General features: G+C 73.2%; 39 protein-coding genes (2 of these 39 cut by a window edge). 8 read left to right on the top strand and 31 right to left on the bottom strand.

What is annotated here, in order from left to right:
• From ABD912_RS13920 to ABD912_RS13885, 8 genes are all read right to left on the bottom strand, one after another.
• Positions 1-580 carry the 5' portion of a TerC family protein gene (locus ABD912_RS13920; protein WP_345151599.1) on the bottom strand. It extends 485 nt beyond the left edge of the window, so the window shows 580 of its 1,065 coding nt (coding positions 1-580); it begins with the start codon at positions 578-580; its stop codon lies off the left edge, out of view.
• Positions 581-759: 179 nt separating this feature from the next.
• Complete coding sequence (locus ABD912_RS13915) at positions 760-2,316, bottom strand: HNH endonuclease (protein ID WP_345151597.1); 1,557 nt, start codon at positions 2,314-2,316, stop codon at positions 760-762.
• Between the two features lie 485 nt (positions 2,317-2,801).
• Positions 2,802-4,904: an excinuclease ABC subunit UvrB gene (gene uvrB / locus ABD912_RS13910; RefSeq protein WP_345151596.1), complete on the bottom strand. Its 2,103-nt coding sequence runs from the start codon at positions 4,902-4,904 to the stop codon at positions 2,802-2,804.
• Positions 4,905-4,943: 39 nt separating this feature from the next.
• A complete protein-coding gene (gene coaE / locus ABD912_RS13905; RefSeq protein WP_345151594.1) occupies positions 4,944-5,561 on the bottom strand; it encodes a dephospho-CoA kinase in 618 nt (205 codons plus the stop codon).
• 41 nt (positions 5,562-5,602) lie between these two features.
• Positions 5,603-7,033: an FAD-binding oxidoreductase gene (locus ABD912_RS13900; protein ID WP_345151593.1), complete on the bottom strand. Its 1,431-nt coding sequence runs from the start codon at positions 7,031-7,033 to the stop codon at positions 5,603-5,605.
• 52 nt (positions 7,034-7,085) lie between these two features.
• Positions 7,086-7,913, bottom strand: a complete 828-nt coding sequence (locus ABD912_RS13895; RefSeq protein ID WP_345151592.1) for an AfsR/SARP family transcriptional regulator — start codon at positions 7,911-7,913, stop codon at positions 7,086-7,088.
• Positions 7,914-8,053: 140 nt separating this feature from the next.
• Entirely contained in the window at positions 8,054-9,385 is a 1,332-nt protein-coding gene (locus ABD912_RS13890; RefSeq protein WP_345151591.1) for an MFS transporter, read from the bottom strand.
• A 215-nt stretch (positions 9,386-9,600) separates the two neighbouring features.
• Positions 9,601-10,800 carry a helix-turn-helix domain-containing protein gene (locus ABD912_RS13885; protein WP_345151588.1) on the bottom strand — a complete coding sequence of 400 codons (1,200 nt, stop codon included), beginning with the start codon at positions 10,798-10,800 and terminating at the stop codon, positions 9,601-9,603.
• A 143-nt stretch (positions 10,801-10,943) separates the two neighbouring features.
• Here ABD912_RS13885 and ABD912_RS13880 point away from each other — a divergent pair, with 143 nt between their 5' ends.
• From ABD912_RS13880 to ABD912_RS13865, 4 genes are read left to right on the top strand one after another with little or no spacing between them, the layout of a single operon-like run.
• The gene (locus ABD912_RS13880) at positions 10,944-12,629 is read left to right on the top strand and encodes an amidohydrolase (protein ID WP_345151587.1); all 1,686 of its coding nucleotides are present in this window, start codon (positions 10,944-10,946) and stop codon (positions 12,627-12,629) included.
• Positions 12,630-12,663: 34 nt separating this feature from the next.
• Positions 12,664-13,935, top strand: coding sequence for a M20 family metallo-hydrolase (locus ABD912_RS13875; protein ID WP_345151585.1), 1,272 nt, complete (start codon positions 12,664-12,666; stop codon positions 13,933-13,935).
• Positions 13,936-13,976: 41 nt separating this feature from the next.
• Entirely contained in the window at positions 13,977-14,657 is a 681-nt protein-coding gene (locus tag ABD912_RS13870; RefSeq protein ID WP_345151583.1) for a YigZ family protein, read from the top strand.
• The gene (locus ABD912_RS13865; protein WP_425548069.1) at positions 14,639-15,820 is read left to right on the top strand and encodes a class I SAM-dependent methyltransferase; all 1,182 of its coding nucleotides are present in this window, start codon (positions 14,639-14,641) and stop codon (positions 15,818-15,820) included. The genes ABD912_RS13870 and ABD912_RS13865 overlap by 19 nt, the downstream gene beginning before the upstream one ends.
• Positions 15,821-15,840: 20 nt before the next feature.
• Here the strand turns inward: ABD912_RS13865 and ABD912_RS13860 are convergent, their stop codons facing one another.
• Both ABD912_RS13860 and rpsA read right to left on the bottom strand, forming a co-directional pair.
• The gene (locus ABD912_RS13860; protein ID WP_345151578.1) at positions 15,841-16,632 is read right to left on the bottom strand and encodes a M15 family metallopeptidase; all 792 of its coding nucleotides are present in this window, start codon (positions 16,630-16,632) and stop codon (positions 15,841-15,843) included.
• 191 nt (positions 16,633-16,823) lie between these two features.
• Complete coding sequence (gene rpsA / locus ABD912_RS13855; protein WP_345151576.1) at positions 16,824-18,290, bottom strand: 30S ribosomal protein S1; 1,467 nt, start codon at positions 18,288-18,290, stop codon at positions 16,824-16,826.
• A 242-nt stretch (positions 18,291-18,532) separates the two neighbouring features.
• Here rpsA and ABD912_RS13850 point away from each other — a divergent pair, with 242 nt between their 5' ends.
• Positions 18,533-19,330 (top strand): ABC transporter permease, encoded by a 798-nt coding sequence (locus tag ABD912_RS13850; RefSeq protein WP_345151574.1) that lies wholly within the window; start codon positions 18,533-18,535, stop codon positions 19,328-19,330.
• On the opposite strand, the gene polA is transcribed toward ABD912_RS13850, so the two are convergent.
• Entirely contained in the window at positions 19,327-21,957 is a 2,631-nt protein-coding gene (gene polA, locus ABD912_RS13845; RefSeq protein ID WP_345151983.1) for a DNA polymerase I, read from the bottom strand. The genes ABD912_RS13850 and polA overlap by 4 nt on opposite strands.
• 82 nt (positions 21,958-22,039) lie before the next feature.
• Here polA and ABD912_RS13840 point away from each other — a divergent pair, with 82 nt between their 5' ends.
• The gene (locus tag ABD912_RS13840) at positions 22,040-22,549 is read left to right on the top strand and encodes a hotdog fold thioesterase (RefSeq protein WP_345151573.1); all 510 of its coding nucleotides are present in this window, start codon (positions 22,040-22,042) and stop codon (positions 22,547-22,549) included.
• Between the two features lie 17 nt (positions 22,550-22,566).
• Here the strand turns inward: ABD912_RS13840 and ABD912_RS13835 are convergent, their stop codons facing one another.
• The 4 genes from ABD912_RS13835 to ABD912_RS13820 all read right to left on the bottom strand — a co-directional run bounded on the left by ABD912_RS13835 (position 22,567) and on the right by ABD912_RS13820 (position 25,854).
• Positions 22,567-23,133: a dihydrofolate reductase family protein gene (locus ABD912_RS13835; protein ID WP_345151572.1), complete on the bottom strand. Its 567-nt coding sequence runs from the start codon at positions 23,131-23,133 to the stop codon at positions 22,567-22,569.
• A gap of 82 nt (positions 23,134-23,215) precedes the next feature.
• Positions 23,216-23,458 carry a hypothetical protein gene (locus ABD912_RS13830; RefSeq protein ID WP_345151570.1) on the bottom strand — a complete coding sequence of 81 codons (243 nt, stop codon included), beginning with the start codon at positions 23,456-23,458 and terminating at the stop codon, positions 23,216-23,218.
• Positions 23,455-24,825, bottom strand: a complete 1,371-nt coding sequence (locus ABD912_RS13825; RefSeq protein WP_345151569.1) for an inorganic phosphate transporter — start codon at positions 24,823-24,825, stop codon at positions 23,455-23,457. Before ABD912_RS13825 ends, ABD912_RS13830 begins: the two co-directional genes overlap by 4 nt.
• Positions 24,826-24,996: 171 nt before the next feature.
• On the bottom strand, positions 24,997-25,854 hold the full coding sequence (locus tag ABD912_RS13820) for a hypothetical protein (protein WP_345151568.1): 858 nt from the start codon (positions 25,852-25,854) through the stop codon (positions 24,997-24,999).
• A 115-nt stretch (positions 25,855-25,969) separates the two neighbouring features.
• Between ABD912_RS13820 and ABD912_RS13815 the strand changes: the two genes are divergently transcribed.
• Positions 25,970-26,770, top strand: a complete 801-nt coding sequence (locus tag ABD912_RS13815; protein ID WP_345151567.1) for a 4'-phosphopantetheinyl transferase family protein — start codon at positions 25,970-25,972, stop codon at positions 26,768-26,770.
• Between the two features lie 38 nt (positions 26,771-26,808).
• On the opposite strand, the gene ABD912_RS13810 is transcribed toward ABD912_RS13815, so the two are convergent.
• From ABD912_RS13810 to ABD912_RS13740, 15 genes are all read right to left on the bottom strand, one after another.
• A complete protein-coding gene (locus ABD912_RS13810) occupies positions 26,809-27,924 on the bottom strand; it encodes a FecCD family ABC transporter permease (protein WP_345151566.1) in 1,116 nt (371 codons plus the stop codon).
• On the bottom strand, positions 27,921-28,979 hold the full coding sequence (locus ABD912_RS13805) for a FecCD family ABC transporter permease (RefSeq protein ID WP_345151565.1): 1,059 nt from the start codon (positions 28,977-28,979) through the stop codon (positions 27,921-27,923). The genes ABD912_RS13810 and ABD912_RS13805 overlap by 4 nt, the downstream gene beginning before the upstream one ends.
• A gap of 43 nt (positions 28,980-29,022) precedes the next feature.
• Positions 29,023-29,892 carry a siderophore-interacting protein gene (locus ABD912_RS13800; protein ID WP_345151562.1) on the bottom strand — a complete coding sequence of 290 codons (870 nt, stop codon included), beginning with the start codon at positions 29,890-29,892 and terminating at the stop codon, positions 29,023-29,025.
• On the bottom strand, positions 29,892-31,346 hold the full coding sequence (locus tag ABD912_RS13795; RefSeq protein ID WP_345151561.1) for an MFS transporter: 1,455 nt from the start codon (positions 31,344-31,346) through the stop codon (positions 29,892-29,894). The genes ABD912_RS13800 and ABD912_RS13795 overlap by 1 nt, the downstream gene beginning before the upstream one ends.
• Positions 31,343-31,537: an MbtH family protein gene (locus tag ABD912_RS13790; protein WP_345151559.1), complete on the bottom strand. Its 195-nt coding sequence runs from the start codon at positions 31,535-31,537 to the stop codon at positions 31,343-31,345. The genes ABD912_RS13795 and ABD912_RS13790 overlap by 4 nt, the downstream gene beginning before the upstream one ends.
• A gap of 47 nt (positions 31,538-31,584) precedes the next feature.
• Entirely contained in the window at positions 31,585-35,676 is a 4,092-nt protein-coding gene (locus tag ABD912_RS13785) for an amino acid adenylation domain-containing protein (RefSeq protein WP_345151557.1), read from the bottom strand.
• Positions 35,673-44,105: a non-ribosomal peptide synthetase gene (locus tag ABD912_RS13780; protein WP_345151555.1), complete on the bottom strand. Its 8,433-nt coding sequence runs from the start codon at positions 44,103-44,105 to the stop codon at positions 35,673-35,675. The genes ABD912_RS13785 and ABD912_RS13780 overlap by 4 nt, the downstream gene beginning before the upstream one ends.
• A 16-nt stretch (positions 44,106-44,121) precedes the next feature.
• Complete coding sequence (locus ABD912_RS13775; RefSeq protein WP_345151553.1) at positions 44,122-47,538, bottom strand: AMP-binding protein; 3,417 nt, start codon at positions 47,536-47,538, stop codon at positions 44,122-44,124.
• A gap of 2 nt (positions 47,539-47,540) precedes the next feature.
• Entirely contained in the window at positions 47,541-48,554 is a 1,014-nt protein-coding gene (locus ABD912_RS13770) for an ABC transporter substrate-binding protein (protein ID WP_345151552.1), read from the bottom strand.
• Between the two features lie 46 nt (positions 48,555-48,600).
• A complete protein-coding gene (locus tag ABD912_RS13765) occupies positions 48,601-48,834 on the bottom strand; it encodes a phosphopantetheine-binding protein (RefSeq protein WP_345151551.1) in 234 nt (77 codons plus the stop codon).
• Positions 48,831-50,210 carry a lysine N(6)-hydroxylase/L-ornithine N(5)-oxygenase family protein gene (locus tag ABD912_RS13760; RefSeq protein ID WP_345151550.1) on the bottom strand — a complete coding sequence of 460 codons (1,380 nt, stop codon included), beginning with the start codon at positions 50,208-50,210 and terminating at the stop codon, positions 48,831-48,833. Before ABD912_RS13760 ends, ABD912_RS13765 begins: the two co-directional genes overlap by 4 nt.
• The gene (locus ABD912_RS13755; RefSeq protein WP_345151549.1) at positions 50,207-51,898 is read right to left on the bottom strand and encodes a (2,3-dihydroxybenzoyl)adenylate synthase; all 1,692 of its coding nucleotides are present in this window, start codon (positions 51,896-51,898) and stop codon (positions 50,207-50,209) included. The genes ABD912_RS13760 and ABD912_RS13755 overlap by 4 nt, the downstream gene beginning before the upstream one ends.
• Entirely contained in the window at positions 51,895-53,133 is a 1,239-nt protein-coding gene (locus ABD912_RS13750) for an isochorismate synthase (RefSeq protein ID WP_345151548.1), read from the bottom strand. The genes ABD912_RS13755 and ABD912_RS13750 overlap by 4 nt, the downstream gene beginning before the upstream one ends.
• A 126-nt stretch (positions 53,134-53,259) precedes the next feature.
• Positions 53,260-54,042: an SDR family oxidoreductase gene (locus tag ABD912_RS13745; RefSeq protein ID WP_345151547.1), complete on the bottom strand. Its 783-nt coding sequence runs from the start codon at positions 54,040-54,042 to the stop codon at positions 53,260-53,262.
• Complete coding sequence (locus ABD912_RS13740; protein WP_345151546.1) at positions 54,039-54,701, bottom strand: isochorismatase family protein; 663 nt, start codon at positions 54,699-54,701, stop codon at positions 54,039-54,041. Before ABD912_RS13740 ends, ABD912_RS13745 begins: the two co-directional genes overlap by 4 nt.
• A 332-nt stretch (positions 54,702-55,033) precedes the next feature.
• Here ABD912_RS13740 and betT point away from each other — a divergent pair, with 332 nt between their 5' ends.
• Positions 55,034-57,265: a choline BCCT transporter BetT gene (gene betT, locus ABD912_RS13735; protein ID WP_345151545.1), complete on the top strand. Its 2,232-nt coding sequence runs from the start codon at positions 55,034-55,036 to the stop codon at positions 57,263-57,265.
• Here betT and ppsA read toward each other — a convergent pair.
• Positions 57,262-57,671 carry the 3' portion of a phosphoenolpyruvate synthase gene (ppsA, locus tag ABD912_RS13730; RefSeq protein ID WP_345151544.1) on the bottom strand. 1,969 nt of this gene lie beyond the right edge of the window, so 410 of the gene's 2,379 nt are visible here — the last part of the coding sequence; the start codon falls outside the window, past its right edge — the gene reads right to left on this strand; it ends in the stop codon at positions 57,262-57,264. The genes betT and ppsA overlap by 4 nt on opposite strands.

Genomic DNA, 57,671 nt, shown 5'->3' with positions numbered 1-57,671 from the left:
CGCGGCGGCCATTGACCGTGGTGCGCAGCTTGTTGCCGTCGAAGTCCTGGCTCATCGGGAGCTTGCGGGTGAGCTTGGCGATGAGGCCGTTCTCAGAGCCTTCTTCCTCGTCCTCGCCGGAGTCGGTGGCCTGCTTCCAGGCGGTCCACAGCAGGAACGCGCCGAAGATGTAGAAGACCCAGCTGAAGTTCTCGATGACGGCCGCGCCGAGCAGGATGAAGATGCCGCGGAGCACCAGCGCAATGATGATGCCGAACATCAGCACTTCCTGCTGGTACTTACGGGGCACGCTGAAGCGGGCCATGATGATGATGAAGACGAACAGGTTGTCGACGCTGAGGCTGTACTCGGTGACCCAGCCGGCCACGAACTGCTGGCCGAATTCGGGGCCCGCCTGCCAGAAGAGGATGCCGGCGAAGACCAGGGCCAGGGCCACGTAGAAGCCGACCCACAGGCCGGCCTCCTTCATGGACGGCTCGTGCGGACGCTTGACCACGTACAGGAGGTCGAACAGGAGGATGGCGCCGAGGACTGCGAACGAAATGAGTTCGAACTCCAAGGACAAACTATGAGAACCCATGAAGGCCTTTCGAAAGGGTGCGGGGATGCGCGATATCGCCGTAAGTCTCTCCGCCGACACCCAGATTGGTCGGCCGCCGCGCCCGGCCAGGCTGCACTGCCCGGCGTGTTGACGTTCACGGCACTTGGGATACTCCCCTACGCAGAGCCCAGTCTAACGGACAATGCGCAGCGACCACCTCACGCCACGACGGACAAGTGGCGCTCCAGTGACGTTTCCCACACGGCGCCGACGGGCCCGAACGGGCTGTGACGGCCCGACGGGTAGGAGAACTCCCCGCCCTGAACCGGGATCCGGGTAACCCCGGCCTCCGCCCCGGGGCCCGCGTCCGGCGGGCCGGCGGCCATCGGCGTTCCCGGCAGCGCCGGGGCCGTGGAGCGGTGGATGCGCCCGCTTGGCGTGATGGTTTCGAAGGTGTGCCGGCCTCCCGGGACCAGCCGCGTGGACCAGCCGGGGGCCTCCTTGGCCTGGTTGCACTGTTCGCACAACCCCGCCGCGTTGGCCGCCGAGGTGGTTCCTCCGCGGGCCCACGCCACCACGTGGTCCCCGTGCCGCACCGGGGCGTCGCACCACGGGGTGCGGCAGGTGTGGTCGCGCAGGGCGATGAAGCGCCTCAGGGCGGAGGGGAAGAGCCGGGCCCGGGAATCCATGGCCACCAGCTCGCCGGTGCCGGGGGCGGTGTACAGCCGGCGGATCCACGTGCGCGCCTCGGACGGGATCGGTGGATCCGTCAGGCCGGGCCGGTCGAGCCCGATCCGCCCGGCCCCCGGAGGCCCACCGGGCGGAAGCCGACCGGACTGAACTCCACCGGGCTGGCCTCCACCGACCGCAGGCGGGTCCGGGTCGGCTCCGCGGCGCGGCTGCCCCTCCCTGCGCCGAACCTGCCGGCGAGCGCCTGCCGCGGGGAAGCCTTCCCGGCGCACGGCATCGCGGGCCCACTGCGCGGGCACGACGCCGTAGCCGTCCAGGTGGGCAGGTTCCACATCGCCGTGCAGGAGCGTGCGGTCCGTCATGATCAGGTTCACGGCCAGGGGCACGGCGTCGGCGTGCTTGAGGCCGGTGAGGCGCTGGACGAATTCGTCGGCCATGATCTGGCCGCCGCTGCGCGCATCGCCTTGGGCGCGCTGGCTATCGGCCGCGCGGGAAAGGGCCGCGTAGGCTGCAACGCCCTGCTTCACCGGCAACAGGGCCGTCACGTACATCATGGTGTCCGGGGCGGGACGGCAGGTCACGGTGCGCTCCGACTCGGCCTTGCGGGCCCGCTTGACCACCGCGTGCGGATCCAGGCGGTAGGCCAACCGCCTGACGGCACCGACCAGGGCCCGGTTGCCCATGCGGTCCAGCCCCACGTCATCCCCCGCGAGCTCGTCGTCGACGCGCCGGCGGTCCTCCAGCGAAAGGCACGCGGTTTCACGGACCACCAGTGTGGCCCGCCATTCGCTGAGACGTCCGTCAGCCACCGCCTTCAGGGTCCGCGGCATCTCATGGACAAGCGCCTTCGCCAGTCCCAGCATCCGGAATCCCACGTTGGGTGATTCATGGCGGGCCAAGGCGATTTCGGAGGCGATGCCCTGGCCTCGCCGCGCCTCGGGCACCCCGGCCGCTTCCCGTTCGGCGCGGCGCGAGGCCTCGAAGGCCACCGCCTCGCGCGCCTGCGCGGCGGAGAGGGCCGCCTTCAGCTCCTCATAGGTCCGGATGCGCTCGATCCGCTCATCCGCCGGCACTTCCCCGGTCACGGCGTCCACCTCACCAAGATGCCGAATCCACCCCGCGGCAATCTCGGACTCCGGCCCCGTCTCCGATTCGGCCCCGCACGAGGAGGGGCCTGCAGCAGGCGCTGCCGATGCGCCGGGAGCCCCCGCTGCGGTCCCCGCGCCCGACGGGGCCATGCTGCCGTCCGCACGATCTTCGAACATGTATTCGATTTTAGTTGCGGTCCATTCCCGCAACAAGCCTTGGGATGCCCTCGGGGAAAATAATGGCCGAGATGCACCCGTGGAGGGCCGGGGAACGGGCTCGGCCGGGGACCGGGCAGGCGGCCGGGGACCGGGCAGGCGGCCGAACATCGGAACCCCACCGGCCGCCGCCGTCGGACATTGGGCGGACGGCGAGCGCAGGAGGCCCGGCAGGGGAGTTGCCGGTCGCGCGCCCGAAACTGCCCCGTGCAATACAGCCCCGCACGATACCGCCCCGCACTGGGCAGGCGGTGGCGTCCGGGCCTTTAGGCGTGCCCGGCGCTCTTCATCTGGCGCAGTTCCTTCTTCAGTTCGGACACCTCGTCGCGCAGCCGGGCCGCGAGCTCGAACTGCAGTTCCGCGGCGGCGCCGTGCATCTGCTCGGTGAGCTGGGTGATCAGCTCCACCAGGTCCTCCGCCGGGACGGCGGCCAGCCCGTCGCGGCGCACCGTCTCCGCGGCCCGGTCCTTGGCCGCGGTGTTCCGCCGGGCACCCTTGGCCAGGCGCTGGTTGTTGAGCAGCTCCTGGGTGTCAGCGTCCTCGCGGGCCAGCTGGTCGGTGATGTCGGCGATCCGCTTGCGCAGCGGCTGCGGGTCGATGCCGCGGTCCTTGTTGTACTTCTCCTGGATCTCGCGGCGGCGGTTGGTCTCCTCGATCGCCTGCGTCATCGAGGCGGTGATCCGGTCCGCGTACATGTGCACCTGGCCGGAGACGTTGCGGGCCGCGCGGCCGATCGTCTGGATCAGCGAGGTGGCCGAGCGCAGGAACCCCTCCTTGTCGGCGTCCAGGATCGCCACCAGCGAGACCTCGGGCAGGTCCAGGCCCTCGCGGAGCAGGTTGATGCCGACCAGCACGTCGAACACGCCCAGGCGCAGTTCGCGCAGCAGCTCCACGCGGCGCAGGGTGTCGACGTCGGAGTGCAGGTACTGGACCTTCACCCCGTGCTCGGTGAGGTAGTCGGTGAGGTCCTCGGCCATCCGCTTGGTCAGCGTGGTGACCAGGACGCGCTCCTCGCGCTCGACGCGGGTGCGGATCTCGTCGAGCAGGTCGTCGATCTGGCCCTTGGTGGGCTTGACGATGATCTCCGGGTCCACCAGGCCGGTGGGGCGGATGATCTGCTGCACCACGCCGTCGGCCTTGCCGAGCTCGTACTTGCCCGGCGTGGCCGACAGGTAGACCGTCTGCCCGATGCGCTCCAGGAACTCGTCCCACTTCAGCGGCCGGTTGTCCATCGCCGAGGGCAGCCGGAAGCCGTGCTCGACCAGGGAGCGCTTGCGGGACATGTCCCCTTCGTACATCGCCCCGATCTGCGGGACGGTCACGTGGGATTCGTCGATGACCAGCAGGAAGTCGTCGGGGAAGTAGTCCAGGAGGCAGTGCGGGGCGGAGCCGGGGCCGCGGCCGTCGATGTGCCGGGAGTAGTTCTCGATGCCGTTGCAGAAGCCCATCTGCTGCATCATTTCGAGGTCGTAGGTGGTGCGCATGCGCAGGCGCTGCGCCTCGACCAGCTTGTTCTGGGACTCCAGCGTGTCCAGCCGCCCGCGCAGTTCGTCCTCGATCGCCGTGATCGCCCGGTTCATCCGTTCCGGTCCCGCGACGTAGTGGGACGCCGGGAAGACGTACATCTCCGTTTCCTCCCGGAGCACCTCGCCGGTGACGGGGTGCAGCGTGTGGATCGCCTCGACCTCGTCGCCGAAGAACTCGATGCGGATGGCCTGTTCCTCGTACATCGGGATGATCTCCACGGTGTCCCCGCGCACCCGGAACGTTCCGCGGTGGAAATCCGTGTCATTGCGGGCGTACTGCATCGAGACGAACCTGCGCAGCAGGTGGTCGCGGTTCAGTTCCATCCCCCGGCGCAGTGTCACCATCCCGGCGATGTACTCCTCCGGCGTGCCCAGGCCGTAAATGCAGGAGACGGTGGCGACGACGATCACGTCGCGCCGGGTGAGCAGCGCGTTGGTGGCCGAGTGGCGGAGCCGTTCGACCTCCTCGTTGATCGAGGAGTCCTTCTCGATGAAGGTATCCGTCTGCGCGATGTACGCCTCCGGCTGGTAGTAGTCGTAGTAGGAGACGAAGTACTCGACGGCGTTGTTCGGCAGCAGTTCGCGGAACTCGTTGGCCAGCTGGGCGGCCAGGGTCTTGTTCTGCACCATGACCAGGGTGGGCCGCTGGACCTTTTCGACCAGCCAGGCGGTGGTGGCGGACTTGCCGGTGCCGGTGGCACCCATCAGGACAACGTCCTTCTCCCCCGCCGCGATGCGGCCGGCGAGCTCCTTGATCGCCTGCGGCTGGTCGCCGGCCGGCTGGAACTCGCTGATGACTTCGAAGGGAGCGACGACGCGGTTGATCGGCTGGGCAAGGCTCATGCCTCTAGGCTACGCCCCGCCTCCGACAGTGGGCGGCGGTCAGGCGCCGGCCGCCGCAGCGGCCCTGAGGGGAAGGACCCGTTCGCGCCAGACCCGGTCCACCGCCGCGCGCAGCTCCTCCAGCGTGCCGGAGTTCTCCAGCACGACGTCGGCGATGGCGGCCCGCTGCTCGTCCGTCGCCTGCGCGGCGATGCGGGCGCGGGCGTCGTCCTCGGTCATGCCGCGGTCCTGGACCATGCGCCGGATCCGCTCCGCCAGCGGCGCCTGCACCGTAATGACCAGGGCGAAGCGGCCGGCCTGGCCACTTTCGGCCAGCAGCGGGATGTCCTCGACCACGACGGCGTCCGGCTCGGCCTGCGCGCGCCGGTCCAGGGCCGCGGCGCGCACCAGCGGGTGGACGATCCCGTTGAGGCGTTCCCGGGCGTCCGCGTCGGCGAACACCAGCGCACCGAGGGCGGCCCGGTCCAGGGCCCCGTCGGCGCCGATCACGCCGGGCCCGAAGGCCTCGGCGATGGCGGCCAGGCCGGGCGTGCCGGGCTCAACCACCGCGCGGGCCAGGCGGTCGGCGTCGATCAGGACCGCGCCGAGTTCGGCCAGGCGGGTGGCCACGGCCGATTTGCCGGCGGCGATGCCGCCCGTGAGTCCAATGTCAACCATGCGGCAAGTCTAGGCGGCGAGGGGCGGGAGCCGCCGGAACGCTAGGCGGACGCCGCCGGCGGGATGTTCTGGTTGATGTGGAACACGTTGTCCGGGTCGTACTCGGCCTTCACCCGGGCGAGCCTTTCGTAGTTGCCGAGGTAGGCGGCGCGGACCCGGTCGGTGCCCTCGTCCTCCATCAGGAAGTTGACATAGGCGCCCCCGGCGGAGGTCGGGTGCAGCTCCTCCCAGTAATCGCGGGCCCAGGCGGTGATGGCGTCCCGGTCGGCGGGGTCCGGGGAGACGCCGACGATCACGCACGCCCAGCCGCCGTCGCGGTAGGCGAACGCCGTGGCGTCGGCGGGCACGCTGGCGGCCGCCCCGTCGATCGGGTACATGTGCATCGTGGACTGCGCGGTCGGCATGATCCGCCCGTGCTTCAGGTGGACCTCGATGGCCCGGTCGCTGATGGTCTCCGTGAAGTCGGACTTCCAGTACCACTGCAGGCCCGGCGGCACCAGCGGGTCGAAGAACGCCTGGAACGCGTTGAACGGCATCTCCTGCACGGCCACGAGCAGCGGCCTGCCGAAGCTGCGGACCGGATCAAGCACCTCGTCGGCGCGCGCATGCTCGCCCGTGTAGCACCAGGCGATCGCGCAGGCCTTGCGGTTCCGCAGCTCCTCCGGGAACGGGGGCCCGTCGGGAATGGTGAGCACCGCGAACCAGCCGCCGAGTTCCTCGGGCAACGTGGGCAGCAGGTCGCGGTACCAGCGCAGGACCTCCGGCGCGTCCTCGAGGTCGTAGAAGACCGGCCCGGCGATCACCGACCCGTTCTCGCCGACCTCGTGCAGGCGGAAGGTGAAGGAGGTGACGACGCCGAAGTTTCCGCCACCGCCGCGCAGGGCCCAGAACAGGTCCGGGTGGTGCTCGGCGTCGGCGGTCACCAGGCGGCCGTCGGCCAGCACGACGTCGGCGGAGACGAGGTTGTCCACCGTCAGGCCGCAGCTGCGGCTGAGGTTGCCGATGCCGCCGCCCAGCGCCAGGCCGCCGACGCCGGTGGTGGAGACGAACCCGGAGGGGGTGGCCAGGCCGAACGCGACGGTGGCGTGGTCGACGTCGTTCCAGGTGCAGCCGCCGTCCACGCGAACGGTGCGCGCCGCGGGGTCCACGGTGGTGGCACGCATCCGCGAGAGGTCCACGACGAGGGCCCCGTCGGCGATGCCGAGCCCGCCGGCGTTGTGCCCGCCGCCGCGCACGGCCAGAACCAGCCCGTGGTTACGGCCGAAGTTGACGGCGGCGACGACGTCGGCCTGGTCGGCGCAGCGCACGATGGCGGCCGGGCGGCGGTCGATCATCGCGTTGTAGACGGCCCGGGCGGCGTCGTAGTCCGCATCGCCGGGCAGGATCAGGGTGCCGCGCAGGTTCGCGGCCAGTTCGGAGTACTCTGGCGCGGTCCCGGCGGGGACCGTCGCCGGCGCAACGGTGCTGGGCATCGGACTCATCCTCCTGTGCGCGGGCGGCGGGAGTGCCGCCACGGAATCCACGTTACGGAGGCACCGTTCGCCCAGCGTTCGGGTGGCCGCCCCGCGCGGGGTCCTCCCCTGCGCCGTGAAGGGCGATGCTTTCCCGCAGGGCCAGGGTGGCCGGGTCGGGCCCCACGCCCAGCCCGTGGCGGAGGGTCCTGGCGCAGCGGTGGAAGGTCGCCAGGGCGGCCCCCCGGTCCCCCGCCTCGGCCTGCAGCACCATCAGGGCGCGGTAGCCGGATTCCTCGAACGGTTCCAGCCGGATGCGCCGCCGCGCCAGTTCCGCCGCCCGTGCGGGCCGGCTGGCGCTGCGGCAGGCGGCCACGGAGCGGTCGCACAGCTGCACGCATTCGCTGCGCAGCATCTCGCGCTCGCGCTCCACCCAGTCGGTGGCATCCCCGGGCAGCAGGTCGCCCTGGTAGGCCTCGAGCGCGGCGTCCGCGTGGGCCAGGAAGGCCTCGGGGGCCGCGGCCGGCTCCCGGAACGCGGCGTCATGCTCGGTGCGGAAGAGGGCCACGTCGACGGACTGTCCCGGCGCCTCGGTCCAGCACAGGGTGGCCCGGCCGCCGTGCAGCCCGGCGTTGCCGTGAAGTCCGGTCCAGCCGTCCTCGGCGGTGCCGCCCCCCAAAAGCCCGCGCAGGGTGTGCAGCTCCCGGCGGAGGTTGGTCAGGGCCTGCGGCTCGGCGGAGTCCGGCCACAGCAGTTCCGCCAGGTGCTGCCGGGGCACCTCGGTGCCCGGGCGCAACGCCAGGCAGGCGAGCAGCTGCAGGGCCCGCCCGGGGGCCGTCCCCGGCCCCCCGCCGTCGTCGGCCTCCACCCGGAGTTGCCCCAGCAGGTAGATCTTGGGCACGGTGGAGCCACCTTCCAGTTCCGTCCCCGCATTGTCCCACCGGCCTGGCGGCCCCACAACGGCGGCGAACGGCCCGACCCGAAAGGGAGCACCGGAGGGACCGCGGGCGCTGCCCGCGGTCCCTCCGGAAGAAGGGGTGCCTAGCTGTCGGCGACCAGCTGCTTGTCCTGGACGCGCAGGCGCTCGCCGAGGATGCCGCCGAGGGCGGTCAGCAGCGAGATGACCACGAGGATCAGCGCCGCGCCCCAGGAGGCGTTGCCGGAGACGCCGAGCATGGCGGTGGCCAGCATCGGCATGAAGCCGCTGGTTGCGCCGGCGATGTTGTAGCCGAGGGCCACGCCGGAGTAGCGCAGCTTCGGCGGGAACAGTTCGGTCAGCAGGGCGCCGTTGACGGCGTAGGCGACGGCGATGAGCACGATGCCGAGCGTGATGGCCAGGGTGATCATCAGCGGGGACTTCGTGTCGATCATGGCGAAGATCGGGAAGGCCAGGAGGGCGCTGAGGATGCCGCCCCACATGGTGACCTTGCCCGGGCCGATCTTTTCGGCCAGGCGTCCCATGAAGATGGTGACGATGATCTGGGCGACGGCGGCGACCAGGGTGGCGTTGACCATGACGGAGCGCTCCACGCCGAGGGTGTTGGAGCCGTAGCTGACCACGAAGGTGGTGATCATGTAGAAGCCGCCGACGCCGAGCAGTGCGGCGAGCACGGCAACCATCAGGCGGCCGCCGGCATTGCGGAACACCTCGAACGCAGGCACCTTGACGGTGTCTTCCTGGGCCAGCAGGTCCTTGAAGATCGGGGACTCCTCCACCTTCAGGCGGATCCAGAGCGCGACGAGCAGCATCGGAATGGCCAGCAGGAAGGGAATGCGCCAGCCCCAGGCGTCGAAGGACTCGGAGGGCAGCAGCAGGACCAGGGTGAAGGCGGTGGAAGCCAGCAGCGTGGCCACGGGCGAACCGACCTGGACCAGTGCGGCGTAGCGGCCGCGCTTGTCGGCCGGAGCGTGCTCGACGGCCATGGTGACCGCGCCGCCCCATTCGCCGCCGACGGCCAGGCCCTGGACCAGGCGCAGCACGGCCAGCAGGATCGGCGCGGCCAGGCCGATGGTGGCGAAGTCCGGAAGCAGGCCGATCAGGGCGGTGGCCACGCCGATCATCACGATGGTGATCAGCAGCGCCGGGCGGCGGCCGTACCGGTCCCCGACGTAGCCGAAGATGATGGCGCCGAGCGGGCGGGCCGCGAAGCCGACGCCGAAGGTGGCGAACGATGCCAGCAGGGCCGCGGTCGGGTTCAGGTCGGTGAAGAACAGCCGGTTGAACACCAGGGCCGCCGCGGTGCCGAAGAGGTAGTAGTCGTACCACTCCAGCGCGGTGCCCACGAACGCCGCCCGGGCGATCTTGCCCGCATCGCTGCCACTGACTCGGGGGGCGCCGGCGGGTGCGCCCGGCGGGTTGAGCGAGGTTGTCACGGTGGTGCCTTTCAAAAGTGCATGGGGTCAAAAGCGCAGGGGCCTGCTGTGCCGGCGGGGAACGGAGCCGACGGTCCGGCAAGCCGGGAGGGGGCCGGGCAGTGCGCTGCCGCGGGCCTCGGTGGTGTCCCCATGAGCCTATTCAGGTGACAATGCCCTCAACAATGGCGATTTCACCTCGAATGTTCGCCCTCGATTGGGCAAATGCTCATTTTCTAGCCGTTTTCCCCGTAACCGCTCAACACCACGAGCGCGAGGGCGGCCTGGTCAGGGACCGTTAGATCCAGCCCGATTTCCTCCTTCAGGGAATGCAGGCGGTTCACCACGGTGTTCCGGTGACAGTACAGCTCCTGGGCCGTCTGCTTGATCGACCCGGTGCGCGCGTAGCTGCGCGCCACGTCCAGCAGGCGCTGGCGTTCGTGCTCGGTGCAGTGGTCCAGGGCATCGGTCACGGACGTGGCATAGCCGGGCAGGGATTCCTCCAGCAGCGCGCCCGCCACCCGCCGCCACGTCGTGCCGACCGTGGCCAGCCCGCTGCCGGGGCGCCGGTGTTCCAGCAGCGTGCGTGCGGTCGCCGCGGCGCGGGGCACCTCCGCCAATTCCCCGATGCGGCCGACGTACCCCGCATCGAAGGCCGGCGGACGGGCTTCCCACGAGGTGTCCTGGCGCCACTCCCGGAAAATGACCATGGTGCCGTCCAGTTCGTAGAAGTGGATCCGGCGGTCGTGGAGGAGGCTTCGCTGCGCCGCCTCGGAGGCGTCCGGGCCCACGGCCAGCAGTTCGAAGCGGCGCACGGTGGCCAGCCCTAGCGCCTGGGCGATCCCGGCGGCGCCGTCCGGACCCGTGTCCCCCGCGAACAACCGGGCCATCAGCCGCTGCCGGTACAGCTGCTTGTCCCGCGCCAGCAACGCCTCCTCCTCGACGAATGCCTGCTGGATGTTGGTGACGTAGCCTTCGACGGTGTCCAGCAGCCGGTCCATGTTGGCGACCAGCAGGCCCGCGGAATCCTCGCCCGCAACGCGTTCGAGCCCCTTCCACAGCACGCGGAAATCGTGCCGGACGGCCTCGAGGAAGGCCCCGATCGGAACCCCCTGTTGCGCACGCCGTGCCGCCACCTCCCGCGGCAGTTCGCGCAGCTTCGGCGGCAGCTCCCGGTCGGCCAACTGGAACAGGAACATCTCCATGGTGTCGGCCGCCACCTGGCGCACGTCCTCGGGCGGAACGTCGATGCTGCCGTAGGACACGGTGGAAAAGCGCTGCAGGAAGTCATCGACGAGCGCGTCGCGCTCGCTCCACAGGCGTTCGATCAGCCCGTACCATCCGGCCTGCCCGGAAGCGCCCTGCGCGTTGGGGAGTGAGGCGGCCTGGAGGTGCGGGCGCGCGGCTGAGGGAAGGGACGGGGAGTGCTGGGCCATCCCCCCATTTTATGCAAACGCCCACGATTCGGCGAAAAATCGGCGTGGTTTGTCCATTGAGGAGGATATTTCACCAGTGTTGACTAGGGAGGACGGACCTTGCGTCCGGCACCCACGCGCCCCCAACCCGTTCGAAGAGAGCCATGCACGTCGACCTGCTGATCGAAAACGCCACCATCCTGACCCAGGACCCAGCCCGGCCGGTGGCGCGGAACCTGCTCGTCCACGGGGGGCGGATCCTGGCCGTCGACGCCGATCCCGGACTCGTCAGTCCCCGCAGGACCATCGACGCCGGCGGGGCCACCCTCACGCCCGGCTTCATCGACGCCCACGCCCACAGCGTCTGGTTCGGCCTGACCCTCATGGAAACCGATCTCGGGGCGGTCCGTTCCCTTCAGGAGGTGTACGACGCCGTGGCCGCCGCCTCGCGCGGCGCCGGCCCCGACGAGTGGATCGTCGCCTCGGGGTTCAGCCCGCTGCTGCTCGGCGGGCTCCAGCCCGACCGGGACCGCCTCGATCAGGCATCGGCCGGCCGGCCCGTCTGGATCAAGCACTCCTCGGGCCACGCCTGCACCCTCAACGGTGCCGCCCTGGAGCTGGTGGCCCGCGGTGCGGACCTGGCCGCCCCGGTCGACGGCGGGCTGGTCGCCGTGGATGCCCAGGGCCGCCCCACCGGGCTGCTGGAGGAGAACGCCATGCGTCTGGTCCAGGACCTGATGCTCCCCTATCCCCAGGAAACGATCGAGCAGGCCCTGGGGCTCGCCAGCCGCCACTACCTCTCCGAAGGCATCACCAGCGTCACCGATGCGGGCATCGCCGGCGGCTGGATCGGGCATTCCCGCCGGGAGTTCGCCGCCTACCAGTCCGCCCGGGACAAGGGGCTGCTGGAGGTGCGCATGCAGCCGATGATGGTGCTCGACACCCTGCACCCGGTGGCCGGCCACGCGGACGATCCCGCCGTGCGCACCCTCGACGGGGGCATCCGGTCCGGCCTCGGGGACGAGTGGCTGCACCTGGGCCCGGTGAAGATCTTCACCGACGGGTCCCTGCTGGGCGCCACCGCCTACATGACCGAGGAGTACGTGGGCTGCCCGCACCAGCACGGGTACCTGCAGATGGACCCCGAAGAGCTGCGCTCCGCCGCGCTGGAGGCCTACCGGGCCGGCTGGTCGCTGGCCCTGCACGCGATCGGCGACCACGCCGTCGAGCACGCCATCGACATCATCACCGAGGCGCAGGACGCCCACGGCCGGCGCCGCATGCCGAACCGGATCGAACACGGCGGGGTGGTCAGGCCCGAACAGCTGGACCGCATCGCCGAGGCCGGGATCGTGCTGGTCCCGCAGCCGAGGTTCATCACCGAATTCGGGGACGGGATGGCTGGCCTGCTGGGCCCCGAACGCGTCGAGCTGTCCTACCCCGCCCGCAGCGTGCTCGACCGCGGCGCCGTCCTGCCCGGCAGCTCCGACCGGCCGGTGGCCGGCGGGCGGCCCCTGGACGTCATGCAGGCGTTCGCCGAGCGGCTCACCCCGTCCGGCGCCGTCTACGGGGCGGCCGAACGCATCACCCCCGCGCAGGCCCTGGCCGCCTACACCACCGGCTCCGCCGCCGCCACCGGCACCGCGGACCACAAGGGCATGCTGGCCCCCGGGTACGTGGCCGACATCGTGTTCCTCTCGGCCGACCCCACCGCCGTGCCGGCCTCCGCGCTCGGCTCCATCGACGTGCTCGCCACCATGGTCGGGGGCACCCTGCGCTACGGAGCGGAACGTTTTTCCGCCGAGCTGCGCTTTCCCTCCGAAGAGGGCCTTCCCGCCGTCGCCCGCTAACCCCTCCTTTTCGAACCGCCACAGAAGGACCCCCATGGACACCCAGATGACCCCCGCCACCGACTTCCTGCAGGACTTCGCCGAGATGTCCCGCCACGGGGCCACCCCCGGAGGCGGGGTCGACCGCCAGGCCGCCACCCCGGAGGACCACGCCACCCGGGCCTGGTTCGGGGACTGGCTGGCCCGCCACGGACTGGCCGAGGCCGTGGACGGCATCGGCAACCAGTTCGGCTGCGTGACCCTGCGCCCCGGAGCCCCGTACGTCCTGGTCGGATCGCACTTGGATTCGCAGCCGCTGGCCGGCCGCTATGACGGCGCCTACGGCGTCCTGGCCGCCGCCCACGCCGTTGCGGCCGTCGCCGCGGAGGCCGGGAACGGGGACCTGGAGCCCCGATACAACCTGGCCGTCGTCAACTGGTTCAACGAGGAAGGCAGCCGCTTCACGCCCAGTATGATGGGCAGCTCCGTCTTCACCGGGAAGCTGGACCTGGAACGGGCCTTGGCCACCACGGATGCGCAGGGCACCAGCGTCGCCGCGGCCCTCGCCTCCGGAACCGCCCCCGAATCCGAAACCCGGCCCGCCGGCGCGGAGACGGCGCCCGGCTTGGCCGAGGTCGCCCGCTACGCCGAAATCCACGTCGAGCAGGGCCGCGTGCTGGAGGAGACGGGCACCCAGATCGGCCTCGTCGACCGCACCTGGGCCGCCGCCAAGTACCGGGTGACGGTCCGCGGCGCGCAGTCCCATACGGGCTCCACGCGGATGCACGAACGCCGCGATGCGCTCTACGGGGCGGCCCTGGTCATTGCCGGGGTGCGCGAACTCACGGAGGAATTCGATCCGGGGCTCCTGCACACCTCGGTCTCCGAGCTCTACGTGCTGCCCAACTCGCCGGTCACGATCGCCCGCGAAGCCACGATGAACGTTGACCTCCGCTCCCCCGACGAATCCGTGCTGGCCCGCGCCATGGACCGCCTGGAGGCCCTGGTCCGCACCGCCGGGGAACGCTCCGCGACCGACGCCAAGCTGGAGCCCACCCACCGGTGGGGCCTGCTCTCCTACCAGCCCGAGGGCGTGGAACTGGCCCGGCGCAGCGCCGAGGGGCTCGGCCTCAGCCACCGCCGCGTCATGACCGTGGCCGGGCACGACTCCACCAACATGAAGGACGTCGTGCCGACGGTGATGCTGTTCGTGCCCAGCGTGGACGGGATCTCCCACAACGAGGCCGAGTACACCCGCGACGAGGACGCCCTGCGCGGCGTGGAGCTGCTCACCGACGTCGTCCGCCGGCTGTGCCGCGGGGAATGAGGCGGCGGGAATGAGGCCTCTCGCCCGCTAGGCTTGGAGGCGTGAATTCCGCCGAGGCGTCCGCCGCCACCAGCTACGCCACCGTCGACGGCGACCACCGGCACGAGCTCGAGATCAAGCGCTCACGCTTCATCACCTACCTGCGCCGGGTGGAGACCGAGGAGGCGGCGCGCGGCCTGGTCGCCGAGCTGCGCAAAACCCACTTCGATGCCCGCCACCACTGCAGCGCGTTCATCCTGGGCCCCGACCGGTCCGTGCAGCGCAGCAACGACGACGGCGAGCCGTCCGGCACCGCGGGCCTGCCCATGCTGGACGCGCTGGCCAAGCGCGAAACCGCCCCCGGGACCGCTGACCTGTCCGACGTCGTCGCCGTCGTGGTGCGCTACTTCGGCGGCATCCTGCTGGGCGCCGGCGGCCTGGTGCGCGCCTACTCCGAATCCGTGTCCGCGGCGCTGGACACGGCTCCCCTGCTGCGCCGCCAACGCATGCGCCTGTACGGCGTGGGGGCCGGCTACGCGGATGCGGGCCGGCTCGAAAACGAGTTGCGGACCGCCGGGACCGAGGTCCTCGGCACCGGCTACGGCCCCACCGAGGCGACGCTCAAGGTGGCGCTGCGGGACAGCCCGGAGGCGTCGCGGGAGTTCGCCGAACGGCTCGCGGCGCTGACCGCCGGCACATCCACCGCCGTCGACCTCGGAACCGAATGGGTGGACCTGCGGTGAGCGGCCCGGGAATCGACTACGCGCAGCTGCGGCGCTGGCCGGACGTGGAGGCGGAGAACCTTTTCGCCCACGACGCCGGGGATCCGCTCCTGCTGGAGACGGCCCTTGCCGCCGGGCTGCCCGCGGGACGGGAGATCGTGGTGGTCAACGACCACTACGGGGCGCTGACGCTGGGACTGGCCGCGCACGGGGCCACGGGCCTGCGGGTGCACCAGGATGCCCTCTCCGGGGAGCGGGCCATCGATGCCAATGCCGCGCGGCTCGGGCCCGAACTGGGGCTGGACCTGTCCGGAGCGTACCGGCACCTGCCGCTGGGGCCGGAACTGTTCGAGGGCGCCACGCTGGTGCTGCTGCAACTGCCGCGCTCGCTGGACGCGCTGGACGAGATCGCCTGGCACGCGGCACGGTGGGCGGACCCGCGGGTGCGCCTGCTGGCCGTGGGCCGGGTGAAGCACATGGGCCTGGCCATGAACGAGGTCCTGGGCCGCAGCTTCGCCACCGTCACCGCCGGGCTGGCCCGGCAGAAGTCCCGGGTGCTGGCAGCGTCGCTGCCGCGCGGCAGCGCCCCGGACGGTTCTGAGCTCCCCCCGGCGCGTTTCCCGCTGCGGGCGCACCACAGCGTCGCCGGGACCTCACTGGAATTGCGCGCCTTCGGTGCGACGTTCGGCGGGCCGAAGCTGGACCCCGGCACGCGGTTCCTGCTGGAGCACCTGGACGGGCTGCCCGCCGCGGGCGAGGCCGTTGACCTGGGCTGCGGCAACGGGACGATTGCCGCGTTCGTGGCCCTGGCGCGTCCCGGACTGCGCGTCCTGGCGTGCGACCAGTCGGCTTCCGCCGTCGCCTCCACCGCCGCGACCGCCGCGGCGAACGGCGTCGCGGACCGGGTCACCGCGGTGCGGGACGACGCGCTGTCCGCCCTGGCCGACGGCTCGAAGGACCTGGTGCTGCTCAATCCACCCTTCCACATGGGCAACACCGTGCACGCGGGCATCGCGCTGAAGCTGTTTGCCGACGCGGGGCGGGTGCTGGCCCCGGGCGGAGAGCTGTGGTGCGTCTGGAACTCGCACCTGCGCTACCGGCCGCAGCTGGCCAGGCTGGTGGGATCCACCCGGCAGGTGGCCCGCAACGCGAAGTTCACCGTGACGGTCTCGACGAAGCCGTAGCCGCCCACACCGCGCGCCTTTCAGGGACCGAAGTAGTACGCCTCGAGGGTCTTGAGTTTCTGGGCCTTCATGGCCTTGGAGATGGTCTTGCCCACGTAGCGGTAGTGCCAGGGTTCGTAGGCGTATCCGGTGGTCTTCTCCTTGCCCTTGGGGTAGCGCAGGATGAAGCCGTACTTGTAGGCGTTCTTCGCCAGCCACTTGGCCTCCCGCGTGGCGGCGAAGGAGCCGGCCAGCTGGCCGCGGCCGCTGGCGGCACCGAGGTCCAGCGCGAGGCCGGTCTGGTGTTCCGACTTGCCCGGCCGTGCCGAGATCCTGTCGGCGTAGGCCTTCCCGTACAGCCGCGTGTACTGGGCGTACAACTGCTTCTGCCGGGCGTACGAGCGGTAGGCGGAGACCACCCTGAAGCGGATCCCGTCCTTGCCGGCGGCCGCTGCCATCTTCCGGTAGGCAGCCGCCGCTTCGGGGCGCAGCCTGAAGGAGGTTCCCTTGATGGTCGTCAGTTTCGGGACGTAGGTGGCCGGCTTGAGCGGACGGCTCTTGTTGACCAGCACTCCAAGGCTCCGCACCGAGGCGGGCGGCCGCCGCACCGTGGACGTGGCCGCCCCCACCTCGGGAACGGTGCCCGCGGAAACGGGCCCCACCGCCACAGTTGCCGTCCACGCCGCCGGCACGGAAGCGGGAACTCCGGAAACGGGACCCGCCGCCAGCGCCGGGGGCGCCCCCGGAAGGGCCGGTGGGGCGGGGATCCCGCCCAGGCACAGGAACACCGCCGCCGCGACGGCGGCACCTCGGATGGCCAGACGATTCCCCACGGCTCCCCCTCCCGTTGGGCACAGGATAGGTCCGGCGCACCGGCGGGGCCAGAGTTGGACGGGCCCGGCGGCCGCTGCCGGAGAAGACGCGCGGCAACGCGAAGGGCCCCGCACCGTTTCCGGTGCGGGGCCCTTCGTGGATCAGCTTGAGGCTAGCCCTGGGCGGGCCGCCTCAATCCGACGTTGGCGACTTAGGCGCCGGTCAGCTTCTCGCGCAGTGCGGCGAGGGCCTCGTCGGAAGCCAGCGTGCCCTGCTCCACGGCCGGGGCCTCGGAGGAGTAGCTGGTGGAAGCGGACTCTCCGGCACCGGACTCGGCGGCGGCGTCGTCTTCGACCGCCTTGGCGACCTGCTTCTTGTGCGCCTCCCAGCGGGCCTGGGCGTTCGCGTACTGCTGCTCCCAAGCGGCGCGCTGGGTCTCGAAGCCCTCGAGCCACTCGTTGGACTCCGGGTCGAAGCCCTCCGGGTACTTGTAGTTGCCCTCTTCGTCGTACTCGGCAGCCATGCCGTAGAGCGCCGGGTCGAACTCGGTGCCCTCCGGGTCGACGCCCTCATTGGCCTGCTTCAGGGACAGCGAGATGCGGCGGCGCTCCAGGTCGATGTCGATGACCTTGACGAACAGCTCGTCGCCAACGGAGACAACCTGCTCGGCCAGCTCGACGTGGCGCACGGCCAGCTCGGAGATGTGCACGAGGCCCTCGATGCCGTCCTCGACACGAACGAACGCACCGAACGGAACCAGCTTGGTGACCTTACCCGGAACAACCTGGCCCAGCGCGTGGGTGCGGGCGAAGGTCTGCCACGGATCTTCCTGGGTGGCCTTGAGGGACAGGGACACGCGCTCGCGGTCCAGGTCCACCTCGAGCACCTCGACGGTGACTTCCTGGCCAACCTCGACAACCTCGGACGGGTGGTCGATGTGCTTCCAGGACAGCTCGGAGACGTGGACCAGGCCGTCGACGCCGCCGAGGTCCACGAACGCACCGAAGTTGACGATGGAGGAGACAACGCCCGGACGGACCTGGCCCTTCTCCAGCTTGTTGAGGAAGGTGGAGCGGACCTCGGACTGGGTCTGCTCGAGCCAGGCACGGCGGGACAGCACAACGTTGTTGCGGTTCTTGTCCAGCTCGATGATCTTGGCTTCGATTTCCTGGCCGATGTACGGGGCCAGGTCGCGCACGCGGCGCATCTCGACGAGGGAAGCCGGCAGGAAGCCGCGCAGGCCGATGTCCAGGATCAGGCCGCCCTTGACCACCTCGATGACGGTGCCGGTGACGACGCCGTCCTCTTCCTTGATCTTCTCGATGTCGCCCCACGCACGCTCGTACTGCGCACGCTTCTTGGACAGGATCAGACGGCCTTCCTTGTCCTCCTTGGTGAGGACGAGGGCCTCGACGTTGTCGCCGACGGCGACGACGTCGCCCGGGTCAACATCGTGCTTGATGGAAAGCTCGCGGGAGGGGATGACACCTTCGGTCTTGTAACCGATGTCGAGCAGAACTTCGTCGCGGTCGACCTTGACGACGACGCCTTCGACCAGGTCACCATCGTTGAAGTACTTGATGGTGGCGTCGACGGCTGCGAGGAAGTCTTCAGCGGTACCGATGTCGTTGATGGCGACCTGCGGGGTACCGGTCTTCTCGTTGGAGGTGATGGTCATGTAGAAGGGGCTCCGATGTGGATAGTTAGCTCAGTCGGGCAGCCGGAAGTCCCGGCATTTTCCGAAATTGGTTCTTGTTGGCGCGCCCCACCGCGCGCGCAAAAGCACGCAGGAAACGCGTTCCTAGTCTAAAGCCCCATACGCAATCCGGTCAAAAAGCGCAATCGGGCAAAAAGCCCGGCTTGGAGCGCCCCGCGGTTGCCGGCGCCGACGCAAAGCTGGGCCGGTGCAAAGATGGTCCGGTGTCGGATCAATCCACGTTGCTGAATCTGGGCCCCGCCGTCTGGCTCCTGCTGGCACTCCTGCTGGCCGTCGCGTCCGTGGTGGCCCGCCAGGCGCTCGGGATGCCTGCCCGGCGGCTGTGGTTCGCCGGCGCCCGCGCCCTGCTGCAGCTGGCCGTGGTCGCCGGGGCCGTGGCCTCGCTCAGCCGATCCGCCGCGCTGTCCGCCGCATTCCTGCTGCTCATGCTGCTGGTCGCTGCCTGGACCGCGGCGCGCCGGATCGGCGCGGCCCCGCACATCACGGCGCTGCCGATCCTGGCCGGGGTGGTCCCCGTCGCAGGGCTGATGCTCGCCACCGGGGTGCTGCCCGTCCAGCCGCTGGCCTGGCTGGCGGTGTGCGGACAGCTGATCGGGGGCGCCATGACCGCCGTCAACCTGGCCGGGCGCCGGATCGGGGCGGAGCTCAGGGTGCGCCGCGGCGAGGTGGAGGCCGGCCTGGCGCTGGGCCTGCCGCCGCAGGCGGCCCGGGCACTGGTCGCCCGCCCGGTCGCCCACGAGGCGCTGCTGCCGGCGTTGGACCAGACCCGCACGGTGGGCACGGTGACCCTCCCCGGCGCGTTCGTGGGCCTGGTCCTGGGCGGTGCCCCGCCGCTGGAGGCGGGCGTGGTTCAGCTGGTGGTGCTCGTCTCGCTGCTGGCCGTCGAGGCCATCGCCGTGGCGGTGCTGGCGCGGCTGGCCGAGGCGGGCCACTTGGAGCAGCCCCTTGCCCCCTACCCGCGTCCCGGCCGGCCGCGGGTAGGGGGCCGCGCCCGGGGCTAGTGGCCGGCGTCCTGCCAGCTGCGGCCCAGGCCCACCTGCACGTCCAGCGGGACCCGCAGGTCGGCGGCGCCTCCCATGGACTTGCGCACCAGCGCCTCCAGGGCCTCGGCCTCGCCGGGGGCGACCTCGAAGACCAGTTCGTCGTGGACCTGCAGCAGCATCCGCGACGCGAGCCCGGCCTCGGCCATGGCGGCGTCGACGTCGAGCATGGCCTTCTTGATGATGTCCGCGGCCGAACCCTGGATGGGGGCGTTCAGCGCCGCCCGCTCGGCCATGTCCCGCAGCTGGCGGTTGTCGCTGGCCAGCTCCGGCAGGTAGCGGCGGCGGCCATCGATGGTGGAGGTGAAGCCGTCCACGCGGGCCTGCTCGACGACGGAGCGCAGGTAGTCGCGCACCGCGCCGAAGCGGGCGAAGTAGTCCTTCATCAGCGTGCGGGCCTCGTCCACGGGGATGTTCAGCTGCTTCGAGAGGCCGAAGGAGCTCAGCCCGTAGGCGAGGCCGTAGGACATGGCCTTGACCTTGGAGCGCATGTCGGCGGTGACGTCCGCCGGGTCCACGTTGAAGACGCGCGAACCGACGAAGCGGTGCAAGTCCTCGCCGTCGAGGTAGGCCTGGACCAGCGACTCGTCGCCGGACAGGTGGGCCATGATGCGCATTTCGATCTGCGAGTAGTCCGCGGTGAGCAGGGTCTCGTAGCCTTCCCCGACGGTGAAGACCGAGCGGATGCGCCGGCCCTCCTCGCTGCGCACCGGAATGTTCTGCAGGTTCGGGTTCAGCGAAGACAGACGGCCGGTGGCCGCGACGGTCTGCGCGTAGGTGGTGTGGATGCGCCCGTCCTCGGCGACGGCCTTGCGCAACCCCTCCACGGTCTGGCGCAGCTTGGAGGCGTCGCGGTAGGTCATCAGGTGGACCAGGAACGGGTGCTGGGTCTTGGCCAGCAGGTCGGCCAGGGAGTCGGCGTCGGTGGTGTACCCGGTCTTGATCTTCTTGGTCTTGGGCAGGCCCAACTCGTCGAAGAGGACCACCTGCAGCTGCTTGGGCGAGCCCAGGTTCACCTCGTGGCCGATCGCCGCGTAGGCCTCGGCGGTGGCGGCATCGATGGTGCGGGTGAAGTCGGCCAGCAGCTCGTCGAGCTTGTCCGTGTCCACGGCGATGCCGGTGCGCTCCATCTTGGCCAGCACCACGGACAGCGGCAGCTCCATGTCAGCCAGCAGGGTCAGGGAGCCGCGTTCGAGGACCTGCCCGGCCAGGTGCCCCGAGAGCAGGCGCACCACGTGGGCGGCGCGCACGGCCGGGGAGGCGACGTCCTCGCCGCCCAGGTCCAGGGCGAGCTGGCCGGTGTCGGCGGGACCGGTGGCCTCGAGCGGGATGCGCAGGTGGTATTGGGCGATGTCCGCCAGCTCATGGCTGCGCCGGTCCGGCTGGATGAGGTAGGCGGAGATCATGGTGTCGTCCTCGACGCCGCGCAGTTCGATCCCGCGCTCCAGCAGCAGCTTGTAGGCGGCCTTGAAATCGTGGACGGCCTTCTTGTGGTCGGCGGAGCCGAGGATGCGCGCGAGTTCGGCCTCGGTGTCCGCGTCGGCGGCCTCCAGGTCCGCGTACGCGGCGGCGCCCTCGGTCGCGAAGGCGACGCCGACGGCGTCGTTCCCGGCCGGACCGGCCACGGTGCGCAGGTGCAGGCCGAAGGTGTGCCCGCCGTTGGCGGCGAACCAGTCGCGGACGGCCGCCGCCGAATCCAGCAGCACGTGGGCCGGGACCTCCTCGGTCTCCGGGGCCTCCGCCTCCTCCTCGCCGAACAGGTCGAAGAGGCGCTTGCGCAGGGTGTTGAACTGCAGGGCGTCGAAGAGTTCCTCGACGGCGTCGCGGTTGGGCCGCTCGAGCTCCAGGGCCTCCAGGGTGACCGGAAGCTCCAGGTCGCGCAGCAGGTGGTTGAGGCGGCGGTTGCGCCGGACGTCCTCGACGTGCTCGCGCAGGGAGTCCCCGACCTTGCCCTTGATCGCGTCGAGGTTCTCCAGGATGCCCTCGAGGCCGCCGTACAGGTTGATCCACTTGGCCGCGGTCTTGGGTCCGACGCCGGGCACGCCGGGCAGGTTGTCGGCGGTTTCGCCGACCAGCGCGGCCAGGTCCGAGTAGTGCTCCGGGCGCACGAAGTACTTGGCCTCCACCGCGTCCCCGTCCATCGGCGGGATGTCGGAGACGCCCTTCTTGGGGTAGAGGACGGTGGTCTTGCCGGTGATCAGCTGGAACGCGTCGCGGTCCCCCGAGACGACGACGACCTCCCAGCCGGCCGCCTCGCCGCGCGCGGCGAGGGTGGCGATGATGTCGTCCGCCTCGTACCCGTCCTTGGTGAGGGTCGGGATGTTCATGGCCTCCATGACCTTCTGGATGAGGTCGATCTGGCCGTAGAACTCCTCGGGGGTCTTGTTCCGGCCCGCCTTGTATTCCGTGTATTCCTCGGAGCGGAAGGTCGGGGTGTCCAGGTCGAAGGCCACGCCCACGTGCGTGGGCGACTGGTCCTGGATCATGCGGATGAGCATGGAAACGAAGCCGTAGACCGCGTTGGTGTGCTGGCCGGTGTCGGTCGCGAAGTTCTCCGCGGGCAGGGCGTAGAAGGCGCGGAAGGCCATGGAATGCCCGTCGATGACAAGAAGGCGCGGGGACTCGGCGTCGTTTTTGGTTGTAGAGCTCACGGGTGCCAGCCTAGTTGGCATGACGGACAATTTCACGCGGGCCACGGGCCCGCAGACGCACGGCGCCGGCGCGGCCGCCCCCGACGCCGGCCATCCCTTCCTGGAGCAGCTGGTGGCGCACGGAGTTCCGGAGGACATGCACGAGCGCTTCGCGGCCCACGGCGTGGGCACCCTGGTGGAGAAGCTCGGGATCGTGTTCAGGGAAATCTCGGTGGAGCGCGTGGTGGCCACCATGCCGGTGGAGGGCAACCAGCAGGTGGCCGGGATCCTGCACGGCGGCGCGTCCGTCGCGCTGGCGGAGACGCTGGGTTCCTTTGCCGCGGCCGCGCACGGCGGCAGGAACCGCCGCCCGGTCGGGGTGGACATCAACGCCACGCACCACCGCCCCGGACTCTCCGGCCTGGTCACCGGCACCTGCACGCCGATCCACCTGGGGCTCACGCTGACCACCCACGAGATCGTGATCACCAACGAGGACGGCAAGCGCGTCTGCACGGCGCGCATCACCAACATGCTGCTGCAGAAGTAGGCCCGTCCGGGCCCGCCCTATCCCCGGGGCGGGTCGGCGGCTGGCTGCTTGACGACGTCGTAGCGCGTCTCGCGGACGCCGCTCCCGTAGTCCCGGGAGGAGGTCACCTCCAGGCGCAGCGGGGTGGCCGTCGCGAGGAGCTGCCGGCCGCCGCCGAGCACCACGGGCATGCTGAAGAGGATGATCTCGTCCAGCAGGCCGGCGTCGGCGAATTCCCCGGCGACGTGCCCGCCGCCGACCACCCACACGTCCTTCTCCCCCGCGTCCGCGGCGATGTCCTGCACCCACTCGGCAAGGTCGCCGCGGATGAACGTCAGGTCAGCGCCGGGCCAGTCGGGCAGTTCGTGGTTCGTCAGGACCCAGGTGGGCAGGCCGGGATACGGCCACTGGCCCGGGGCGTGGGTGTGCATCCACGCGTAGGTGTCGCGCCCCATGACCAGGGCGCCGATGCCCGCCAGGAACTCCTCGTAGGATTCCTTGTGCCCGTCGAAGCCGTCGAAGGACAACAGCCAGTCGAGTTGGTTGTTCCTGTCGGCGATGTAGCCATCGACCGACGCTGCCACGTAGTACCGGAAGCGTGCCATGGCGCACATCCTAGCGGCCGGCGCGGCGAAGCGGCACCGCCTGAGGGAATGCCGGCGGCCTGGTGGCCGGGCATCGAGGAAGTCAGCCGACCCCGAGTATGGTTTTGCTCAGCGCCGGCACGATCAGGACGATCCCGAACACGACCACCAGGGCGCACAGCCCGAAGCAGGCGTACGCGCCGGAGCGGGCCAGGGCCCGCGACCGGCCGTCGTCCTCGGCGACGGCCATCAGCCGCACCGCCAGGGAGTAGAGGGCCACCAGCGCCAGGGCGGAGACCCAGGTGGTGCCGGCAACGATCAGGAACGCGTCCCACTTGATGCTCATCGGGCGTTCTCTTCCGTCTCGTTGGTCTCGCCGGCCGCGCGGACGGCGGGCTCCTGCGCCACCGGTACCGGCGGCGGTCCCGCGGGTTGCACGGCCGCCTGTTCGGAGGCCGGGCCGATGGCCTGTTCGGCGGGTTCGGGATTCGTGCCGGCGGCCGCGGCCTGCTGCGCCTCGAGTTGCTTCCTCTTGGCGCGGGCGGCCTTGCGGCGTTCCTTCTTGGACGGGATGGCGACGGCCAGGCCGGCCCCGTCGACGTCGCTGATGGCGTTGTGGTGGCCCACCAGTTCGCGGCGGGAGAGCCACCAGATGACCAGCAGGGATCCGGCGCCCAGGACGGTCACCACGATCAGGCCGATGGTGCCCAGGTGGGCCAGTGCCGCGGCCAGGCCACCGACGAGGCCGGCGGCCGGCAGCGTGAACAGCCAGCCAAGCGCGATGCGCCCGGCGGTGCCCCAGCGGACCTCCGCCCCCTTTCGGCCCAGGCCGGAACCGATCACGGAACCGGAGGCGACCTGGGTGGTGGACAGCGCGAATCCGAGGTGGGAGGAGGCGAGGATGGCGGCGGCCGTGCTGGTTTCGGCGGAGAAGCCCTGGGCGGGCTTCACTTCGGTCAGGCCGGAGCCCATGGTGCGGATGATGCGCCAGCCGCCGGTGTAGGTGCCGAGGGCAATGGCGATGGCGCAGCTGGTGATCACCCACAGGTGCGGGCCGGTGCCGGAGGTCTGCAGGCCGGCGGCGACCAGAGTCAGCGTGATCACGCCCATGGTCTTCTGCGCGTCGTTGGTGCCGTGCGCCAGGGCCACCAGGGAGGAGGAGAAGATCTGCCCGTAGCGGAAGCCGCCGCGCTTGGGGGATGAAACTCCGGAGGGGCGCTTGGTGATCCAGTAGGCCAGCTTGGTGCACAGGTACGCCGAGAGCCCGGCGATGAGTGGCGCAAAGACGGCCGGGAGCAGCACCTTTGAGGTCAGCACGGCGTAGTCGATCGCCCCGAAGCCGGCGCCGACGATGGCGGCGCCGATCAGGCCGCCGAAGAGGGCGTGGGAGGAGCTGGAGGGCAGGCCCAGCAGCCAGGTGAGCATGTTCCACACCACCGCGCCCATGAGGCCGGCATAGATCAGCTCGGGGGTGATGGCCACCCCGCCTTCGCCTTCATTGATCAGGCCGCCGGAGATGGTCTTGGCGACTTCCGTGGAAAGGAACGCGCCCACCAGGTTCAGCACCGCGGCCAGCGCCACGGCCGTCTTGGGCTTGATGGCTCCGGTGGCGATGGGGGTCGCCATGGCGTTGGCGGTGTCGTGGAAACCGTTGGTGAAGTCAAAGAACAATGCGAGTCCGATGACGAGGACGACGATCAGCGTCAGGTCCATCAAGCAACCAATCTTGAAAGCGTGCGGGGGCAAGGGCCGGAAAGAGGGTGCCGCCGGAGGCTTGCCTGCGGACCCTCGTCCGCCATCTGGAATTCACCGCGGCGCAAGACAATCTTAAGGTGTGTCGGGGCGCAGTCAACTTGGCGCCTCCGCCCCCGGAACCGCCCCCTTTCAGCGGCTGTATTCGATCCGCACCGAGCCGTCGTCGGGCAGCACCACCACGGCGCCGTTCCGCGGCGTCCACCCGTCGTGCAGGAAAAACAGGCGCTGTTCGCTGACCAATGCCAGCCGCAGCCCCTTGTAGCGGTAGAGCGGGTTGGCCTCCGTGCCCACGGTGTCCTCCGTGATCTCGGGAGGGCCCAGGTCCAGCGGCACCGTGCTGTAGATCACGGCCCGCGGCAGCTCTTCGACGTGTTGCTCCCGGTCCAGGGCCAGGCGCCGGCCCACGGCCTCGGCGTGGTCCTGGGCGCCCCACAGCAGCAACAGCAGGATCAGCGCGAACAGCACGGCGCCCTCGGCCACGCGCTGCTCGAACGTCATCGGCTTTCTCCGCTCCCCCTCCGCCAGCCGGTGCAGCCGCAGCGCCCAGGCGGCCAGCAGCACGCCCAGGGCCACGGCGTAGGGGGCGTAGAGGGTGGCCCGCACCGGCTGGATGAGCACGACCAGCAGCGCCGCGGCGGCGATCACGACGCCGGCGAGGCCAACGCCCCTCAGGATTCGGCGCAGTGCGGGCGGGGCGCCGGAAGGGCCGATCCTGCGGACCACCCAGCGGTCCACTCCCAGGCAGCCGAGCCCGAGGGCGAACAGGATGATCAGCGGGACGAAGAGGTGGTTGACGCCGACGTGGAGGTAGTCCTGGGCGTTGTACCCGAACAGGGCCACGTCGAGTCCCATTTCCCGGGCCTCGGCGTCGGCCTTGACCCACCCGAAGTAGATCAGGACCGAACCGATCACGGTGACCGGGGGGCCCACGAGGCCCACGGCGGTCATCAGGCGCGACTTGTGCGGGCCGGGCTCCAACACCGGCATCACGGCCACCTCCCGGATCCGGACCGGGCGCTGGCCGGCGCCCGCGGCGATCTTGCCACTAAGGTAACGCAGATCACGGCCTCGGGCCCCCTCCCGAAGCACTTAGGATGGCCCCGTGACGTCCAATCCCCGCCCGGCCACCATCCGCTATGCGTTCGCCGCCCCCGCCGAGGTCCGCACCGCGGTGGCGGCGCTGGGCGGCTACGCGGCGGTGCTGGGCGCCGAGGCCGGGAGGGCTGCGGGGCTGCGGGTGGAGGAGGACGCCGAGGCGCTGCTGGCCTCGCGGGCGCTGCTGCGCCTGCTGGCCGCGCACGTGCACACCGGGTCCGCCGCCTCCGCCGCCCTGGTGAAAATCACCCGCCGCTGCAGCGACTGCGGTGCAACGGACCACGGCAAGCCGGAGGCAGACGGCGCCGCGGTGTCGCTCTCGCGCACGCGCACCCTGGTGATGGCCGCCGTCGGGCCGGCCGGCACGGTGCTGGGCATCGACGTCGAACGGACCGCCGGGCCCGAGCGCACCGGCCTCTTCGACGGCTTCGACGCCCTGGTTCTCTCCCCCGCCGAACGCGGGCTGCTGGCGGCCGCTACCGCCCCTGACCTGCTGCGGATGGCCGCATGGACGGCCAAGGAGGCGGTGCTCAAGGCCACCGGGGACGGGCTGCGGGTCGAACCCCACCGGCTGACCGTGCTGGATCCTGCCTTGGCGGAACACTCTGCCCTGGCGGGGCCGGCCGGGGCCCTCCAACTGCCTGACGGCACCTTCCCCGTCTCGGCCCCCACCCTGCCGGCGGCCGGGGCCGTGCGGGTGCGCTGGGTCGACGCCGGCTCCGCGCACCTGGCGGCCATCGCCTCCGCCCCGGCACTGCCGGTCCTTGAGGTGGCGCTGGCGGAGCTGGCGCTCCCCGGCGCCGGGTAGCGCGTCCCCGCCCTCCGTTCCGGCGGCTCCGCTTCCGCTCAGCGCCGCCGGGAGAGGGCGAGCAGCACCCAGACCAGGAACGGCGCCCCGGCGATCGAGGTCACCAGGCCCACGGGCAGCACCACCGGGAAGAGGTTCTTGCCGACCAGGTCCGCCAGCAGCATCAGCACGGCGCCCGTCAACGCGGCGGAGGCCGGATCCTCCTGGGCGGTGCGGAAAAGCCGCAGGGCCAGCTGCGGGGCGACGAAGGCCACGAATCCCACCGGTCCGGCGACGGCGGTGGCCGCACCGGCCACCACGACGGCCAGCCCCAGCAGCGCCAGGACCGCCGGCCGCACCCGCAGCCCGAGCCCGGCGGCGAGTTCGTCGCCGAGCGCCAGCACGGGCAGCCAGCGGGCCCCCAGCACCACGCAGCCGGCCCCGGCCACGGCCGCCACGGCGGCGCTGGGGCCCAGCAGGTCCCAGGTGGCCTGGTTCAGGCTGCCGGTGAGCCAGACCAGCGCGCTGGCCAGGTCCGGCAGCTCGGCCCGCAGCAGCAGCCAGCTCACCGCCGCCCCGAGGCCGGCGTTGACTCCCAACCCCACCAGCACCAGCCGGGTTCCGGTGAAGCCGCCCCCGGAACCACCCCGCCAGGCGAACAGGAGCACCAGCGCGCCGGCGGCCAGGGCGCCGATCCCCGCGGCCAGCGGCAGCCGCCAGGGTCCCAGCAGCAGGAGCGCGGGAAAGCCGGCCGCTCCCACGATGGAGGCGACGGCGCCGAGCCCGGCGCCGGCGGTCACCCCGATGATGTCGGGGCTGGCCAGCACGTTGCGCAGCACCGCCTGGGTGACGGCCCCGGCCATGCCGAGGGCGGCGCCGATCAGGACGGCCGCGGCGGTGCGCGGCCCCCGCAGCTCCTGGACCAGGAACATCGTCCTGGCATCCGCGGTCCCGGTGGCCACCGCCCACCACTGGGCGGGGTCCGGGGCCAGCCCGAGCGCGCCGGCGGACAGTACCAGCAGCAGGGAGCCCAGCAGGACCCACGCCAGCGCGCGGCGCCACGGGCCGGAGTCCAGGACACGCAAGGCCCTGCCGCGGGCGATCCCGCCTCCTGGCCCTGCGGACGGGGATGCGGACTGGGATGCGGGCGGGGAGGCCGCCGTCGTCGTCCTCACGGGGTGGCGTCCTTCCGCCCGCGCGCGATCCAGATGAACAGCGGCGCGCCCACGATGGAGAGCACGATCCCGACGCTGAGCTCCGAACTGGGCAGCACCAGGCGGCCTGCGGTGTCCGCCAGCAGCATCAGGGCGGCCCCGAGCAGGCCGGAGAGCACCACGGCGGGCACCATCTTCCCGCGCGCCAGCCGGAGGGCCAGGTGCGGGGCGGCCAGTCCCAGGAAGGCGATCGACCCGACCGCGGCGGTTGCGGCCCCGGCGACCAGCACGACGGCGGCCAGCCCCGTGGCGCGGTCCAGCGCCACGTTGCGCCCCAGGGCGGTGGCGACGTCGTCGCCCAGGGCCAGCGCGTCCAGGGCGGGGGTGTTGAGCGCGGCCAGGCCCAGGCCCAGCAGCAGCCACGGCGCGATGTCGGCCAGGACGGAGGTGTCGCGGCCGGACAGCGAGCCGACCGTCCAGTAGCGGAAGCCGTCCATGGTGGCCTTGTCCAGCAGGACGACGGCGCTGGTGACCGAGTTCAGCACCCCGGTGACGATCGCCCCGGCCAGGACCAGGCCGGTGGCCGGAGCGAGGGTGCGCAGGCGGGAAGCCAGCCCCAGGACGATGCCCCCGGCCAGCACGGCGCCGGCGAGCGCCAGCCACACGTATTCGGACGGGGAGCTCCAGCGCAGCACGGAGAGCGAGACCACGACGCCGCAGGCGGCTCCGGCGGTGACGCCGAGCAGGCCGGGGTCGGCGAGCGGGTTGCGGGTGTGGGCCTGGCAGAGTGCGCCGGCCAGGCCCAGGGCCAGTCCGCAAACGAGTCCCAGCAGGGTGCGCGGCAGGCGCAAGTCCAGGACCGCGGCGGTGGCCTCGGGCACGCCGGCGGCCCCCCACCCGAAGGGAAGGTCCAGGCCGGAGGCCAGGCGCAGCCCCGCGGCCACATGGCGCACGACGTCGGCCGGCGGCACCGGCTGGGAGCCGGCGAAGACGCTGGCCGCGACGGCGGCCAGCAGCACCGCCGCGACGGCCGGGACCGTGGCGCGCCCCGGTCCCGGTCCACGTCCCGGAGGCACGGGCCGCGGCTGTGCCTGTCCCTGTGCCTTCGGCAAGGTGGTGCTAGCCCGCACTGTCCTCGTCCCCGTCGTGGTGGTGGTCGTGGTCGGCGCGGCCGCGGCGCCAGTAGCCGTCGACGTCGTGGTCGTCGCGGTCCAGGCCGGCTTCGTGCCTCAGGTAGCGGCGCAGCGGCTTGATGGAGAGCGACTCGCCGGCGACCCAGACGAACCCGTCGCCGGCGGGCAGGTCGACGCCGCGCACGGCGCGCTCGAGCAGGTCGGTGGTGCCCGGGGCGGCGTCGCCGCGGTGCAGCCAGGTGACCTCGACGTTCGCGGGGCTGTCCAGGGGGATCTCGTCCTTCGCGTCCTGCACCTCGACGAAGGCCAGGACGCGGGCCTCGGGGCGGAGGGTGGAGACCCAGCGGGCCAGCGCGGGCAGCGCGGTCTCGTCCGCGGCGAGCACGTACCAGTCGAAGACGTCCTTGACGCGGAAGGACCCGCGCGGGCCGAGCATCGCGACCTCGTCGCCCGGGCGGGCGGTGCCGGCCCAGCGTCCGGCGACGCCGTGGTCGTGGAGCACGAAGTCCAGTTCGATCCAGCGTTCGGCGGCGTTGGCGTGGCGGATGGTGTAGTCGCGGCTGGTCAGGGCGCGGCCCCCGGTCCAGCGGTCGTCGGCGACCTCCGGCAGCACCGGATTGCCTTCCGGGTCGCGGTCGAAGAAGACCTTCACGTGGTCTTCCGGGGCGACGGTGCGCAGCGAGGCGAAGTCCTCGCCGGTGAAGCGGATGCGTACCATGCGCTCGCTGATCCGGGTCACGGTCTCCACCCGGGCGCGGCGGGCCACCAGGGGGTGGGTGTAGGTGGCGTTCTTGGCGTTCTCGGTGTCCGGCAGGACGGCTTCCCCGGTAAGGGGATCGTGGGTGGTGGCTCTCATCAGGCTTCCTGGGTGGTGGTAGTGGTGCGGGCAAGGGTGGCCGAGGCGGCCGCGTCGCCGGCATTGTCGCGGGCGGCTTCGTTGGAGCCATTTTCGGTGTGGCCGGTGTCGCCGTGCTCGACGTCGTCGTGGCCCGGCGCGTCGTGCTCCATCGTGTCGGCGGCGCCTTCGAGGCGGCGCAGCTCGGGGGTGGTGGCGTAGACGGCGACGGTGAGGACCGCGGCGGCGGCTCCGCCGAGGGCGATCGCCCCGCCGGGTCCGGCGAGGCGGGCCAGCAGGGAGAGCAGCGGCCCGCCGAGGGTGTCCCCGACGGTGCCTTGGGCGCTCCACACCGCGCCGACGCGGCCGAGCAGCCGGTCGGGGGTTTCGCGGGCGATGATGCTGTAGCGGAAGATCTCGGCCAGCACGTCCCCGACGCCGGTCAGCGCCATCGCCGCGACGGCGAGCGCCATGGATCCGGAGATGCCCAGCATCAGCACGCCGAGGCTGGCGACCACCAGGATCACGGTCAGCACGCGCCCCACCCTGCGGACCCGCCCGGTCCAGCCGCTGGCCACGGTGGCGGCGAGGGCTCCGACCGCCGGGGCGGAGTAGAGCAGGCCGGTGGCTTCGGGGCCGATGCCCAGCTGGCGTTCGGCGAATTCGGGGATGAGCACGTGCGGGGAGGCGCAGAGCAGCTGGATGAAGCCCAGCAGCATCACGGCTCCGACGGCGCGGTGGCGCACCACGAAGACCAGGCCCTCGCGGGTGTCCGTCCACGCGGTGCGCGCCGCTCCGGCGAGCCCGGCCAGCAGGCCCGCGGGCGCCGCCTCGCGGTTCCCGCCGCCGTCGTTTTCCTCAACGCCGGGCTCCAGGGCGGGCAGCCGCCACAGCAGCGCCAGGCTGGCCAGGCAGGCCACGACCACCCAGACGTAGAGCCAGCCCGGCCCGACGGCGGCATAGAGCAGCCCGCCCAGCGCCGGGGAGAAGACCATGCCCAGGTCCAGGCTGATGGCCATCAGCGCGGCGGTGGCGGGCAACTGGTGTTCCTGCACGGTGGAGGGCACGGCGGCCGAGAGCGCGGTGGTGCTCACCCCGCCGGCCACCCCGTCGATCACCGCGCACAGGTAGAACACCCACAGCGCCGGTTCGGGCATGAAGGCGTTGGCGGCGAGGATCGCGAAGCCGAGCACGGCGGCGGCGCGGGCGGCCAGGATGACCCGGCGGCGGTCCCGGCGGTCGGCCACCAGTCCGCCGGCGAGCGCGCCGCCCAGCCCGGCGATGCCCAGGACGGTGTTCACCATGGCGACCTGCAGCGAGTCCCCGGTCAGCCCGTAGACCTGCAGGGGCAGGGCCACGGCCATGACGCCGATGCCGGCGATGGAGACGGTGCGCGCCCAGAACAGCAGGGCGAACGGGCGGCTGGTGCGCAGCGGGGACAGGTCCAGCGCGTGCCGGCGGAGCCAGCGGATCACCGGGCGGCGTCCCGCGGGGTGATGTCGGTCCAGTGCTGCTCGACGTAGACGTTGGCCTCGTCCAGGGTGCCGGGGCCGAACACGGTGTCCCAGCCGGCGGGGACCTCGGCGAAGTCGGGCCAGAGGCTGTGCTGGCCGCGGGCGTTGGCCAGGACAAGGAAGCTGCCGTCGGTGCGGTCGAAGGGGTTCATGGTGTTTCTCCTGTGGTTTAAGGAAAGGGTGTGGGTTCGGTACCGGGTCAGCGGGCGGCCTCGGCCGCGCCCGATTCAGCGTTGGCCACTTCCGCGGCAATCAGGTCCGCGCGCAGCCGCGGGCCGATGGCGCCCAGGGCCGCCGGGCTGGTCATGTCGTGGTGCCCGGCCTCGACCAGGTCCTGGGCGAACGGCCCGGTTGCGTGCACCGCCCAGCCGGCCGCCGCGCGCCCCGGGTCGGAGGCGGGGACGCCGGTCCGCGAGATGGTCGCGGTGTAGAGCCGGGTGGCGGCGCGCACCGGGACGTAGGAGGCGCCGGGGAGCAGGCCCACGTTGTAGCGGTAGGACTCGATGATGGATTCGAGCCGTGCGCGGTCGAAGTGGCTCCACACCCCGTCGCCGTCGGCCAGGAACTCCAGCACGTCGGCGCGCACGTAGGGGGCCTGCAGCCACTCGGGCAGTTCGCGCAGCGAGCCGGCGAGCAGGAACGCGAGCGCCTCCTGCTCCAGCGCGTCCGCGGCCCCCGGGGCCTCGTCCGCGGCGGTGTCCCGGTGGCCGCCGGCGCCGATGGCCTCGGCGTCGAGCAGGGACAGCGTGAGCACCTCCTCCCCCTGTCCCTCCAGGGCGGCGGCGACCTGGTGGGCCAGGTGGGCGCCGAAGGACCAGCCGAGCAGGTGGTACGGGCCGTGCGGATGGCGGGCGCGGATGGCCTCCACCATGGCGTCGCGCAGCGCGGGCAGGTCGGCGGGCACCCCGGTCCCGGACAGCCGCGGGGACTGCAGCGCGATGATCTCGCGTCCCTCACCCAGGTGCCCGGCCAGGCCGGCGTAGCTCCAGCCGAGCCCGCCCGCCGGGTGGAAGCAGTACAGCGGGGGCTTTCCGGTGCCGGAGGCCAGCGGCAGGACCGGGTCGAAGGACGTGTCCGCGGCCTGCCCCAGCTTCGCGGCGAGCAGCTCCACGGTGGGGGCCGCCGCGAGGGCGCCGACGCCGAGGGGAACCTCGAAGCGGGCCCGCAGCAGCGAGACGGCGCGCATCGCGCGCAGCGAGTCGCCGCCGAGGAGGTAGAAGTCGTCCCCGGCACGCACGCCGGCGACGCCCAGGACGTCCTCGAACACCGCGGCGACGGCCTGCTCCGCCTCGCCGGCCGGGGGGCGGCCGGGGAGGTGGGCGGGCAGCGGCAGCGCGGCGGTGTCCAGCTTGGTGTTGGCGGTCAGCGGCAGCGCCTCCAGCAGCATCAGGTGGGCCGGGACCATGTAGTCGGGCAGTTCGCGGCGGGCGCGGGCGCGGACGGCGTCGAGCAGCGCCTCGGCGGCCTCGGCGTCGGCCGGCGCCGCCACCGGCACCACGTAGCCGACCAGCGCCAGCTGCCCCTGCGGCATCCGCCGGGCCAGCACCGCGCAGGTGCCCACGCGCGGGTCGGCCGCGAGCACGGCCTGCACCTCGCCGGGCTCCACGCGGTAGCCGCGGATCTTCACCTGGGCGTCGGAGCGGCCATGGAAGTGCAGCTGCCCGTCGGCGCCGCGGCTGACCACGTCGCCGGTGCGGTACATCAGCGAGCCGGGGGCGCCGTAGGGGTTGGCCACGAAGCGCCCGGCGGTCAGCGCGGCGCGCCCGACGTACCCGTGGGCCAGCCCGTCTCCTGCCACGTACAGCTCCCCCGGGGCTCCGGGGGCGACCGGGCGCAGCGCGGAGTCCAGCACCATCACGGCGGTGTTCTCGATGGGGCCGCCGACCACCGGCACCGCGGAGTCGTCGGTGCCGGCGCCCAGGGTGTTGATGGTGTATTCGGTGGGCCCGTAGAGGTTGTAGCCGACCGTCCCGTCCGCCGCCCGCAGGGCGTCCCACACGTCCGCCGTCACGGCTTCGCCGCCGAGCAGCACCAGGGTCGGGTGGTGCGCCCCAGCCGCGAGCAGCCCCTCGGCCAGCAGGGCGGAGCAGACCGAGGGTGTCACGTTGATGACGTCGATGCCTTCGGCGCGCAGGTAGGCCACCATGGCGGCGGAGTCGCGGCGCAGCTGCTCGTCCAGCACGTGGACGGTGTGCCCCTCGATGAGCCAGAACAGCTCCTCCCAGGACATGTCGAAGGCGAAGGAGACGGTGTGCGCCACCGCCAGGGGGCGGTCCGGGTGGGCGTCGATGGCCGGGCCGAACACGTGCCGGCGGTGGTTGGCGAGCATGTTCACCAGGCCGCGGTGGGGCACCGCGACGCCTTTGGGTTCGCCGGTGGAGCCGGAGGTGAACATGACGTAGGCCAGGTCCGCGTGGTCGTAGCCGGGGTGCAGGTACCGGGCGGTGGGCACCGGCTCGGACGAAACGGTGCCGGCGAAGGCGGGCAGGTCCTCCACATGGAGCACCGCCGGTGTCCCGGTGGCCTCCTGCGGGCCGTTCGCAAAAAGAGGGCGGGGTGCCGCGCGGGAGAGCAGGACGGCGCGGGCCCCGGCGGTTTCCAGCATCCGGGCCACGCGGGCGTCCGGGTGCGCGGCGTCCAGCGGCACATAGGCGGCGCCGGCGGCCAGCACGCCGAAGATCGCGGCGACGAAGTCAGCCCCGCGCGGCAGGCCGATGGCGACGCGGTCGCCGGGGCGGATCCCGGCGTCGTGCAGGGCGGTCGCGACGGCCGCGGTGCGCTCCCACAGGCCCGCGTAGTCGAGCGTGCCGGCCCCGTCCACCAGGGCCGGGCGGCGCGGATGCGCGGCGGCGGCGCGGTGCAGGCGGGCGGCCAGGGACTCGGCCTCCAGCGGCAGGCGGGTGCCCTCCAGGGTGGCGGCGGCCGCGTCCGCTGCCCCTGCATCCGTCGGGGACGTCCCCCAGCCCAGGGCCCGGCCCAGCGGTGCCTCGGGGTGGGCGGCGAGCCCGGCCAGGGCCGCCATGGTCGCCTCGAGGATCGCGGTGGCCTGGCCGGCGTCGAACAGGTCGCCCTGGTGGGCGAGGATCAGCCGGTACGGCTCCCCCGGGTGGACGATGAACGTGAGCGGGTAGTGGGTGGCGTCGCCGCCGTCGATCTCCAGCAGGCCGGTGGCCGCGGAGAGCTCGTCGAGGGCCTCGTCGTCCTCGGGGGTGTTGCGCATGACGTAGAGGGTGTCGAAGAGGGTGCCGATCCCGGCGTCCTGCTGGATCGCGGCCAGTCCGACGTGCTGGGCCTGCAGCAGGGCGCCCTGGCGGTCCTGCAGGGCGCGCAGGGCCTGCGCGACGGTGCGGTGGGGGTCGATCGCGCAGGCCACCGGGACGGTGTTCAGGAACAGGCCCACCATGGAGTCGATGCCGTCCAGCTCCGGCGGGCGGCCGGAGACGGTGGAGCCGAACACCACCGTGTCCTGGCCGGTCAGCCGGCGCAGCGCCAGCGACCAGGCCAGCGAGTAGACCGTGTTCACCGAAACGGCGCAGCGCCGGGCCAGTTCCTGCACGTCCCGGCTGAGGGTCTCGGTCAGGTCCAGTTCGACGACGTCGGGCAGCACCGCGGGGCGGTCCGGTCCGGCCGGGGCCACCAGGGTTCCTGCGGTGAGGCCGGCGAGCGCGTCGCGCCAGAGGCCGCGGGCGGCGGCCTGGTCCTGGGCGGCCAGCCACTCCAGGTAGCTGCGGAACTGCGGGGCCTCGGCCAGGGTGTGGTCGCGGCCGCCGGCGCGGTAGTGCGCCAGCAGCTCGGTGACCAGCAGGGCGTCGGACCAGCCGTCGAGGAGGATGTGGTGGTTGGTGACCACCAGGGCCCCACCGCCGGTGCCGAGGTCGGCGTAGGCGAAGCGGATCAGCGGGGGCCGGTGCATGTCGAAGCGGCGCTGGCGTTCCCCGGTCTGCAGGCGGTCCAGTTCGCGGGCCGGGTCGAGGGCCGCGGACAGGTCCAGGGTGCGCCAGGGCAGGTCGACGGCGGCGGGGATGAACTGCACCGGCTCGTCGAACTGCTCATGCGCGAAGCCGGCGCGCAGGATCGGATGGCGATCCAGCAGCGCGGCGCAGGCGGTGCGCAGCGCGGCCGCGTCCACCGGGGCGGCGAAGCGGTAGGTGGACTGCATGGTGTAGACGTCCAGGGCGGCCGGGTCGGCGAGCGCGTGGAAGAGCAGCCCGTTCTGCAGCGGGGCCAGCGGCAGGACGTCGATGATCGCGGGGGCTTCCGCGGCGGACGCCTCGGTCGTGGTGGCGGTCACGGGGTTCCTCTCAGCAGGTCGTTCAGCGAGGCCAGCGCGGCCCCGCCCAGGGAGATCATGGGTTTGGGGGGCCCGGCGGGCGGGGCGTCCGTCGGCTGCGTTGCCGTCGGCGGTTTGTCCGTCGGGGATGCGTCGGCGGTGATCGGCCGCACGACGGCGGCGAGGTCCGCGGCGACCGGGGTGCCGAACACCTGGGCGACGGTGGCGGCGAAGCCCCGCTCGCGCAGCGCGGCGACGACGGCCATGGCGCGGATCGAGTCTCCGCCGAGGCGGAAGAAGTCCGCATCGGTTTCCACAGCGTCCAGCCCCACGGCGTTGAGGCCCAGCGCGCTGGCGTAGGCCGCTGCCACGGTGGCCGCGGGTGCGCCGCCGCCGGGAGCGGCCGCGGGGCGTTGCGACCGCAGGGCGGCCAGCGTGCCGCGGGCCTCGCCGAGCCGGGAGGCCAGGTCGCGGCGCAGGGCCGGAAGGTCCGTCCCGGCGGCAAGCGCTTCCAGGGCCTCGGCGACCGCTCCCAGCAGGGCCTCGGCGGTGCCGGGCCGGATGCGGGCGTCGTGTTCCAGTTCCAGGCCGAGCCCGGCGTGTCCGTTGCCGGTGTCCACGGACAGGCAGAGGGGGTAGTCGGTGGCGTCGTCGGAGACGATCTCCCCCAGTCGCAGTCCGCCGGCGGAGGTGTCCGCGTCCGGGGCGGGGTAGTTCTCCACCACCACCAGCGTGTCGAAGAGCGTGCCGACGCCCAGCGCCCTGGTGATCTCGGCCAGCGGGACGGAGCCGTCGGCCATCAGGGACGCCTGGGCGGCGTGCGCGGCCCGCAGCAGTGCGGAGGAGCCGGGGGCCGTTCCCCCGCCGGTTGCCCCACGCGCCAGCTCCGGTGCGAGCTCCAGGGTGACCGGCAGCGTGTTGATGAACATGCCGGGCATCCGGTCGGCGCCGGGCAGGCCAGCGGGCCGGCCGGAGCTGACGGTGCCGAAGACCGGGCGGTCGGTGTCCAGCAGGGCGCCCAGGACCAGGGCCCAGGCCGCGTGCACGGCCTCGGCGACGGTGGCCCCGGCGGCCCGGCAGGCGGTGCGCAGGCGGTCGTGGACCGCGGGGTCCACGGTGGCGGTGGCCATTCCGGGGCGGCCGCCGTCGACCGCCGCACCCTTCTCCGGATCCCCGTTCTCCAGGTGCCCGGTCGGCAGCACGTGACCGGCGCCGGCGTCCCGCAGGCGGCGTGCCCACGCGGAGGCCGCGGCGGCGTCGTCGCGGCCGGCGAAGGTGCGCACGTAGGCGTCGTACCCGCTGCCGGCGGGGCCGACGGGGGCCGGCCGGTCGCCGGCGGCGTCCGCGATCCCGGCCAGCAGCTCGTCCACCAGCGGCGGGATGGACCAGCCGTCCAGCAGCAGGTGGTGGTTGGCGAGCACCAGGTGGTGGTGGGCCTCGCCGGTGGCCGGGTGGGCTCCGAAGTCCAGCAGCAGCAGGCGCAGCAGCGGTCCGCGCCCCAGGTCGAAGCCGGTGTCCATCTGTTCGGCGCGGGCGGCGGCGGACGCGGCTGCGCGGCCGGCGTCGTCCAGGCCGTGCAGGGTGCGCGCCTCGAACCCGGGGACCAGGCCGGCGCGGCCGACCAGCACCGGGTCGCCGGCGGCGGGCCAGTGCAGCACGGTCCGCAGCTGCGGATGGCGGGCGAACAGGTCAGCGGCGGCGCGCTCCAGGGCGGCGTGGTCCAGGTCCCCGTGCAGGTCCAGCCCGGCGAGCGAACGGTACACGTCGCGGTCGGCGGTGCGGGCGTGCACGGCCATGGCGCGCTGGACGCCGGTGAGCGGCCAGACGGCGTCCGCGTCCGGGTGCGCGGCCACGATCGCGGCGGCCTCCGCGGGTCCGATGCCGGCTGCGTCGTGCACGGCCGCCGGGCGGGCCGCCGCGGCGAGTTCCCGCGGGTCGGAGGCGGCCAGCGCGGCCAGCGCGTCGGCGGTCCGGGCCGGAAGGGCGCGGGCCGTGGCGTTGGCGGCGGCGAACTGCCAGCGCAGGGTGAGCACCGGCCCGTCGGCGGTGTCGGCGACGTAGGCGTTCAGTTCCACGGGGTGGGTGGCCGGCAGTCCCGCGTGCAGGCCGAGGGCGGATTCGAGTGCGGCGGCGTCCGCGGCGGGGCGCCAGTCCCCGGCCTCGACGGTGTCCCGGCCCAGGTAGTTGACCAGCAGTTGGGGTCCGCCGGCGGCCTCCGCGGCGCGCAGCCGCCCGGACGCGGTCGGGGCGAGGTGGCGCAGCAGCCCGTAGGAGGTGCCGTCGGCCGGCACCGCGGACCGGGCAGCGAGGGCGGCGGCCAGCCACTCCCCGGGGCCGGGGACGTGCGCGCCAAGGAGTTCGGCCCGCGGAATGTCCAGGCGCAGGGGCCAGGTGGCGGTGAACCAGCCGACGGTTCCGGAGACGTCGACGCCGTCGCGCCCGTCCCCGAGCGGGGTGCCCAAGGGCCGGCCGTGGCCTTCGGCCTCCAGCACCAGCGCGGGCGCGGGGCCACCTCCCGGCAGGCCGGGGAGGGTGGACAGGCCGGAGAGGGCGCCGGCCAGGGCGGCGTGCAGCAGGTTGTCCATGCCGTGCTCGGCGGCGGCCTCCAGCAGGGCCGCCGTGGTGCCCGCATCCAGCGTGGCCACCTCCTCGACGGCCTCGCCCACGGTGCCCAGATCGACAGGGCCCAAATCGACGGCGGCACGGGCCGCGGCCTCGGACAGGGCCAGCCCGGGCGCGAGGGTGCGCTCCCAGCGGGCCACCAGTCCGGCGTCGGCTTCCAGCGTGCGGGCTGCGGCGTGCTGCGCGCGGGCCCATGCGGCGAGATTCATGGCGCTTGGGTTCTGGGCGCCGAAGTTCAGGGCGCCGGATTCAGGGTCGGCGACGGGTGGCAGGTCGGCGACGAACCGGCGCAGGTCATCCACCAGGACGCGCCAGGAGTAGATGTCCACTGCGGTGTGGTGGGCCGCCAGCGCCAGCAGGCCGCGGCCCCCGGCGTCCCCTCCGGGCCGGTACACGGCGGTGAAGACGGCGCCGGCGCCTTCGTCCAGCCGGGCGCAGGCGGCGGCGAGGGCAGCGGTGGTCGCGGCGTCGTCGGCGTGCGCGTCGAGCACGGTCAGCGGGACCCCGCCAGCGGCGCGGAAGGACTCCGCGGGGAGGATCTCCGCGAAGCCGGCGGAGACCCGCAGGCGCAGCGCCGGGTGGGCGGCGGCCAGCGCGTCGAGGGCGGCGGCCAGCATGCCGGCGTCCAGCCCGGCCGGGGTGGCCACGAGGCGAAGCTGCTGGAATCCGGAGCCGGAAGCCCCGGTGGCCAGCAGTTCGGCGTACCAGGACAGCGCCGGGGTCGCCGGGAGCGAACCATCCACGGGTTCCGCCGCACCGCGGGCGGAGGCGCCAGGTGTTTCGGAGCCCAGGGTTTCGGCGCCCGGCGTCGCGCCGGTGGGCACTGCCGGGGTCGCGAGGGCGGCAAGGGCCGTGGCCGTCGGGGCGCGGTAGATGTCCCCCACGGCCACGGCCAGGCCGCGGGCCCGCAGCGCGCCGACCAGGGCGATGGCGCTCATCGAGTCGCCGCCGAGGGCGAAGAGGTCATCGTCCGGGCCGACCGTTTCCAGGCCCAGCACGGCGGCGATCGCCGCGGCGGCCAGCGGGACGGCCCCCGAATCGGCCCCGGCGACGGCCGGCTCCGCGGCCGTGTCCCCTGCGGCCGCGGAATCCGGCAGGCCGGTACCGGCGTGCTGGGCGGTCCGGGCATACTGCGCCGCGACGTCGTCCAGGCCCAGCGCGTCGGGTTCGGGCTGGGTGCCGGAGGCCAGCGCGGCCAGCGCGGCGACGGTTGCCTCGGCCAGGGCCTGCGCGGTCGCTGCGGCCGCCGGGCCATGGCGGCCCTGTCCGTCCTGCAGCTCGACCTCCAGTCCCAGCGCCGTCCCGGGCTGCAGCGTGACGCAGACGGGGTAGTTGGTGCCGTCGGAGCCGCCGAGGGCCTGGACGCGCAGCGGGCCGCTGCCGGGCTCGTCGGCCGGGTAGTTTTCGACGACCAGCAGGGTGTCGAACGGTTCGGCGCCGAGCAGGGCCTTGATGCGCCCCATGCCCAGGTGGGCGGCGCGGGCCAGGCCGGTTCCCTGGCGGCGGGCCTGGCCGAGCAGGTCGGCGGAGGCAGCGCCGGGGACCGGGCGCAGCCGGACCGGGGCGGTGGTGATGAACATGCCCACGGTGTCGGCGATGCCTTCGACGTCGGCGTCGCGGCCCGAGCGGGTGGCACCGAGGGCGACGTCGGTGCGGCCGGTGACCGCGCCCAGCACGCAGGCCCAGGCGGCCTGGGCGGCGTCGGCGAGGGTGTGCCCGCCGGCGCGCAGGGCGGCGGAGAGATCCCGGGTGGCGGCCGGGTCCAGCACGGCCGTGCCGCGCGCCGGACCGGCCACGGGGTCGCTGGTCGGGGCCGTGGCGGCGTCCGCGCCGGCAGCCAAGGGTGCCAGCAGCGTGGGGCCGGCGAACCCGGCGAACCCGGCGCGCCAGGCGGCCTCCAACGCGGGCCGCTCGGCGTCCAGGCCGGCGAGCCAGTCCAGGTAGCCGGTCATGTCCGGCCCCGCGGCCAGGTCGTGCCCGGCGAGCGCGGTGCGCAGGTCCGCGGTGAGCAGCGGGGTGGACCATCCGTCGGCGAGCAGGTGGTGCAGGCACAACAGGAGCGTCCATTCGGCATCTCCGGTGCGCAGCAGGGCGGCGGCCCCCAGCGGGGCCTGGTCCAGCGGCATCGGGCGGGCGAGCAGCCGCGCCTCGGCGTCGGCGACGGCGGCCTCCATGGCTGCGGTGCCCGGATCGGCGGCACCGCGCAGGTCGTCCTCGACCCACGGCAGGTCGGCGCGGGCGGCGATGGCGAGCACCGGGGCGGGCAGGTCGTGCTGCCAGATGAGGGCGCGCAGCTGCGGGTGCCGGCCGGCGAGCGCGGCCAGGGCGCCGCGCACCGCGGTCGCGGTCGGCAGGGAGGTGGCGGCGTCCGCGGCGATCCGCCAGCGGGTGCAGGTCAGGTAGGTGCTGCCGCCGTCGCGCTCGTGGTGCAGGACCATGCCCAGCTGGGTGGGGGTGAGTGGCCAGACGTCGGTGAGCGGGCTGTCCGCGTGGCGTTCGACGTGCTCCCGCAGGGCGGCCAGGCGCGCCGGGCCCAGGGCCGCGGTGCGGGCTTCGGCCGTCCCGGCAGCCGGTCCGGCCGTATTGGCGGTCGGGTCGGTGGCCGGCTGCAGGGCGCGGGCCATGGCGGCAGGGGTCCGGGCGGCCAGCAGGGCGGCGACGGTGAGGCGGTGGCCGGCGCGGCGCAGCGCGGCGACGGCCTGGATGGCGCTGATGCTGTCCCCGCCCAGGGCCATGAAGTCGGCGTCCGGTTCGGGGGCGGTGTCCAGGCCAAGCACCGCGGTGAGCGCGGTGGTGACGGCCTTCAGCTCGGCGGCCCCGGCGGCCGGTGCTTCGGCGTTCCGCCCGCCGGCCGCCGCCCCGTCGGCGGCCCGGCCGCCGAAAACGGGAGCCGGCAGGGCGCGGGTGTCCAGCTTGCCGCTGCCGGTGACCGGCAGCGTGTCCAGCACCACAACGGCGGCCGGCACCATGGCGCGCGGCAGTCCGGCGGCGCAGTCGGCGCGCAGTTCCTCGCCCCATCGCTCGGCCCGGCGCTCGTCTCCGGCCGGTGCCCGGCCGGCCTCGGGAACCACGTAGGCGGCCAGCCGCTCGCCCAGCCGCGGGTCGGTGACCTTGACGACGGCGGCGCGCTGCACGCCGGGGCGGGAGAGCAGGAAGGCCTCGATCTCCCCCGGTTCGATGCGCACCCCGTGCAGGCTGATCTGGGCGTCGGTGCGCCCGAGCAGCACCAGCCGGCCGTCGGTGCCCCAGCTGGCGGCATCGCCGGTGCGGTAGAGCCGCTCCCCCGGGTGATCCGGGTCGGCGACGAAGCGCTGGGCGGTCAGGGCGGGGCGGCTGAGGTAGCCGTCGGCAAGTTGCGGCCCGGCCAGGTAGAGCTCACCGACGGTGCCGGCGGGGACGCGGCGCAGCAGGGTGTCCAGGACCAGGGCGCGGGTGGCGCCGACGGGGCGGCCGACGGTGGGATTTTCGGTCTCGGAGACCTCCGCGGCGAGGGCGTCGACGGTCGCCTCGGTGGGCCCGTACAGGTTGAACACGCGCGAGCCGCTGGAGGCGGCCATGGCCCGCATGCGTTCCCACAGCGGGGCGGGGAACGCCTCCCCGCCAACCACGCACAGCTCCGGCAGGCGGTCCAGGCCACCCTGCACCAGCAGCGCGTTCCACAGCGTCGGGGTGAAGTCGAGGTAGCCGATGCCCTCCCGGCGCACGTAGGTGGCCAGGGCGTGGGCGTCGAGGTACTGCTCCTCGGTGAGCAGGTGCATCTCGTGCCCGGCGAACAGGGACATGAACGCGTCCCAGTGGGCATCGAAGTGGAAGGCCGCGCTGTGGGCGACGCGCAGCACCCGGCCCTGGGGGTAGAGCTCGGTGCGGTGGCGTTCGAAGAGGTGGGCCAGCGCCCCGTGGGACACGGCCACACCCTTGGGTTCGCCGGTGGAGCCGGAGGTGAAGATGACGCTGGCGGTGGAGGCGGCGGTGGGTGCCTGCGCGGCGGCGGCGGTTCCCGGTGCCCCGGTGGGCCGCAGCCCCTCCGCGTCCCAGACCAGCGCCGCGCGGGAGAGGGCCAGGGCGCGGTCGCGGCGGGCCTGCGGCCAGGCCGGGTCCAGCGGCATCACGGCCAGCCCCGCCTCCAGGGCGCCGAGGATCGCCGCGACCTGCTCGGCGGTGCGCGGCAGGCGCAGCGCCAGGACCGGCGCGCCGGTGGTGCCGGGGTCGGCCAGCAGCGCCCGCAGGCGCCCGGCGACGTCCGCCGCTGCGGAGGAGAGGTCGGCGAAGCTGTGCCGGACGCCGGCGGCCACGAGCGCGGTGCGCCCGGGCGTGGCGGCGACGCGGGCCCGGAACAGTTCGGGCAGCAGGGCCGGCGTGCCGGCCGGCACGGGCGAGGGTGCCGAGCGGCCGGCCTCCAAACGGCTGACCTCGAAGCGGCTGACCTCAAAACCGCGCACGGACCGGTCGCCGAGGAGGACGGTGCCGGCCACCGGGGTTTCCGGGGTCCCGGCGAGGGCCCGCAGGGCCTGGGTGAAGGCGTCCATCAGGGCTTCGGCGCTGGCCGCGGGCACCCGGTGCGGGTCGGTTTCCACCTGCAGCGTCCACTCCTGGCCCGCGGTGGCGTGGGCGGCGACCGGGTAGTGGCTGCCGTCGGCGGTGGCGGACAGGCGGGCCTGCAGTCCCGAATCCAGCGTGAACGCGGTGGCCGGGGCTGCGGCGTCGAACCCGACCAGGGACCAGGCGGCCTCGCGGGGGGAGGCGACGGCCGCCTCGATGCCGCGCACGCCCAGGTGCTGGTGCGGCAGCGACGCGGCCCAGGCGTCCTGGTGCCGGAGGGCCACCTGGCCCAGCGTGTCCCCGGGCGCGTAGTCGAGGCGGGCCAGCACGCTCTCGGTGAGCATGCCGCAGATCTGCCCGCCCTCCTCCGGGTCGGGGTCGCACTCGTCGGGATTACGCAGCGCCACCGGGACGGCGAACACGGCGCCGCGGGTGCCGCCGGCGAAGTCGGCGGCCAGGCCCCAGGCGGCACGCACCGCCCCTGCCGGAGTCAGGCCCAGCCGCCGGCAGGTGCGCTCCAGCGAGCGGGCCGTGGCGGCGTCGAGCACGGCGGTGCGCACCCGGCGCTCGGTGCCCGCGGCGTCCGGGCCAGCGAGCCAGTGCGGCAGGTCCTCCTCGCCGGCCCCGGCCAGCTCGTCGGCGAAGTGGGCGGCGGCCGCCCCGCGGTCGCGGCCCGCGAGCCATGCCAGGTGCCGTTCGTACCCGGCACCGGCGCGCGGCAGGGACTCCGGGGCGGATTCGCCCCGTGCGGCGGCGAGGTGGCGCAGCCACTGGCCCAGCAGCAGCGGCATGGACCAGCCGTCGAGCACGCAGTGGTGGGCGGTAACCACCAGTTCGTGGCGCCGGGGGCCCGCCGGCACCAGCACCAGCCGGACCAGCGGGGGCAGTTCCAGGTCGAACCCGGCCTCCCGCTCGGCGCGGGCCACCTCGGCGGCGGAGCTGCCGGCCGGGGCCAGCCGGAAGGCCTCGGCCAGGGCGGGCTCGGCCAGCGGCTCCACGAAGGCCAGCGGATCCCCGGCGTCGTCGATCAGGAAGCCGGCGCGCAGGTTGGGCAGGCCGGCCAGCAGGGCGGCGGTGGCCTGCCCGGCGTGAGCGGGATCCAGGCCGCCGTCGATGCGGATGCGGGTTTGTCCGACGTAGGGGTCGGCGGTTCCGGCCTCCGCGCAGACGGCCGCGTGGGCGACCAGGCCGCGCTGCAGGGCGGTGGTGGGCCACCAGACGGGTTCATCGCCGATGGCGTCCGCGGGTGCGGTGTCCGCGGACAGTGCGGCCTCGAGTGCTTCGGTCATGTTGGGTGGTGCTCCTTCAGCGGCGGGCGCCGCGGCGGCGTCCGAGCATGGATTCGAGTCGGTTGCGGTCGGCCGCGTCCAGCTGGACGAGCTGCACCGGCGGGGCGGGCGTTGCGGCGGGGCCGGACGCCGGGGACGGGCCGGAACCGTCGGTGCCGGTTCCTTCCGCGGCGGGCAGCGGCGTGGCGTCTTCGGCGATCCCCGCCACCGTGCGCCGGGCGAAGACGGCGCCCACGGAGCCGGACCAGCCGGCGCGGCGCAGGCGGGAGACCAGGGCGATGGCGGTGATGGAGTCCCCGCCCTCGGCGAAGAAGTCCGCATCCGGCCCCAACGCGGAGCCCGGGGTGCCCAGGGCCGCGGCCATGGCCGCGGCGACCGCGTGCTGCGCCGGCCCCTCCAGCACGGAGCCCTGCCCGGCACCCGGCTGGGACGGTTCGGGCAGCGCGGCTTCGTCGAGCTTGCCGGTGGAACCGAGCGGCAGCGCCGGCAGCACGGCCAGGGCGTGCGGGACCATCTGGGCCGGCAACAGCTCGCCCAGCGCGGCGCGCCAGGCGGCGGGGTCGGCGGCGAGTGCCGCTCCGGCGTCGTTCGCGGGCACCACCCAGCCGAGCAGACGGGTGCCCCGCACCCGCACCACCGCGTGGGCGATGCCGGGCAGCCGGACCAGCGCGGTTTCGACCTCGCCGACGTCGATGCGGTACCCGCGCACCTTGACCTGCCCGTCGTCGCGGCCCAGGAAGCGCAGCAGCCCGTCGTGGCCCAGCACCGCCCGGTCCCCGGTGCGGTACATCCGCCCGCCCTCGGCGAACGGGTTGGCGATGAAGCGGGCGGCGGTCCCGGCCGGACGGCCGAGGTAGCCGTGGGCCTCCTGCGGGCCGGCCAGATACAGCTCGCCGGGCAGGCCGGCCGGCAGCGGGCGCAGCGCCGCGTCCAGCACGACGGCGGTGAGCCCGGGCAGCGGGCGGCCGACGGCGACGTCCGCGCTGGCTCGGGCGTCGGCGACCAGCGCGTCCACGGTGAACTCGGTGGGGCCGTAGAGGTTTTCGACGCTGACCCCCTCCAGGGCGCGCAGCCGTTCCCACAGCGGCTGCGGGCAGCCCTCGCCGCCGACGCTCACCCGGCGCACGCCGTGTCCGGGGGCGAACAGCCCGGTGTCCAGCAGCGGGGCCATCATCGAGGGGGTCATGTCCAGCCAGGTCAGCCGGCGGCCGGCCACGGCCGCGGCCAGCGCGTCGGGGTCGCGGGCCTCCTCGTGGGAGAAGAGGTGGATCTCGTGTCCCAGCGCGATGCCCATCAGGGTGCACCACGCACCGTCGAAGTGCAGCGGCAGGGTCTGGGCGATGCGCTCGCCGACGGCTCCGTGGAACCCGGCGTGGCGGTGGTAGGACATCCAGTGGGCGAAGGCGTCGCGGGAGACGGCCACCGCCTTGGGTTCGCCGGTGGAGCCGGAGGTGTGGACCAGGTAGGCGGCCGTGGCGCGCGGCGCCAGCGCAAAGGAAACGGGGGCCGCGGCCCCTGCCGCCGGGAGGTTCCAGTCCGCCGGGGTGGCGACGGGGTTGGCCGGCCAGCGGGCGGGGTCGGTGGCGAGCACCACGGCGGGCTGCCCGCCGAGGCCGTCGAGGCGCTCCACGATGCCGCGGTTGCGGGCGGGCGGGGCCTGCGGGTCCAGCGGGACCGAGGTGGCCCCGGCGCGGGCGGCGGCCAGGATGGCGGCCACGTAGTCGGCGCCGCGGGGCAGGTCGATGGCGACGAAGCGTCCGGCCGTGGAGCCGTGGGCGGCGACGGCGGAGGCGATGGCCGCGGCGCGGGCGTCGAGGGCGCGGTAGTCCAGCGCCTCCTCGGCGGTGCGCAGGGCCGGGGCGTCCGGGGCAGCCGCGACGGCGGCGGCGAACAGTTCCTCCAGGGTGGGCGGGTGCTCCTCGGCGGGCACGCCGCCGTGCAGCACCGTGTCTTCGGTGCCGGTGAGCCCGAGGCGCGCCAGCGGGGTGGCGTCCTCGGCGGCGGCGAGGGATTCGAAGGCGTGCTCGACGGCGGCCAGCACCGCGGCGGCGTCCTGCGCGGAGACCTCGGCGCCGGGGGCGGTGAGGGTGAAGCGCACCGCGTCGCGTCCGGGGACGGGCAGCACGTTCAGCGCGATGTCGTCCACCGGGCCCTCGAAGAGGGCGTGGAACTCGACCGTGCCGCCGGGCACTGTGAGGTGCTGGTCGAAGGCCTTGATGTTGACCTCGGTGGCGGTGAGCGTTTCGCCGCTGCCCACCAGGTGCAGGTCGCGGGAGAGCTGTTCGGCGCGGTAGCGGCCGTGGCGGACCAGCCGGGTGCGGGCGGCGGCCACGCGGGACACCAGGTCGGCGGCGGTGTCGGCGGGTCCGACCTCGACGACCAGCGGGAGCACGTTGACCACCGGGGCCGGGCACAGCGCGGCGGCGGAGCCGAGGCGGTTCATCACGGGCAGCCCGATGACGGCGCGGCCGGCGCCGGTGAGCCGGGTGAGCACCAGGGCGTGGGCGGCGACGACGGCGTCGGCCCAGGTTGCACGGGGACCAGTTGGGCGGGGGCCCTTTCCTGGGACGGCTTCGCGGCCGGGGGCGTAGCGGCCGAGCTCCAGGGCACGGCCGGTCAGCCCGAGGCGGCGCGGGGCCGCGGGGTCTGGGCGGGCTCCGGCGGCGCCGAGCAGCGGCAGGAAGCGGCCGGGGCGGTGGGCGGGATCCGCGGTGTTGGGTTCCAGGAGGGTGGCCCAGTGGTCGCGGTCGCGGGTGTGGGCGGTGGACGCGGCGTAGCGGGCCTCCTCCTCCAGCACGGGTTCGGGCGCGGTGAAGGGGCTGGGTCCCGGGTCGGTGCCGGAGGCCGCGGCGGCGTAGTGTTCGGTGGCGCGGCGCACCAGCAGCACGATCCCGTAGGCGTCCGTCAGCACGTGGTGGGCGGCCACGACCCACACCGCGGTGCGGGTTCCGTCCGGTGCGGGGGCGGAGGCGAGCAGGACCTGGCGGAACAGCAGCGGCTCCCCCAGCCGGATCCGGGGCACGAAGCGCTCCCGGACACGTCCGATGAAGTCCTCCAGTCCGGCGGCGTCCGCGGGCGCCGCCGGGTGCTCCAGCACCTCGATCCCGGGCACCGGGGCGGCCGGAACCAGCCGCGCCGTACCGTCGGTGGCCGTGCCGCCGTCGTCCCCGCCGTTGCCGTCCGCGCCGACCTCGACGCGGTGCCCGAGCCACGGGACCTCGGCGACGGTGGCGTCGATGGCGCGGGCCAGCAGGCCGGCGTCGAGCGCGCCGCGGAAGACGACGGCGTCGCCTACGCCGAAGTCGACGGCGTCGGGATCGGCCAGTTCGGCGTGGACGATGCCTGCCTGGGCGCCGTTCAGCGGAAGGGCACCATTCATCGGCAGGGCCCCGGCGGCGATACGGGGGCGGGGGCTGTGCTGGATCGTGGACATGGCTAGAGGGTCTTCAGGATGTCTTCGACCTGCTCGACCACAACGGTCGCGGTGGCGTAGTTGTCCGGGAAGAAGTGGGTGACCGCGAACGCGCGGTCCTCCTTCACGGCCGGCAGCGCGGCGAACGTCGACTGGGACTTGAGCACGTCGAAGGCGTCGGAGCTGCCGTCCAGGTAGGAGGAGTAGAGCACCACGTCGGCGTCGTCGATGCGGGAGAGCTGCTCGAAGGACAGGAACACGCCGTTTTCGGCGGTTTCCCCGGCCACCGCCTCGGGGAACTGCGCGCCGAGGTCGTTGAGCACCGCCCCGATCCAGGAGATCCGGGAGTAGACGGTGACGTCCTCGTAGGCGTCCAGCGCCGCGAAGGAGGTCTGCGCCAGCGTGTCCGCGTAGTCCGCCTTCACCTGCTCCACCTTGGCCAGGTAGGCGGCCTTGTCCGCCTGCGCCGCCTCGCCGTTGCCCAGCGCCTCGGCCACGGTGAGGGAAGCGTCGCGCACCCCGGCGGACCCGTTGGAGCGGATGAAGACGGTCGGGGCGATCGCGTTCAGCTTCTCCCATTCGGCCTTCTTCTCGGCGCTGAGCTCGGCGGAGGCATCGTCCCCGCCGCGCACGAAGCCGATCAGCAGGTCCGGCTTGAGTTCGACGATCCGCTCGTAGTCCCAGCCGTCGGGGCCGAGGATCGCGGGCAGGTCGGCCACGGGGGCGTAGTCGTCGGCGTCGGCGAAGGAGTCGTCGAAGACGTCGCCGGCGGTGGCGACGGGCACGATGCCGGCCTCGACCGCGGGCACGGTCCCGCCCTCGAGGGCGATGACGCGCTCGGGCGTCGCCGGGATGGTGACCGGACCGAATGCGCTGTCGACGACGACGGTGCCCGCCGCGGCGGCCTGGGACCCGGTGGTGCCGGACGTCTCGGCTCCGGACTGTGCTGTCCCTGATTGTCCTGCGCAGCCGGTGAGCAGGAGGGCGGCAGCGAGCGCGGCGCCGGCGAGGCGGGTACGGGTGGAGGGGGCCTTCATGGTGTTCTTCCTTCGGGTGCGGGTGGCGATTGGCGGGCGGACGGAACTAGCCGGCAGACAGAACTAGGGCCACGAACTCGTCGAGGTCCTCGGCGGCAGCCAGGCGGGAGAAGTCGACCGGCAGGCCGTCCTGGCGCCAGGCGTCCACCAGGGCCATCAGGCGGATCGAGTCGATGCCCAGGTCCATGAGCCGGTCCCCGGGTTCCAGTTCCTCCAGGTCCAGGCCGGCGGTGTCGGCCAGGGCGGCGAGGATTCCCTCACGGGTTGCGGTGGCGCTCATCGGTTTCCTTCCCGTGCCCCGGCCAGGGCGGGGGCGGCCGTGTCGGTTTCTGCGGTGGCGGGGGCTGCGGCGGCGGGCTTGCCCAGCAGCGAGTCCAGGATCTCTCCGGCGCGGACGGCCACGTTGGACAGCAGGGTGGCGGAGAGCCCGTGCTGGTGTTCGGTCTGCCCCACCAGGTAGAGCTTGGCGTCGTCGGGCAGCGCGGTGACGGCGCTGTAGTCGCGGCGGGCGCGCACGCGCCCGTCCCCGTCCCGGGCCAGCAGGGCGCCGTGGCTTCCCAGCAGCGTGGCCGGGTCCAGCGGCCGGTAGCCGGTGGCGAGGATGACGACGTCGGCCGCCAGTTCGGTGTCGCGGCCGGTGAGCCCGTCACGCAGGCGCAGCGTCACGGGGGCGGCCGGCGCGGTCTGGCCCGGCGCGCTTTCGGTGGCCTCCAGCACGCGCGAGGCGCGGTGCCAGTGCAGGCGCGGGGTGCCGAGCCAGCGGTCGCGGTAGTCCAGGTCGTAGAGGGCCTGGATGGTGTCCGGGTTGACCACCGAATTGTTGGTGTTCCGGTGCAGTTCGTACATCTCCGCGCGCACCTCGGGGCCGGCCGCGTAGAGCTCGTCCACGGCGCCCGGGTCGAAGATGCGGTTCGCGTACGGCGAGGCGTCGGAGGGGACCAGCCCGAAGCGGCTGATCACGGAGTGGACTTGGGCCTGCGGGAAGCGCTGGTACATCTGCCCGATCACCTCGGCCGCGCTCTGCCCGCCGCCGACCACGGCCACGGTGCGGATGCGCTCCGGATCCAGGCGTTCGACGCGTTCGAGGAACTCGGCGCTGTGCCAGATCCGCTCCCCCGGGCGGATGCCCTGCGGGTGCTCCGGACGCAGGCCGCCGGCGAGGACCAGGTGGCGGGTGCGCAGGGTGCGCAGGCCGTCCTCGTCCACGACGTCGACGTCGTAGCCGCCGATGCGCCCGGCGCCGGTGCGCGGGATGATGCGCACCACTTCGCTGGAGTAGCGCACGTACCCGGCGAGCCGGGCCGCGGCCCAGCGCAGGTAGGCCACGAACTCGATGCGCAGCGGGGCCATGGAGCCGCGGTTGAAGAAGTCAGCGATCCTGCCCTGCTCGCGCAGGAAGTTCATGAAGGTCAGCGGGCTGGTGGGATTGCGGAACGTGGCCAGGTCCTTGGCGAAGGCCACCTGCATCGAGGCGTCCTCGAAGAGCAGGTTGCGGTGCCATTCCGGGCCGGCGGCGCGGTCCAGGAACAGCGTCTTGAGCCGCTCGCTGGCGGGGACGGCGGCGTTGTGCTCGTCGATGGCGGCGGCCAGGGCCATGTTGCTGGGCCCGAAGCCAAGACCCAGGACGTCGTATTCGTCCGTGTCGGGGATGCTCATGATTCTCCTTGGGGAAGGCGCGGGGCGGGCCGCAGGGTGGTGCGGCTGATCTTGCCGACATGGGTGGTGGGCAGGCGATCGACGACGGTGACCAGGTCGGGGACCTTGTGGTCGGCCAGGCCGGAGGTGCGCAGCCAGGCGCGCAGCGCCTTGGCCTTGGGCGGCTCGGCCCCGGCGCGCGGGACCACGTAGGCGTGGGTGCGCTCGCCGAGGGCCTCGTCCGGTTCGCCGACCAGGCTGGCGTCGTGCACGCCCGGATGGCGCAGCAGGGCGCCCTCGACCTCGTCCGGGGAGACCTTTTCGCCGCCGCGGTTGATGATGTCCTTGGTCCGGCCGACGACGCTCAGGCACCCGTTGGGGTGGCGGATGACGATGTCGCCGGAGCCGTAGAAGCCGTCCTCGGTGAAGGAGGCGGCGTTCGCCGGCGGGTTCCCGTAGTAGCCGCGGATCGTGTACGGGCCGCGGACCCACAGGTTGCCGGGGCTGCCGTCCGGGACCGGGCGGCCGTCGTCGTCGAGCACCAGGACCTCGTCGGCGTCGGACATGGGCCGGCCTTGGGTGCCCAGGACGGTATCCGCGTCGTCGTCGAGTCCGGTGTAGCAGACCAGGCCCTCGGCCATGCCGAACACCTGCTGCAGCCGCGGGCCCAGTTCCGGCTCGATGCGCTCGGCGGTGGCGCGGGCCAGCTTGGCCCCGCCCACCTGGAGGACCTTCCAGGCGGAGAGGTCGTAGCGGGAGCGGGCCGGGGAGTTCAGCCAGGACAGCGCGAGCGGCGGGACGGCCGCGGCCAGGGTCACCCGGTGGCGTTCGACGAGCCCGAAGACCAGGTCCGGGCTGCCGTTGAGGGCGGCCACAACGGTGCCGCCGGTGGCGAGCACGCCCATGTAGCCCGGGGAGCTGGCGGCGAAGTTGTGGGCCAGGGGGATGCCGGCCAGGAACACGGTGGAGTCGTCCAGCCCGCAGACCTCGGCGCTGCGCTCCACCGAGTACGCGTAGTCGCGGTGGGTGCGCGGGATCAGCTTGGGCCGTCCGGTGGTGCCGCCGGAGAGCTGCAGGAACGCCGCCGCGTGCGCCGGGCGCGGGCAGGGCGCCGGGGTTTCCGCCGCGCGGACGGCGCCGTCCGGGTGCTCCGCGCACAGGTCTTCGGCGTAGGCGAGCGGCAGGCCGGGCAGCCGGGCGGCGAGCTCGGCGGCGAACGCGTCCGCGTCCAGGCCGGGGATCTGGCGGCTGGTGAGCAGCAGCACGGCTCCGGAGGCCTGCGCCAGGTGCTCCATCTCGGCGTGCCGGTGGGTGTGCACGGCGAACACGGGCAGCGCGCCCAGGCTGATGGTGCCGTAGACGGCGTCGAAGAACTCCAGGACGTTGGGCAGGTGGATCAGCACCCGGTCCCCCGGCGCCACTCCGCGGGCGCGCAGCGCGGCGGCCGCGGCGTCGAAGCGCTTCACCAGTTCGGCGTAGGTGGCGGTGCGGTCACGGTCGATGACGGCCGGATGGTGCGGGCGCCGGGCGGCGGTGTCGCGCACCAGGCGGTCCAGGGTGCGGTCGCCCCAGTAGCCGGCGGCGAGGTAGCGGTCGGCGACGTCGCGCGGGTAGGGCACGACGCCGTCCAGCATCGGATCGTAGGCGTCGGCGGCTACGGCCTGGCCGGCCAAGGTTTCGGTGGCGAGGGTGCCGGTGCCGGCGCTCATGCGTTGGCCCCCGTTCCGGTGATGTCCAGCCCGGTGATGCCCAGCCCGGCCAGCATGGTGCCGAACTTGGTGGCGGTTTCGCGGTGTTCGGCCTCCGGGTCGGAGCCGGCGACGATGCCGGCCCCGGCGTGCAGCCGGGCGATCGGTCCGGTGAGCACGGCGCTGCGCAGCAGCAGCGCCCATTCGCCTGCCCCGTCGGCATCCATCCAGCCCACCAGGCCGCCGTAGAAGCCGCGGTCCTCGGGCTCCAGTTCGGCGATGGCCGCCCGGGCCGCGCCGACCGGGGTGCCGCAGATGGCGGGGGTGGGGTGGACGGCCAGGGCGGCGTCGAGGCAGTTCAGGCCCTCGTGGAGGGTGCCGCGCACCAGGGTGCCCAGGTGCCAGAGCTGGCCGGTGGGCAGCAGGTCCGGAACGGCGGGGACGTCGAGGTCGGCGCACAGCGGTTCAAGCGCGGTGCGGATGTGGTCCACGACGAAGGCGTGTTCGGCGAGGTCCTTGGCCGATCGCGCCAGCGTGGAGGCGGTGGCCCGGTCCGCGGCGGGGTCCTCCTGCCGGGCGGCGCTGCCGGCCAGCGGGTGGCTGGAGAGGCGGCCGTGGCGGACGCCGGCGACCAGTTCGGGGCTGTTGCCGACCACCGTTCCGGAGCCGTCCGGCAGACGCACCATGAAGCTGTGCCCGGCCGGGTTCTGCCGGTGCAGGCGCTCCCACACCGCGGCCGCGTCCCAGTCCCGGCCGGCGACCGCGTCCAGGCTGCGGGCCAGCACGACCTTGGACAGGTCCCCGGAGCCGATGCGCTCGACGGCGCGGGCCACCGCATCCCGGTATCCGGGGTTCTCCGCTCCGGCCAGTCCGGCCAGGGGATTCGGGGTGGAGGAGGCGGAGACGGAGGAGGATGCGGCGGCGCGCAGCGGGGCGGCCTCGACCGAGTCGGGGATGTAGAGGTGCGGGTCCGCGTCCGGGGCAAAGGGGATCATGCCCACCAGCACGGCGCCGGGTCCGGCGTCGGCCAGGAGGTCCCGGGCTGCCGTTGCCAGCCCGACGCTCCGGGCACGGGCGGGGTCCAGCCGGGCGCGCAGGCCGTGTCCGGTCAGGGCGCGCCCGTAGGAGGCGAAGCGGAAGCCGGCGGCGCGGCGGTCCGCGGCGGGCACAACCGGACCAGGCAGGGCCTGATCCGAGAGGGCCGGATCGGGAACTGCCCGATCGGACAGGGCCGTGGCGGCGGTTCGTGAAGTCATGGCGAAAGGCTCCTCGGGAAGGGAGAAGGGGTTCGGCGGCGCCGTGGCGGCGCGGGCCCGGAGCGGGCCTGGCGGTATTGCGGGGCATGGGGCTTCGGGTGTGAGGCTCCGGGCGGTGCGGCGGGGCTAGTAGGTGGCTCCGCCGTCGACGGTCAGGTCCTGCCCGGTCATGTGGCGGGCCGCGCCGGAGAGCAGGAAGCCGACGACGCTGGCGACGTCGGCGGGGACCGCGATCCGGCCCAGCGGGATGCCGGCGCGGTGCCGGGACGGATCGCCGGCCACGAGGGCGGCCTCGTCGGCTCCGCCCGGGGCCATCGCGTGCAGCATCGGGGTGTCCGTGGAGCCGGGGCTGACGACGTTGGCGCGGATGCCGTGCCCGGCCAGTTCCAGGGCCAGCGAGCGGGTGGCCATGGTGGCGGCGGCCTTGGAGGCCGCGTAGCCGCCCAGCCCGTCGCGCGGAGTGTTGCCCGCGTTGGAGCTGACGGTGACGATCGCCCGCGCGTTCGCCGGGTCGGCGGGCTGCTGGGCGACCATCACGCGCGCCACGGTCTGCGACGCCAGGAAGACGCCGCGGGCGTTGACCGCGTGCATCCGGTCCCAGTCGCCGGCGGCGAGGTCCATCAGCCGGCCCGTGGCGAGCACTCCGGCGACGTTGACCAGTCCGTGGACCCGGGTCCCGGCGGCGGCGCGGTGGGCGAGCGCGTCGCGCAGCACCGTGGTTGACGCCGCATCGGCCAGGTCCAGCCGCAGGACGCCGTCCCCGGCCCGGTCCACGGGGAGCACGTCGTAGCCCTGCGCCTCGAGCGTGGCGGCGATGGCGCTGCCCAGGCCACCGGCGGCCCCGGTCACCACGACCAGGGGTGCCCCGGCCGCCGGAAGGTCCTCCACCGGGGCCTGCACGGCGGTCACCGGGCGCCCGCGAGGGCCGCCGAACCCAATCCGGCCAGCACGGTGGAGGTGCCGTGGACCTGGGCGCAGCGGGAGGCGGCATAGCGCACGGCCATCTCGTGGTCCTCGAGCGAGAAGTCGGCCAGGGCGTCGGCCACCAGGAAGGGCTGCACGTCGCGCATGAAGGCGTCCAGCGCGGTGGTCAGGCAGCCGATGTGCGCGTAGACGCCAGTGATCAGCAACTGGTCCCGGCCCCAGGTGTCCAGCATCTCCTGCAGCGGGGACTTGGCGAACGCACTGTAGCGCCACTTGGTGAGGACCTCGTCACCCAAGCCGGGAGCGAGCTGGCCGATGATCCGTTCGCGGCCGTCGTCGATGAGTCCGGCGCCCCAGAAGTCGGTCAGCAACGCCCGTTCTGCCGGGTCCTGATTCGGCGGCTGGGCGGTGTAGACCACGGGGATGCCGGCGGCAGCGGCGGCTTCCTTGAGTGCCGCGATGTTGCGGATGGCGGCGTTGATCTGGGCGTGCGCGTCGCCGCGGTCGAAGACGCCGACGAAGTACTCCTGCATGTCGTGGACCAGCAGGACGGCCCGTGCGGGATCGACGGTCCACTCGACCCGGGAGGGGCCGAGGTCGGCGTCGGCGTTCCAGCTGTACGGGGCGATGGCGGGAAGTCCCATGGCGATGTCCGCCTTTCTGAAGAGAGGAGGGGGCGTGGCGGTGAGCAATGCGCCACGCCCATCACGTTAGCTAAGGCTCGCCTTACTCCAAAATGTCACGGTAATGTTTCGCTTTCATTACTTGTTAGGTCAACCTAACCTTGGGGCAGGCACGCTTTGCTGCTACGGTGCCCGGCCTGCGGTGCGGGTCCCGGCGCCGGGCTAAAATGGATGGGCAGGCCGCACGACACGATGCCCGAGTGTGAACGGCCCCCTCCTTCCGGAACCAAGGCCGCCGACTTCCATGCACCCTGACCTCGGCCCGCCCCCGTTGCCGATCGAAGGAGCACTGCATGACCGAAGCGGAAGACACGCGCCACCCAGGGAACGAGCCGCCAAAGGCGCCGATCCAACGCCGCCAGCTGGGCGGCACGGAACGGCGCCGCAACGGCGACGAGGAGGGGAACCGCCCTCCCGTCTCCAGCCGGGAGCTCAGCAAGGCCCCGGCCGAGCTCATCGAGGAGCCCGGCCCCAGGACCAACTGGCGTGTCTTCATCATCGCTTCGGCCATCATCGTCGCCTTCTCCGTGTGGGCGATCCTCATGCCCACGAACGCGGCCGCCACCATGCGCGTCGTGGTCGCCTGGATCGCGGAGAACCTGGGCTGGTTCTACGTGCTCACCGTCACCGTGGTGATCGTGTTCGTGCTGTGGGTCGCCTTCTCCAAGGAGGGATCGGTCCGGCTGGGCCCGGACCACTCCCGTCCGCAGTACAAGCTCTTCACCTGGGTGGCCATGCTGTTCGCCGCCGGCGTGGGCATCGACATGCTCTTCTATTCCGTGACCGGCCCCATCACCCAGTACATGGCCCCGCCGGCGGGCGCTGGCCAAACGGCCGCCGCCGCCCAGGATGCCGTGATCTGGACCATGTTCCACTACGGCGTGGCCGGCTGGTCCATGTACGCGCTGCTTGGCATGGCCATGGGCTACTTCGCCTACCGCTGGGGCATGCCGCTGTCCATCCGGGCGGCCCTGTATCCGCTGCTGGGCAAGCGCGTCCGCGGAGGCATCGGCGACGCCGTCGACATCGTCACCCTGGTGGGCACGGTCTTCGGAGTGGCCACGTCGATGGGCATCGGCGTGGTGCTGCTGAACGTCGGCTTCGCCCTGCTGTTCGGCCTGCAGCAGGGCCTGTCCCTGCAGATCGCACTGGTGGTCGTCGCCGTCGTGATGACCATCGCGGCCTGCACCTCGGGCGTGGACAAGGGGATCCGCTGGATCTCCGAGCTGAACCTGTGGAGCGCGGCGGCCATGCTGCTCTACATCCTGGTGACCGGGCAGTCCGCGTTCCTGCTCAACTCGCTGGTGGAGAACATCGGCCGGTTCATCTTCACCCTGCCGGACCGCACCCTCCAGACCTTCGCCTACCAGGAGGGCGGCTCGGAGTGGATGGCGAGCTGGACGCTGTTCTTCTGGGCCTTCTGGCTGGCCTGGGGGCCTTTCGTGGGCCTGTTCCTGGCCCGCATCTCGCGTGGCCGGACGCTGCGCGAGTTCGTCATCGCCGCCATCACCGCCCCGGTGCTGTGCGACTTCCTGATCGTGTGCGTCTTCGGCAACAGCGCCATGCACGAGGTCCTGAACGGGAACACGGAGTTCGCCCAACTGGCCATGGACAGCCCGGAACAGGGCTGGTACGCCCTGTTGGGGATGTTCCCCGGCGCCGGCTTCCTGATCGGCCTGGGCACGCTGTCCGGCCTGCTGTTCTACCTGACCAGCGCCAATTCCGGCGCCATGGTGATGTCCAACTTCTCTTCCTCGATCCCGAACCCGTCCCAGGACGGCGCCAAATGGCTGCGCATCTTCTGGGCGGTGCTCACGGCGCTGCTGACCATCGCGATGCTGGTCGCCGGTGGCGTGACCACCATGGAGCACGCCACCCTCATCTTCGCCCTGCCGGTGACCGTCATCGCGTACCTGGTGATGGCCTCCTTCTCCAAGGCCCTGCGGATGGAACGGGCCGAGCGCGAGGGCCGGGTCCTGCGCCGGCAGTCGGCGGCGGCGCACGGCGGCCACGTGCCCGAACGCACCTGGCGCCAGCGGCTGGCGGGGATGCGCTCCTACCCGTCGAAACGGCAGGTGGCCCAGTTCATGGAACGCACGGCGCAGCCGGCGCTGGCCGATGTGCTCAAGGAGTTCACCCAGCAGGGCTACCAGGCGACCCTGGACCTCGCGCCGAACGATCACATCGGCATTTCCAGCCCCACGCTGGTGGTCGCCATTCCGGAGCACCGCAACTTCCACTACCAGGTCCAGGCCGTGGAGGCGCCGGTGCCGATGTTCGGCGGGCGCATGTCCGGCCAGCCGGACGTCTACTACCGGGGCGAGGTGTTCACCCAGACCGGTTCCGAGGGCTACGACCTGGTGGGCCTGTCCCACCAGCAGGTCATCGACGACGTGCTGGACCGCTACGAGGCTCACCTGGGCTTCCTGGCGTACTCGACCGAGCACGACTACGCCTCCGTGCTTACCCCGCCGGCCGCACCGGCCACGGGCCCCGTGGCGAAGATCGGGCCCGCGGATTCCTAACGCCCGGGAGCTTCCGCCGCCGCGATCGTGCGCACGGTGCGCAGGAAGCTGTCCGGGTTCAGGGAAATCGAGTCGATGCCCTCCCGCACCAGGAAGGCCGCGAAGTCGGGGTGGTTGCTGGGGCCCTGGCCGCAGATGCCGATCTTGATGCCGGCGGCGTGGGCCTTGCGGATGGCCTCGGCGATCATCGTGGTGACCGCGGGGTCGCGCTCGTCGAACAGCGCCGCCAGGTCCTCGGCGTCGCGGTCGACGCCGAGGACCAGCTGGGTGAGGTCGTTGGAACCGATCGAGAAGCCGTCGAAGCGCTTGGCGAACTCCTCGGCCAGCACCACGTTGGAGGGGATCTCGCACATCACGTAGACCTGCAGGCCGTTGCGGCCGCGCTCCAGCCCGTTGGCCGCCATCA

It is taken from the genome of Arthrobacter ginkgonis (assembly GCF_039540195.1).
Classification (GTDB): domain Bacteria; phylum Actinomycetota; class Actinomycetes; order Actinomycetales; family Micrococcaceae; genus Zafaria; species Zafaria ginkgonis.
This window is presented reverse-complemented; position numbering and strand designations above follow the sequence as displayed.

Excerpts from the sequence above, each read along its gene's own strand:
- ABD912_RS13740 (WP_345151546.1), bottom strand. The coding sequence starts at position 54,701 with ATGGGACTTCCCGCCATCGCCCCGTACAGCTGGAACGCCGACGCCGAC.
- ABD912_RS13875 (WP_345151585.1), top strand. The coding sequence starts at position 12,664 with ATGGACACCCAGATGACCCCCGCCACCGACTTCCTGCAGGACTTCGCC.
- ABD912_RS13900 (WP_345151593.1), bottom strand. The coding sequence starts at position 7,033 with ATGCCCAGCACCGTTGCGCCGGCGACGGTCCCCGCCGGGACCGCGCCA.
- ABD912_RS13880 (WP_345151587.1), top strand. The coding sequence starts at position 10,944 with ATGCACGTCGACCTGCTGATCGAAAACGCCACCATCCTGACCCAGGAC.
- ABD912_RS13765 (WP_345151551.1), bottom strand. The coding sequence starts at position 48,834 with ATGAGCGCCACCGCAACCCGTGAGGGAATCCTCGCCGCCCTGGCCGAC.
- ABD912_RS13775 (WP_345151553.1), bottom strand. The coding sequence starts at position 47,538 with ATGTCCACGATCCAGCACAGCCCCCGCCCCCGTATCGCCGCCGGGGCC.
- betT (WP_345151545.1), top strand. The coding sequence starts at position 55,034 with ATGACCGAAGCGGAAGACACGCGCCACCCAGGGAACGAGCCGCCAAAG.
- ABD912_RS13830 (WP_345151570.1), bottom strand. The coding sequence starts at position 23,458 with ATGAGCATCAAGTGGGACGCGTTCCTGATCGTTGCCGGCACCACCTGG.
- uvrB (WP_345151596.1), bottom strand. The coding sequence starts at position 4,904 with ATGAGCCTTGCCCAGCCGATCAACCGCGTCGTCGCTCCCTTCGAAGTC.
- ABD912_RS13780 (WP_345151555.1), bottom strand. The coding sequence starts at position 44,105 with ATGACCGAAGCACTCGAGGCCGCACTGTCCGCGGACACCGCACCCGCG.
- ABD912_RS13755 (WP_345151549.1), bottom strand. The coding sequence starts at position 51,898 with ATGAGCGCCGGCACCGGCACCCTCGCCACCGAAACCTTGGCCGGCCAG.
- ABD912_RS13825 (WP_345151569.1), bottom strand. The coding sequence starts at position 24,825 with ATGGACCTGACGCTGATCGTCGTCCTCGTCATCGGACTCGCATTGTTC.
- ABD912_RS13865 (WP_425548069.1), top strand. The coding sequence starts at position 14,639 with ATGGGTGGACCTGCGGTGAGCGGCCCGGGAATCGACTACGCGCAGCTG.
- ABD912_RS13835 (WP_345151572.1), bottom strand. The coding sequence starts at position 23,133 with ATGGCACGCTTCCGGTACTACGTGGCAGCGTCGGTCGATGGCTACATC.
- coaE (WP_345151594.1), bottom strand. The coding sequence starts at position 5,561 with ATGGTTGACATTGGACTCACGGGCGGCATCGCCGCCGGCAAATCGGCC.
- ABD912_RS13800 (WP_345151562.1), bottom strand. The coding sequence starts at position 29,892 with ATGAGAGCCACCACCCACGATCCCCTTACCGGGGAAGCCGTCCTGCCG.
- ABD912_RS13820 (WP_345151568.1), bottom strand. The coding sequence starts at position 25,854 with ATGCCGGTGTTGGAGCCCGGCCCGCACAAGTCGCGCCTGATGACCGCC.
- ABD912_RS13750 (WP_345151548.1), bottom strand. The coding sequence starts at position 53,133 with ATGACTTCACGAACCGCCGCCACGGCCCTGTCCGATCGGGCAGTTCCC.
- polA (WP_345151983.1), bottom strand. The coding sequence starts at position 21,957 with ATGGCCTTCCGCGCCTTCTACGCCCTGCCCGCGGAGAACTTCGCGACC.
- ABD912_RS13770 (WP_345151552.1), bottom strand. The coding sequence starts at position 48,554 with ATGAAGGCCCCCTCCACCCGTACCCGCCTCGCCGGCGCCGCGCTCGCT.
- rpsA (WP_345151576.1), bottom strand. The coding sequence starts at position 18,290 with ATGACCATCACCTCCAACGAGAAGACCGGTACCCCGCAGGTCGCCATC.
- ABD912_RS13790 (WP_345151559.1), bottom strand. The coding sequence starts at position 31,537 with ATGAACCCCTTCGACCGCACCGACGGCAGCTTCCTTGTCCTGGCCAAC.
- ABD912_RS13840 (WP_345151573.1), top strand. The coding sequence starts at position 22,040 with ATGACGGACAATTTCACGCGGGCCACGGGCCCGCAGACGCACGGCGCC.
- ABD912_RS13760 (WP_345151550.1), bottom strand. The coding sequence starts at position 50,210 with ATGAGCATCCCCGACACGGACGAATACGACGTCCTGGGTCTTGGCTTC.
- ABD912_RS13885 (WP_345151588.1), bottom strand. The coding sequence starts at position 10,800 with ATGGCCCAGCACTCCCCGTCCCTTCCCTCAGCCGCGCGCCCGCACCTC.